This is a genomic window from Streptomyces daliensis, from assembly GCF_054782395.1.
The window spans coordinates 283,412-341,082 of sequence record NZ_BAAGSO010000060.1; the positions used below are offsets into that span (position 1 = coordinate 283,412).

Consider the following 57,671-nt stretch of genomic DNA (forward strand, 5'->3'; position numbering starts at 1 on the left):
GCGCGATCTCACGGAGGGCGTGGCCCAGCTCAAGGACCTCGGCAGCGGGGAACAGACCGCCGTGGCACTCGATCGGGTGGTGACCGAGGTCCGCGCGCGGCTCGCGTGACCCCCACGCGAGCCCAACTGGCAGTGTGCTGCCTGGTGCACGCCGACTGATGCACAATGAGCGGCACCAGAGCCATGCAACGGACGACGGGACGAACAGCGCTATGACGACGACGGCACCCCCCGACGAAGCTCGCACGGACGCGGACGAGCCCTCCAGGGGTGCCGCCGTCGGCGCGGGCCGTGCCTTCGCCTGGATGCTCGTGATCACGGGCGCGGCCGGTCTGCTGGCCGCCTGGGTGATCACGCTCGACAAGTTCAAGCTCCTGGAGGACCCGAACTTCACACCGGGATGCAGCATGAACCCGGTCGTCTCCTGCGGCAGCGTCATGAAGAGCGAGCAGGCGGCGGCGTTCGGCGCCCCCAACCCCATGATCGGGCTGGTGGCCTACGGCATCGTGATCTGCGTCGGCATGAGCCTGATCGCCAGGGCGCGCTTCCCGCGCTGGTACTGGCTGACGTTCAACGCGGGCACCCTCTTCGGCGTCGTCTTCTGCGCCTGGCTCACCTACCAGTCGCTCTACAACATCAACGCCCTGTGCCTGTGGTGCTCCCTCGCCTGGGTCGCCACGATCATCATGTTCTGGTACGTCACGGCCCACAACGTACGCCACGGCTTCCTGCCGACGCCCGCTCCGGTGCGCGGCTTCTTCACCGAGTTCCCGTGGGTCATGCCGGTGCTGCACATCGGGATCATCGGCATGCTGATCCTGACCCGCTGGTGGGACTTCTGGACGAGCTGAACCCCGCTTCTCCGGCAGCGCGCCCCCGGCGGTACCCACCGCCGGGGGCGCGCTGTCAGTGGGGTGACTTAGGGTTTTGACGTGGAGCCCGACCTGTTCACCGCAGCCGCAGAGGAACGCCAGACGCAGGACCCGTCGGCCAGCCCCCTGGCCGTACGGATGCGTCCGCGCACTCTGGACGACGTCGTGGGGCAGCAGCATCTGCTGCGCCCCGGTTCACCGTTGCGCCGCCTGGTGGGGGAGGCGGGCGGCGGCCCAGCGGGGCCCTCCTCGGTGATGCTCTGGGGGCCGCCGGGCACGGGCAAGACCACCCTCGCCTATGTCGTCAGCCAGGCCACGGACAAGCGCTTCGTGGAACTCTCCGCGATCACCGCGGGCGTCAAGGAGGTCCGGGCCGTCATCGACAGCGCCCGCCGCTCCTCCGGGGCATACAGCAAGGACACCGTCCTCTTCCTGGACGAGATCCACCGCTTCAGCAAGGCCCAGCAGGACTCCCTGCTGCCCGCGGTCGAGAACCGCTGGGTGACCCTGATCGCGGCCACCACGGAGAACCCGTACTTCTCGGTGATCTCCCCGCTGCTCTCCCGCTCCCTGCTGCTGACGCTGGAACCACTGACCGACGCGGACATCCGCGGCCTCCTGCACCGCGCCGTGGAGCAGGAGAGGGGCCTGGGCGGCGCTGTGTCGCTCTCTGCGGAGTCGGAGGCGCACCTGCTGCGAATCGCCGGGGGCGATGCCCGCCGGGCCCTCACAGCGCTGGAGGCGGGCGCGGGCTCGGCGCTCGCCAAGGGCGAGTCGGAGATCACCCTCTCCACGCTGGAGGCGGCCGTCGACCGCGCGGCGGTGAAGTACGACCGCGACGGCGATCAGCACTACGACGTGTCCAGTGCCCTCATCAAGTCCATCCGGGGCTCGGACGTGGACGCGGCGCTGCACTATCTGGCCCGCATGATCGAGGCGGGCGAGGACCCGCGCTTCATCGCCAGGCGCCTGATGATCTCCGCCAGCGAGGACATCGGCATGGCGGATCCGACGGCGCTCCAGACGGCGGTCGCCGCGGCCCAGGCGGTCGCGATGATCGGCTTCCCCGAAGCGCGGATCACGCTGGGGCAGGCGGTCGTGGCACTGGCGCTGGCCCCGAAGTCGAACGCGGCGTACAAGGCGATAGACGCGGCGCTGGCGGACGTACGGGCCGGTGTGGCCGGGCCGGTGCCGCCGCATCTGCGGGACAGCCACTACAAGGGCTCGGAGAAGCTGGGGCACGGGAAGGGGTACCAGTACCCCCATGATCTGCCCGGCGGGATCGCGGCCCAGCAGTACGCCCCGGAGGGCATCCACGGGAAGCGGTACTACGAGCCGACGCGGTACGGGGCCGAGGCACGGTACGCGGACGTCGCCGAACGCGTCCGCGCCCGCCTCCACGGCTCCTCCGGCGACGCTACGGATTGACGCGGGGCGCTGCGCTGGGCGGTTCGCCGGGGGTGTTGCGCGGGACGGTTCGCCGGTGTGGTGGGCACTGTAGGGCCCCGCGCTGATTTTGGTGCCCCTGTCCGGGGGTGCCGTCGTGTGGCTGGGCGCCGTGTTCGGCTGCCTGGCCGGTGGCTTCGGCGCGGCGTGTGGTTGCGGTGCGTCGCGGCTGGGGCCGCGTGGTTCTTGGTTTGTGCCGGTGGTTGTGGGGTTGGTGTGTGGTGGGGGTCGGTGCCGTGCCGGGGTGTCTCCTCGGGCGGCGACAAGTGCGGGTCGGCTTTTCGGCTGCCTGCACATACTCGTCGCCACCACTTGCGGGGACACCCCACCACGTCCCCTCCCACCCGGTGGCCACCAGCAGGTCGGTGCCCCCTCGTCGCCACCACTTGCGGGGACACCCCACCACGTCCCCTCCCACCCGGTGGCCACCTGCACGCTTGTTCCCATGCTGTGGACCGGCACCGTGCCGGAGGGGGCCCAGCCACCCTTGTTGTGGGCAGTCGTCCCGTGGGCGGGACGGGTGGGCACAACCCGTGCCACCGGCCCGCAGCACGCGAACGAGGCCCCGAGGGGCACCTGGGCAGGCGCCCCCTGTGAGGAGAGGAGCACCCCGTGTGGGCTTCACCCCGCACCCCGTGAAGGGGTGCGACCGGTGAAGGGGTGACCCTGTGTTTCTTTCCGTACCCCGCGAAGGGGTTACGTGTCGGAGGCGGCCTCGAAGAGGGCGTGCATCGCGCGGCGGAGCTGGATGACGTCCCCCACGGGCTCGGGGAACTCGAACCGTGCGTCGAAGCACCGCTCCCCGCCCCCTTCGCAGAACCGCACCCGCATCCCGTGCCGGTCCAGCGCGAGCGGCACGACCTCGTCCCGCGCACCGCAGACCGCGTCGCGCTCGCCCAGGAGGGAGCACAGGCCCCGGACCTGGTCGGCGTGGGAGGACGCGAGGTGCTGGAGCAGTTCGGCCTCGTGCCGCATCAGGGGGTCGGGCGCGGCCGAGGCGAAGTCGTCGGGCTCGACGTGCTCGGCGCCCCACAGATCGTCGACGTACGCCTCGCCGATCTCCAGCCGCAGCAGCATCCAGGCCACGTCGGGCGCGGGCCCCTCGGGCTGGCGCTCGGCGATGAGCTGGGCGCAGGCGGCCCGTTCCTCGTTGCGCACTGCGGTGAGCCATCCCGCCACCCAGGCCCGTCCGCGGATGCGGTGCGGCACCGAGACGGGAGCCACATCAGTGATCTCCATCACGGCGGTGACGTCGTCGTCCTGAGCGTAGGCCGCGGCCCTTGCTGCCGGGGATGCGGCGGGCACGAGCAGGATCACGTCGCCGTCCGGAGTGACCGCTCTGGCCTCCGGTGAGCCGCTGCCGAGGGGGGCCTGCGGGGTCTGCTCGACCGCCTCGGCGCCAGGAATGGTCAGGGACGCGGATACGCTTGACTCCACGAGGGTTCGTACACGCTCGGCCGCCGTCGGCTGCCGGGCGTCTTCCGTGGGACGCGGCTGATCCCCCTCGGTGTCGTAACCGGGCAGGGGAATCCCAGGTCGAAACATACGTTCTCCTCCGCTAAGGTAAGCCTCACCTAACTTACACGGAGGTCCGTTCAACGTGAACCAGTCGCGTCCCAAGGTCAAGAAGTCGCGTGCCCTCGGCATCGCGCTGACCCCGAAGGCCGTGAAGTACTTCGAGCAGCGCCCGTACCCGCCGGGGGAGCACGGCCGGGGCCGCAAGCAGAACAGTGACTACAAGGTCCGTCTGCTGGAGAAGCAGCGTCTGCGCGCGCAGTACGACATCAGCGAGCGCCAGATGGCGCGCGCGTACGACCGCGCCCGCAAGACCGACGGCAAGACCGGCGAGGCCCTGGTCATCGAGCTGGAGCGCCGTCTCGACGCGCTCGTGCTGCGGTCCGGCCTGGCCCGTACGATCTACCAGGCCCGCCAGATGGTCGTGCACGGCCACATCTCGGTGAACGACCGCAAGGTCGACAAGCCGTCCTTCCGGGTCAGCCCGGGCGACGTGGTGATGGTGCGCGAGCGCAGCCGCTCCAAGCACCCCTTCCAGGTCGCACGCGAGGGTGGCTACGACACCGAGGGCGAGACCCCGCGCTACCTGGAGGTCAACCTCCCGGCGCTGGCGTTCCGCCTGGACCGGGACCCCAACCGCAAGGAGATCCCGGTGATCTGCGACGAGCAGCTCGTCGTGGAGTACTACGCACGCTGAGTCCGCCCGTCAGGACGCGCCCGGACCCGCCAGGACCGGAGCGCGTCCGACGTGCGCGGCGTGCGCAGCGCGTGCGTCGACGTACCCGTACGCCGACGTGCGCGGCACCCCCGCTGGCCACGCGCGGCCCGCGCTCACACCCCGCGTTCGCCGTCCGCGCTCCCCGCAGGCGGCACCGCGTGCTGCCGTGCCCGCTGTCCCGGCGCGCCCCGGGGGCGTCGCGTGGAGTGCCCCGCGTCCCGCTCAGCGCGTGCCACGGCCGGTCCTGGGGCCCGCTCCGTCACCTCGCGGGTGACGAGCGCGACGAGGCCCATCTCGTGCCCCCGCCGGTAAGCGCGCTCGAACCGCTCCTCGCCCAGCTCGGCCAGCAGCCGCGCCCGGCACCCTGTGCCCGGCTGCGAGAAGTAGTGCGACCCGAAGCGCTGGGCGCCCAGCAGCCGCCAGCCCGCGACCGTGGCGCCGACCACCTCGGCAGCCCGCTCGGGCTCGGACTCCGCGAGCAGCGGGGCCAGATGCTCCAGCGCCATCGTCATGCCCAGCACGTCGTGGAACTCGCGCTTGATCGTCAGGCACTCCACGCTGAGCGCCCGCGCCAGCTCGTCGTCGCCGCGCACCATGTGCGCGTAGGCCAGCACGTACAGCGCGTACGACAGCGCCCAGCGCTCCCCGCTCTCCGCCGAGATCTCGCGGGCCTCCTCGCCGAGGGAGAGCGCGGCCTCCAGCTCGCCGTCGAAGGCGTGGGCCATCGCCAGCTCGATCTGCGCGAGGATCACCAGCGTGTTCAGCTCGCCCAGCTCGCGGAAGCGCTCCAGCGCGTCGGCCAGCAGCGTCTTCGCGCGGGGCAGGTCGTCGCCGACGACGGCCAGGCAGCCCAGCATCTGGGTCGCGTAGGCGGTGGCCGTCGCGTCCTGGCCGTCCTCTGCCAACTCCAGACACTCGTGCAGCACCCCGAGCGCGCCGACCGCGTCGCCCCGTACGACCGAGGCGAGCCCCGAGACCCACAGCGCCTTCGCGCGCGCCTCCGGCTGCTCGCCCTCCAGGCTCAGCGCGCGGTCCAGCCACAACTGCCCCTCGGCGAGGCGTCCGCAGCCGATCCAGTAGAACCACAGCGTCCCGGCCAGGTACTGGCCCGTGTGTGCGTCCTCGGGCGACTCCAGGCTGCACTCCAGCGCCAGCCGCAGATTGGGCAGCTCCCGCTCCACGCGCGCCGCCAGCTCGGCCTGGCGCGGGCTGAACCAGTCCAGCTCGCACCACGTGGCCAGGCCCAGATACCAGTCGCGGTGGCGGCGGCGCAGCCGCTCCGTCTCGCCCAGTTCCTCCAGCCACCACGCGCCGTACTCGCGCACCGTGTCCAGCAGCCGGTAGCGCGCCTGGCCCGTCGCGTCCTCGCGCCCGTCCCTGACGACGACGGACTGCGCGACCAGCTCCTCCAGCACCGGCAGTACCTGGTCGGCGTGCAGGCCGCCGCCGGAGCACAGGTACTCGGCGGCCTCCAGGTCGAAGGTGCCCGCGAAGACCGAGAGCCGCGCCCACAGCAGGCGCTCCTCCGGCGTGCACAGCTCGTGGCTCCAGCCGATCGCCGTGCGCAGCGTCTGGTGGCGGGGGAGCGCGGTGCGGCTGCTGTTGGTCAGCAGCCGGAAGCGGTCGTCGAGGCGCTGCGCGATCTGCTCGACGGACAGCGCCCGCAGCCGCCCCGCTGCCAGCTCCAGGGCCAGCGGAATCCCGTCGAGGCGGCGGCACAGCTCGGCCACGGGGGACCGGTGCGCCCCGGGTGCCCCGTCCGTCGCTTGCGCACCTTGCGCACCTTGCGCACCTTGCGCGGCGAAGCCGGGCAGCACGGCCTCGGCGCGCGCGTGGAAGAGCGCGACGGCCTCGTCCTCGGGCATCGGAGCCAGCGTGAACAGATGCTCGCCCGCGACGTCCAGGGGGCGGCGGCTGGTCGCCAGCACGCGCAGCCCGGGGGACCGGCGCAGCAGCTCGGCGGTCAGCGCCGCGCACTCCTCGACGAGGTGCTCGCAGCCGTCCATGATCAGCAGCGCCTCGCGCCGCGCCAGGTGGCGCGCGAGCGCGGAGCGGGGCGGGCGGCCCGAGTTGTCGGAGAGGTCCAGGGCCTCGGCCACGGTGTGGTCCAGCAGCCCGCCGTCCCGCAGGCCCGACAGTTCGACGAGCCAGACCCCGTCGCAGAAGCGATCCTGCAACCGCTGAGCCGAGCGCTGCGCCAGCCGCGACTTGCCGACTCCGCCGACGCCCGTCACGGTCACCAGCCTGGCCTCGGCGAACCGCTCGCACACCCCGGCCACTTCGCCCTCGCGGCCCACGAAGCCGCTGAGCGCGGCGGGGAGATTGCCCGGTGCGCGCGGGCGTCCGGTGCTCTCCTGAGGCGTCGCCTCTGAGCGCTGGAAGGGTCGCATGGAACACGGAGCGTACTGGGTGGTGTGCGCACCGTACAATCGCCCGGGATGACGTACGCACGCGCCCTTTCCGCCCCGCCAGTAATGCGGTACGGACGCGGGGCGCGGGCGCGATAAGGTCGGTACCTGCCGCCGCCCGTACAGGGAGTGCAGGCCGCATCTGGCAGGCGGCGGCCGACCCCAAGACGACCCGAGGGAAGCGGTGCAGCGTGTCCGGTGGAGAAGTGGCCGGTCTCCTGGTGGCTGTCTTCTGGGCGATTCTGGTGTCGTTCCTCGCCGTAGTGCTGGTGAGGCTCGCGCAGACGCTCAAGGCGGCGACCAAGCTGGTGACGGGCGTGACGGAGCAGGCGGTCCCCCTCCTGGGCGAGGCATCGGCCACTGTGCGCAGCGCGCAGAGCCAGCTCGACCGCGTGGACGCCATCGCGACGGACGTCCAGGAGGTCACCTCCAACGCCTCCGCGCTCTCCTCCACCGTCTCCACCACCTTCGGCGGCCCGCTCGTCAAGGTCGCCGCCTTCGGCTACGGAGTGCGGCGCGCGCTGGGACGCAAGAAGAGCGAGCAGGCACCGCCCCGCAGGGTGGTCGTGAGCCGCACGCTGCCGACCCCCCGCCGTACCGCAGGACGCAAGCGCGGAAAGGGCTGATCCACGCATATGTTCCGCCGTGCCTTCTGGTTCACCACCGGCGCAGCAGCCGGGGTCTGGGCCACCACCAAGGTTCAGCGCAAGATCCGCTCCCTCGCCCCTGACGCGCTGGCCGTCCGCGCCGCGGACAAGGCCGTCGAAGGCGGCCACAGGCTCAAGGAGTTCGCACTCGACGTCCGCGCCGGAATGGCACAGCGCGAGACCGAGTTGAACGAGGCACTGGGCCTGGAGACGCCCGTGGAGGCGCCCGCGCAGGCGACCCGCCCGCTCCCCGCCCGGGGCCGGAGGGCCGAGCTGGGGACGACACACCCGTACGACCGGAATGAGGACCACTGATGGAGTCGGCTGAAATCCGCCGCCGCTGGCTGCGCTTCTTCGAGGAGCGGGGGCACACCGTCGTGCCGTCGGCGTCGCTGATCGCGGACGACCCGACGCTGCTGCTGGTCCCCGCGGGCATGGTCCCCTTCAAGCCCTACTTCCTCGGCGAGGTCAAGCCGCCCTTCAAGCGCGCGACGAGCGTGCAGAAGTGCGTGCGCACGCCGGACATCGAAGAGGTCGGCAAGACCACCCGCCACGGCACCTTCTTCCAGATGTGCGGCAACTTCTCCTTCGGTGACTACTTCAAGGAGGGCGCCGCCAAGTTCGCCTGGGAGCTGCTCACCCTCTCCCAGGACGAGGGCGGCTACGGCCTGGACCCCTCGCGCCTGTGGATCACGGTCTACGAGGAGGACGACGAGGCCGAGCGCATCTGGCGCGATGTCGTCGGTGTCCCCGCCGAGCGCATCCAGCGGCTCGGCAAGGAGGAGAACTACTGGGACATGGGCGTGCCGGGGCCCTGCGGTCCCTGCTCCGAGATCAACTACGACCGTGGCCCCGAGTTCGGCGAGGAGGGCGGCCCCGCCGTCAACGACGAGCGCTACGTGGAGATCTGGAACCTGGTCTTCATGCAGTACGAGCGCGGTCCCGGCGAGGGCAAGAACTACCCGATCCTCGGTGACCTGCCCAGCCAGAACATCGACACGGGCCTCGGCCTCGAACGCCTGGCGATGATCCTCCAGGGCGTGCGCAACATGTACGAGATCGACACCTCGCGCATGATCATCGACAGGGCCGGCGAGCTGACCGGCGTGCGCTACGGCGACGCCGAGGAGTCCGACGTCTCCCTGCGCGTGGTCGCCGACCACATCCGCACCGCCATCATGCTCATCGGCGACGGCGTCACCCCCGGCAACGAGGGCCGCGGCTACGTCCTGCGCCGCATCATGCGCCGCGCCATCCGCAACATGCGCATCCTCGGCGCCAGCGGCCCCACCGTCGCCGAGCTGACGGACACCGTCATCAAGGCCATGGGCCCGCAGTACCCCGAGCTGGTCGAGGACCGCAAGCGCGTCGAGACGGTCGCGCTGGCCGAGGAGGCCGCCTTCCTCAAGACCCTCAAGGCGGGCACCAACATCCTCGACACCGCCGTGTCCGAGACCAAGGCGGGCGGCAGCGGCGTCCTCCCCGGCGACAAGGCGTTCCTGCTCCACGACACCTGGGGCTTCCCCATCGACCTCACCCTGGAGATGGCCGCCGAGCAGGGGCTGTCCGTGGACGAGGCGGGCTTCCGGCGCCTGATGAAGGAGCAGCGGGAGCGCGCCAAGGCCGACGCCAAGGCCAAGAAGCAGGGCCACGTCGACCTCTCCGCCTACCGCGCCATCGCGGACAGCAGCGGCGTCACCGACTTCACCGGCTACACCCAGACGGAGGGCGAGGCCGACATCGTCGGCCTGCTCGTCGACGGAGCGCCCTCGCCCGCCGCGCGCGAGGGCGACGACGTCGAGGTCGTCCTCGACCGCACCCCCTTCTACGCCGAGGGCGGCGGCCAGCTCGCCGACACGGGCCGCATCAAGCTCGGCAACGGCGCCGTGATCGAGGTCCGCGACGTGCAGCAGCCGGTCCCCGGCGTCACCGTGCACAAGGGTGCAGTGCAGGTCGGCGAAGTGACCGTGGGCGCTTCCGCCTACGCCCAGATCGACGGCGACAGGCGCCGCTCCATCGCCCGCGCCCACAGCGCCACCCACCTCACCCACCAGGCGCTGCGCGACGCGCTGGGCCCGACGGCAGCGCAGGCGGGCTCCGAGAACTCGCCGGGCCGCTTCCGCTTCGACTTCGGCTCCCCGGCCGCCGTGCCCGGCACGGTACTGACGGACGTCGAGCAGCGGATCAACGAGGTGCTGGCCCGCGAACTGGACGTCCAGGCCGAGTACATGGGCATCGACGAGGCCAAGAAGCAGGGCGCGCTGGCCGAGTTCGGCGAGAAGTACGGCGAGCGGGTCCGCGTGGTCACCATCGGCGACTTCTCCAAGGAGCTGTGCGGCGGCACCCACGTCCACAACACCGCGCAGCTCGGCCTGGTCAAGCTGCTGGGCGAGTCCTCGATCGGCTCCGGGGTGCGCCGCGTGGAGGCCCTCGTCGGCGTCGACGCGTACAAGTTCCTGGCCCGCGAGCACACCGTCGTCTCGCAGCTCACCGAGCTGGTCAAGGGGCGTCCCGAGGAGCTGCCGGAGCGCGTCTCCGGGATGATCACCAAGCTGCGGGACGCGGAGAAGGAGATCGAGCGCTTCCGCGCCGAGAAGGTCCTCCAGGCCGCCGCGGGGCTCGCCGAGGGCGCCAAGGATGTGCGGGGCGTAGCCCTGGTCACGGCGCAGGTGCCCGACGGCACCACGGCCGACGACCTGCGCACCCTCGTCCTCGACGTGCGCCAGCGCATCACGGGGGGCCGTCCCGCGGTGATCGCCCTGTTCGCGGTCGCCAACGGCCGCCCGGTGACGGTCATCGCCACGAACGAGGGCGCGCGCGAGCGCGGGCTCAAGGCCGGTGACCTGGTCAGGGCCGCCGCCAAGGCGCTCGGCGGAGGCGGCGGCGGCAAGCCGGACGTGGCCCAGGGCGGCGGGCAGAACGCCGCCGCCGTGCCCGAGGCCGTCGAGGCGGTCGAGCGGCTGGTGGCCGAGAGCGGCACTGCCTGATGCGACGCGGCAGGCGCCTGGCGGTCGACGTCGGTGACGCCCGCATCGGGGTCGCGAGCAGCGACCCCGACGGGCTGCTGGCGACCCCCGTCGAGACGGTGCCGGGACGTGATCTGCCCGCTGCCCAGCGGCGGCTGTCGGCGCTGGTCGCGGAGTACGAGCCGGTCGAGGTCGTCGTCGGGCTGCCTCGCTCCCTCAACGGGGGCGAGGGCCCGGCGGCGGCCAAGGTCCGCGCCTTCGCGCAGGAGCTGGCGACGAACATCACACCCGTGCCGGTGCGGCTGGTCGACGAGCGTATGAGTACGGTCACGGCGGCGCAGGGCATGCGGGCCTCCGGAGTCAGCTCGAAGAAGGGGCGGTCCCGCATCGATCAGGCGGCTGCGGTGGTGATTCTCCAGAGCGCGCTGGAGACCGAACGGGTGTCCGGCAGACCGCCGGGGCAGTGCGTCGAAGTGGTTGTCTGATCGCGGTGCGGTAACGTTCCGCGCGACACGGCAGCCGTCCGAAGAGGGCCCGTACACACGCCCGTAGACACGAGTGTCACCCGGACGTCGGCGCCGCCGGCGCGCACCATGGCTGCCGCCTCGCGGCACTAGGGGATCGATGACTGAGTATGGCCGGGGACAGGGTCCCCAACCGTGGCACCCCGAGGATCCTCTCTACGGGGACCAGGGGTGGAGCGGTGGCCAGTCCGCTTCCGGCACCTATCAGGACGGCTGGGAGCAGTACGACGGACAGCAGCAGGCCCCGCAGCAGCAGACCTACTATCCGCAGCAGGCCGCCCAGCCCCAGCACGCGGGTTACGGCGACGGCAACTGGGACGGGACGCAGGGCGGCGGTACGCAGGGCGGCGGTACGCAGGGCGGGGGAGTCGTCTATGACCCCGCGTACGGAGCGGGTGCCACCGACCCGTACGGCATACCGCCCGTAGGGCACTACGGCCCGGACGGGCAGCCGGTTCACTACGGAGCTGAGGGCGGCTACCCCCCTCCGCAGCCGCAGCACCCGCAGCAGGCCCAGCAGTACCCGCAGGATCCGTACCAGCAGGACCCCCGGTACGCCCAGCAGGGCCCGCACTACGGGCAGCAGTACGCGCAGGACCCGTACCAGCAGGAGTCCCCGTACCCGCAGGACCCCGGCTACCCGCAGCAGTACCAGGAGCCTCCCCACCAGGCCCCTCACCAGGCGCCCCATCAGCCCCCGCACCAGCGGCCGCACCCGGAGCAGCCCCCGGGCGCCGATCCGGAGACCGGCTGGGACCCGGGGCCCGACCAGGGTGAACACGCCTTCTTCACCGACCGCGAGGACGCGGAGTACGGGGAGGACGCCGACTGGGACGACGCGGATGGCGGCCGTCCGGGGCGCGAGGGGCGCAAGGACGGCCGGAGCGGCCGTGGCAGCAAGCGCCGTGGGGAGACCAAGCGCAGAAGCGGTTGTGCGTGCCTGGTCGTCTCGGTGGTGCTGGTCGGCGGCGTGGGCGCGGTCGGCTGGTTCGGCTGGGACTTCTACCAGACGCACTTCGCCCCCTCCCCCGACTACGTGGGCAAGGGCGGCGGCGAGATCCAGGTCGACATCCCCGACGGCGCCTCGCTCACCGACATGGGCACCGCGCTCCACAGCGCGGGCGTCATCAAGAGCAGCGGCGCCTTCGTCGAGGCCGCGAGCGAGAACAGCAAGGCCCAGAGCATCCAGCCGGGCTCCTACACGCTGCGCAAGCGGATGGCCGCCTCCAGCGCCATCGACATGATGCTCGACCCCGCCAGCCAGAACGGCCTCATCGTCTCCGAGGGCCTGCGCGCGACGAAGATCTACTCACTCGTGGACGCCAAGCTCGACCTCAAGGACGGCACCACGGCGAAGGCCGCCAAGACGGCCGACCTCGGGCTGCCCAAGTGGGCGAAGGGCCAGCCGGAGGGCTTCCTCTTCCCCTCCAAGTACAGCGTCGGCAAGAACACCGCTCCCGAGGACGTGCTGCGGCAGATGGTGAAGCGGGCCAAGGCCGAGTACACGAAGGTCGGCCTGGAGGACGCGGCGAAGAAGTCGGGGCAGACGCCGGAGGAGATCATCACCGTCGCCTCCCTCGTCCAGGCCGAGGCGCAGGAGGACCACGAGTTCGGCAAGGTCTCGCGGGTCATCTACAACCGGCTCGACAAGTACATGGCGCTCGGCTTCGACTCGACGATCAACTACGCGAAGGGCCGCTCGTCCCTGGACGTCTCCGTCCAGGACACCAAGTTCGACTCGCCCTACAACACGTACATGCACAAGGGCCTGCCGCCGGGGCCCATCGACAACCCCGGGCACCAGGCGATAGAGGCGGCGCTCAAGCCCACCAAGGGCGACTGGCTCTACTTCGTGACGGTGAAACCGGGCGACACCCGCTTCACCGACAACTCGGCCGAGCACGACAAGAACGTGCGGGACTTCAACATCGAACAGCGCAAGAAGAGGGAGAACGGCGGCTGATGTCCCAGCCCTCCACCGACGCGTCCGGGGCGCCGGACACCCGGAGCACCCGGACCACCCGGAGCACGACAGGAGCCAGGCGCGCGGCGGTCCTCGGCTCGCCCATCGCCCACTCGCTCTCGCCCGAGCTGCACCGCGCGGCCTACGCTGAGCTGGGCCTGACCGGGTGGACGTACGACCGGCACGAGGTGGACGAGGAGGGCATCGCGCGCTTCCTCGACGGACTGGCCGCGCGTGACGGCGGCCCGGAATGGGCTGGCCTCTCGCTCACCATGCCGCTGAAACGTGCCGTCATCCCGCTCCTGGACGAGATCACCGCGGGCGCCGCCTCCGTCGAGGCCGTCAACACGGTGGTCTTCACCGGGGACGGGCGCCGCGTCGGCGACAACACCGACATCCCGGGCATGGTCGCCGCGCTGCGCGAGCGCGGCGTCGAGAACGTCGAGCGTGCGGCCGTCCTCGGGGCCGGTGCCACCGCCTCGTCCGCGCTGGCCGCGCTGAAGCTGGTGTGCGACGGCGAGGTCACCGCGTACGTGCGCAGCGAGGCGCGGGCGCGGGAGATGCGGGGCTGGGGCGAGCGGCTCGGCGTGCCCGTCCGCCTCGCCGACTGGGCCGAAGCGGCGGAGGCGCTGACCGCGCCCCTGGTCGTCGCGACCACCCCGGCCGGGACCACGGACGCCCTCGCCGCTGCCGTGCCCGAGCGGCCCGGCACGCTCTTCGACGTCCTCTACGAGCCCTGGCCGACCGCCCTCGCCGCCGCCTGGTCCGGTAACGGCGGCACCGTCGTGGGCGGCCTGGACCTCCTCGTCCATCAGGCCGTGCTCCAGGTCGAGCAGATGACGGGGCACGCCCCTGCGCCGCTCGCCGCGATGCGTGCCGCGGGCGAGGCGGCGCTGCGGGCGCGCACGGGCTGACGCGTCCGGGGCAGTCCGGGGCGTACGTCCGGGCGGGGGCGACGCGTGCTCAGGGAGCAACAGTTCACGCGTCCGCGTACCTCCGCGCACACCGCACGCGGGAACCCGCCCCCGGCACCCGTTCCGCACAGTGGACCGCCGTCCCCCGCACCGTCCTCACATGGGAGGATCGGGGTCCACGGGACACGCACATTGAGCGCTGACGCGCATGATCGAGGAGCACCGTTGAGCAGGTTGCGCTGGCTGACCGCGGGGGAGTCGCACGGCCCCGCACTGGTGGCGACGCTGGAGGGGCTGCCCTCCGGTGTGCCGATCACCACCGACATGGTGGCGGACGCGTTGGCGCGGCGGCGGCTCGGCTACGGGCGCGGCGCGCGCATGAAGTTCGAGCGCGACGAGGTCACCTTCATCGGTGGCGTACGGCACGGCCTCACCCTCGGCTCGCCCGTCGCGATCATGGTCGGCAACACCGAGTGGCCCAAGTGGGAACAGGTCATGGCCGCCGACCCGGTCGACCCCTCCGTGCTCTCCGAGCTGGCACGCAACGCGCCCCTCACCCGGCCCAGGCCGGGCCACGCCGATCTGGCGGGCATGCAGAAGTACGGCTTCGACGAGGCCCGCCCCATCCTGGAGCGCGCGTCGGCCCGGGAGACCGCGGCGCGTGTGGCGCTGGGCACGGTGGCCCGCTCGTACCTCAAGGAGACGGCCGGGATCGAGATCGTCTCGCACGTGGTCGAGCTGGGCGCCGCCAAGGCCCCGCACGGCAGCGTCCCCGCGCCGGGCGACGTGGAGCGGCTCGACGCCGACCCCGTGCGCTGCCTGGACGCGGACGCGAGCGAGGCGATGGTCGCCGAGATCGACCAGGCGCACAAGGACGGCGACACCCTCGGCGGCGTCGTCGAGGTCGTGGCGCACGGGGTGCCGGTCGGCCTCGGCTCGCACGTCCACTGGGACCGTCGGCTCGACGCACGGCTGGCCGCCGCGCTCATGGGCATCCAGGCCATCAAGGGCGTCGAGCTGGGCGATGGCTTCGACCTGGCACGCGTGCCCGGCTCGCAGGCGCACGACGAGATCCTGCCCGGCACCGAGGGCGAGGGCGTCCGCCGCGCCTCCGGGCGCTCCGGCGGCACCGAGGGCGGCCTGTCCACGGGCGAGCTGCTGCGCGTACGGGCCGCGATGAAGCCGATCGCGACGGTGCCGCGCGCCCTGGCCACCGTCGACGTCAGCACCGGCGAGGCGACGAAGGCGCACCACCAGCGCTCCGATGTGTGCGCCGTGCCGGCGGCAGGGATCGTCGCCGAGGCGATGGTGGCCCTGGTGCTGGCCGACTCCGTCGCGGAGAAGTTCGGCGGTGACAGCGTCGCCGAGACCCGCCGCAATGTGACGGGCTTCCTCGACAACCTGGCCATCCGGTGACCGCGGGCGACGGCAGCGGCGCTGTGGGAGACAGGAGCGGCACCGGCCCGGCGGTGATCCTGGTCGGGCCCATGGGAGTGGGCAAGTCGACGGTCGGCGAGCTGCTGGCCGCACGCCTCGGCGCCGCCTTCCGGGACACGGACAAGGACATCGTCGACACATCGGGCAAGCCCATCTCGGAGATCTTCATCGACGAGGGGGAGCCCCACTTCCGCGCCTTGGAGCGCGAGGCCGTGCGCCGCGCGCTGGCCGAGCACCCCGGTGTGCTGGCGCTCGGCGGCGGCGCGATCCTCGCCGAGGAGACCAGGGAACTGCTGCGCTGCCTGCCCGTCGTCTTCCTGGAGATGGGGCTGACGGAGGCCGTCAAGCGGGTCGGCCTCGACGCCCCGCGCCCCCTGCTCGCCGTCAACCCCCGGCAGCAGTGGCGCAAGCTCATGGACGAGCGCCGCCCCCTGTACGCGGGAGTCGCGCGCGCCGTCGTCAGCACCGAGCACCGCACGCCCGACGAGGTCGTCGACGAGATCCTCGAAGTCCTGGAGCTGAAGCAGTCATGACCACCGAGACCCCTTCCACAGCCTCCGCGGCGCCCACCCGCATCACCGTCGCGGGCACCGCCGGCACCGAGCCCTACGACGTGCTCGTGGGCCACAAGCTCCTCGGCGAGCTGCCCTCGCTGATCGGCGGCGCCAAGCGCGTGGCCGTCCTCCACCCCGAGGCGCTGGCCGAGACCGGCGAGGTGCTCCGCGAGGACCTGGCGGCCCAGGGCTACGAGGCCATCGCGATCCAGCTCCCCAACGCGGAGGAGGCCAAGACCGCCGAGGTCGCCGCGTACTGCTGGAAGGCGCTCGGCCAGACCGGCTTCACCCGTACGGACGTCATCGTCGGCGTCGGGGGCGGGGCCACCACGGACGTCGCGGGCTTCGTCGCCGCCACCTGGCTGCGCGGGGTGCGGTGGGTGGCCGTGCCGACCACGGTGCTGGCCATGGTGGACGCGGCCGTGGGCGGCAAGACCGGCATCAACACGGCCGAGGGCAAGAACCTGGTGGGCGCTTTCCACCCGCCGTCCGGCGTGCTGTGCGACCTCAGCGCCCTGGAGAGCATGGGCACGCACGACTACGTCGGCGGGCTCGCCGAGGTCATCAAGGCGGGCTTCATCGCCGACCCCGAGATCCTTGCCCTCGTCGAGGCCGACCCGGAGGGCGCGCGTACGCCCCACGGGCCGCACACGGCGGAGCTGATCGAGCGCTCGATCCGGGTCAAGGCGGAGGTCGTCTCCTCGGACCTGAAGGAGTCGGGCCTGCGCGAGATCCTCAACTACGGGCACACGCTGGCGCACGCCATCGAGAAGAACGAGCGCTACAACTGGCGGCACGGCGCCGCGGTGTCCGTCGGCATGGTCTTCGCGGCCGAACTCGGCCGCATCGCGGGCCGCCTGGACGACGCGACGGCCGACCGGCACCGCACCGTCCTGGAGTCGGTCGGCCTGCCCGTCACCTACCGGGGCGACCAGTGGCCCAAGCTGCTGGAGACCATGAAGGTCGACAAGAAGTCCCGGGGCGACCTGCTGCGCTTCATCGTGCTCGACGGGCTGGCCAGGCCCGCCGTGCTGGAGGGCCCCGATCCGGCGATGCTGCTCGCGGCCCACGCGGAGATCGCCGCCTGACGGTTCCGGCTCCGGCTCCGGCTCCGGCTCCTGTGCCGCGCGGATGCGGGTGCGGGTGCGCGGCGCGGGCACTCGGCGCGTGGCCCGGGCGTTCATACTGCGGCGGCGGGGGAAGGTACCGTCCGTTAATGTCGGACCACCATGGCGCCGCGGGGGCGGTGCCAGCACAACGAGACGGAGTTGGGGACCGGATGCAGCAGTACGGGGCGGACTCCTTCCGGGGTTACCCGCACGGGTTCCCTCCGCACACGGGACACCCCGCACAGGGCAGCTGGAACGGGCCCGTGCACCAGCCGCACCCCGGACCGCCTGCCGGGCCCCCTCCCGGACCGCCCGCCGGTCCGCCTCCGGGGCACCCGTCCAGGCCCCCGGCGCCGGTGCCGTCGGCAGGGCCGGTCCAGCAGCAGCCGCACGCCGGACCACCGCCCCAGGCGCCCCAGGCGCCCCAGCCCACCGAGACCACCGGGCACATCCAGCTCCCGCGCGGCGCCCCGGTGGAGATACCGGCCCCTGACAGCGATCCCGCACAGCTCGACGCGACCCGCGCTGCCGTGGCCGTCCTCCTCATCGGCCCTGCGGGCGCGGGCAAGACGACGGTGGCCCGCCACTGGGCCGAACGCCGGGCCGTGCCCACCTCGCACATCAGCCTCGACGACGTACGCGAGTGGGTGCGCTCGGGCTTCGCCGACCCCCAGACGGGCTGGAACGACTATTCCGAGGCCCAGTACCGCCTGGCACGGCGCACCTGCGGCTTCGCCGCGCGCAACTTCCTGGCCAACGGCATCTCCTGCATCCTGGACGACGCCGTCTTCCCCGACCGCCCCGTCGTGGGTCTCGGCGGCTGGAAGCGGCACGTCGGGCCAGGGCTGATCCCGGTGGTCCTGCTGCCGGGCCTCGAGATAGTCCTGGAGCGCAACGCCGCCCGCTCGGGCAACCGCCGCCTCACGGACGAGGAGGTCGCCCGTATCCACGGCCGGATGGCGGGCTGGTACGGCTCCGGGCTGCCCATCATCGACAACTCACGCCAGGACGTGGCGACGACGGCCCGCATGCTCGACGACGTGGTCGCGCGCAGCCTGGCCAGCCCGCCCAGTTGGTGAGCCGGGGACGGCACGGACCCGCGAGAAGGCCCTCGCGGGACGACGACGGCGCCCATGACGGCGATGCGGCTGCGGGGGAGACCGGGCATGGCACAGGGCGGGGGACGCGGATCGGGCTCGCCGCAGCGTGGGTGCTGATCGCGGCGATGACGGTCTTCCTGGTCTTCTCGCTGGTCGCGCTGAACCACGATCTGGAACACCCCGAGCAGGGCTTCTCGGGCTGGCTGTGCGCGGCGGACTCCGGACCCTGTACGGAGTGACGGGCCCGCGTCACATGGGGCGCCCCCGAGCGCGTCACCCGGGCGCGGCAGGGCCCGTCGCCCGCACGGCCCCTCCCACCCGGCCGACCGGCGCCGCGCTACGTACGCTCGGCCTATGTCAGAGGTGCATGTGGTCCGCCGCTCCCGGCTGCGGGAACGCTGTGCGACGAGCGCGGCGGACGGCAGCCCGGCCGACGCGGTGCTGGTGTCCCGGCCCGCGAACATCCGCTATCTGACCGGCCGCGCACCGAGCGGCGCTAGTCTGCTGCTCGGCGCGGGCGGCCAGGACACCCTGCTTCTCCCCGCCGCCTGCGACACCCCGGAGCCCGGAGTGGCCCACGCCCACCCCGGCGACGAGCTGCGCATCGAGCGGCTGCCGGGCCCCGACGGCGACACCGCCGTCGCCGCGGCCGACCTCGCGGCCAAGCAGGGGGCGCGCGAGCTGGCCGTCGAGGAGCACCACCTCACCGTCTCCCGGCACCGCGCCGTCACCTCCGTCGCCCCGCGACTGCGTCTCACGGGCCTCGGCACCGCCGTCGAGCAGCAGCGGGTGATCAAGGACGACGCGGAGATCTCGGCGCTGCGGATCGCCGCGGAGATCACCGACCAGGCGCTGGGGGAGCTGCTGGAGTCGATCCTCGTGGGCCGTACCGAGCGTCACCTCGCGCTCGAACTGGAGCGCCGCCTCATCGACCACGGCGCCGACGGGCCCGCGTTCCCCACCTCCGTGGGCGCGGGCGGCAATTCGGGCCTGCCGGGCCACCGGCCCACCGACCGCCGGGTCGAGGAGGGGGATTTTCTCTCCGTACGACTCGGTGCGCGCTATCAGGGATACGGGTGCCAGATCGGCCGCACCTTCGTGATCGGCACCGCTCCCGACGAGTGGCAGATCGAGCTGTACGACCTCGTCTTCGCCGCTCAGCGGGCCGGACGGGAGGCGCTCGCACCGGGCGCCGCCTGCCGCGACGTCGATCACGCGGCCCGCCAGGTGCTGGACGCGGGAGGGTACGCGGACGCCCTGGGAGTGGCCACGGGGCACGGGGTAGGACTGGAAATCGGTGAGGACCCTCGGCTGTCACCTGCGGCCATGGGTAAACTGGACGCTTGTGTGCCGGTCACCGTCGAACCGGGGGTCCACCTTCCGGGCCGGGGCGGTGTCCGGATCGACGACACGCTCGTCGTCCGCCCGCCGGCGGACGGCGGACCCGAGCTACTCACCATCACGACCAAAGAGCTGCTCGCCCTCTAGCCCCAGGCGGGCGTCCGGGGGCTCGCAGGCTCTTTGGTCCCCGCAGCAGCAGTCTCAGGAGATTCCGCGACCGTGGCATCCACGAACGACCTCAAGAACGGCATGGTGCTCAAGCTCGACGCCGACCAGCTCTGGTCCGTAGTCGAGTTCCAGCACGTCAAGCCCGGCAAGGGCCCCGCCTTTGTCCGTACGAAGCTGAAGAACGTCCTGTCCGGCAAGATCGTCGACAAGACGTTCAACGCGGGCACCAAGGTCGAGACCGCCACCGTGGACCGACGCGGCATGCAGTTCTCGTACAAGGACGGCGAGTACTTCGTCTTCATGGACCTGGACACCTACGACCAGATCCACGTCTCTCCCGAGGTCGTCGGCGACGCCGCCAACTACCTCCTGGAGGGCTTCGAGGCCACGGTGGCGATGTACCAGGGCAACCCGCTCTTCGTGGAGCTGCCCGCCGCCGTCGAGCTGACCATCGAGCACACCGAGCCCGGCGTGCAGGGCGACCGCTCCACCGGCGGCTCCAAGCCCGCGCGCCTGGAGACCGGTTACGAGGTCGGCGTGCCCCTCTTCATCACGACGGGTGAGAAGATCAAGGTCGACACCCGCTCCGGCGAGTACCTCGGCCGGGTGAACAGCTAACCGTGGCTGCCCGTAACAAGGCCCGTAAGCGCGCCTTCCAGATCATCTTCGAGGCCGATCAGCGCGGCAGCGCCGTGACGGACGTCCTCGCGGACTGGATCCGGCACGCGCGGTCCGACGACCGGCAGCCGCCGGTCAGCGAGTACACGATGGAGCTGATCGAGGGCTACGCGCAGAACGCGCCCCGCATCGATGAGCTGATCTCCACCTACTCCGTGGGCTGGACCCTGGACAGGATGCCGGTCGTGGACCGCTGCATCCTGCGGCTGGGCGCGTACGAGCTGATCTGGTCGGACGAGACGCCCGACGCGGTGGTCATCGACGAGGCCATACAGCTCGCCCGGGAGTTCTCCACGGACGAGTCCCCGACCTTCATCAACGGTCTGCTGGGCCGTCTGAAGGAGCTGAAGCCGACCCTCCGGCGCTAGTTCTAGCGCCGGAGGGCCCCGGCCCTGGCTCCGGCTCCGGCCGGGAAGCGGGGCATGGCCATGGCTTTGCGTGAAGCTCAGGCCACACATGCACAGAATGCCGCCGCCCGCTGCGGCCCTCCTCGGAGGGCCGCAGCGGGCGGCGGCACGTTTTTTCGGCGGAGCCGGGGAGCGAGGCTCAGGCGTCCTCGTGGGCGACGGCGCGACGGGCGTCGGCGTCCAGAACCCCCCAGCTGATGAGCTGCTCCGTCAGGACGGAGGGCGACTGGTCATAGATCACGGCGAGGGTGCGCAGATCGTCCTGGCGGATCGAGAGCACCTTGCCGTTGTAGTCACCGCGCTGCGACTGGATCGTGGCGGCGTACCGCTGGAGCGGCCCCGCCTTCTCGGCCGGGACGTGCGCCAGGCGCTCCAGATCGAGCACGAGCTTCGGCGGCGGCTCTGCGGCCCCGCCCGGAGTGGTGCCCGGAAGGAGTTCCTGCACCGGAACGCCGTAGAAGTCCGCCAGCTCGGCGAGGCGCTGCACGGTCACGGCACGGTCGCCGCGCTCGTACGAGCCGACCACGACCGCCTTCCAGCGGCCCTGGGACTTCTCCTCGACGCCATGGAGGGAGAGGCCCTGCTGGGTGCGGATGGCGCGGAGCTTCGCTCCGAGCTGTTTGGCGTATTCGCTGGACATAAAGCTCCCCGGACGAGGTCTTGGTAACTCACTGTGAGGTTACGCAGCGTAATGTGCGGCGTCAAGCCGAACGGGTCCGTCCCACTTACGTAGCCCCTGGAACAGGCGTTTCATCCGACCCTGGTACCGTTGTCGGTCGACAGCTCAGACGTCCTTTAAGGCCCGTCCAGTGAGGCGGGGAAGGAGGTCCGTTTCGTATGGACGGCAATCACGCAGGCCAGGGGCCGGATCGCCCCGTCCTGGAGGCACCCGACATCGCCCGGGTGCTCACCCGCATCTCCCACGAGATCGTCGAGCGCGCCAAGGGCGCCGACGACGTGGTGCTCCTCGGCATCCCCACCCGCGGCGTCTTCCTCGCCCGCAGACTGGCGGCCAAGCTCGCGGAGATCACCGGGCGCGAGATCCCGGTCGGCTCGCTCGACATCACCATGTACCGCGACGACCTGCGCCTCGGTCCAGCGCGCGCCCTCGCGCGCACGGACATCCCGGCGGACGGCGTCGACGGCCGTCTCGTCGTCCTCGTCGACGACGTGCTCTTCTCCGGCCGCACCATCCGCGCCGCGCTCGACGCGCTGGGCGACATCGGGCGGCCCCGCGCCGTACAGCTCGCGGTCCTCGTGGACAGGGGCCACCGCGAACTGCCCATCCGGGCCGACTACGTAGGCAAGAACCTCCCCACGTCGCTGCGGGAGACGGTCAAGGTCCAGCTCACCGAGGAGGACGGCCGCGACGGCGTGCTGCTCGGCGAGCGCGTGACCGCCCCGGCGAGCGAACCGGGCCAGTAGCCGACGCGCGTACGGCGGGCGGGCCCCTCGGGCGGCCCGTACCGCGGACGCGCATGCCCGGACGCCACCGCACCGCCAGCAGCCGACATCCCCACCTGTACGGAAGGCAACAGATGAAGCGTCACCTCATCTCGGCCGCCGACCTCACGCGCGACGACGCCGTCCTGATCCTCGACACAGCCGAGGAGATGGCCAGGTTCGCCGACCGGCCGATCAAGAAGCTGCCCACCCTGCGCGGGCGCACCGTCGTCAACCTCTTCTTCGAGGACTCGACGCGCACCCGGATCTCCTTCGAGGCCGCGGCCAAGCGGCTCTCGGCCGACGTCATCAACTTCTCCGCCAAGGGCTCCTCGGTCTCCAAGGGCGAGTCTCTCAAGGACACCGCGCTCACCCTGGAGGCCATGGGCGCCGACGCCGTCGTCATCCGCCACCACGACTCGGGAGCCCCGCACCGGCTGGCCACCTCGGGCTGGATCGGCGGCTCCGTCGTCAACGCGGGCGACGGCACCCACGAGCACCCCACGCAGGCGCTGCTCGACGCCTTCACCGTGCGCCGCCGTCTCGCGGGCGGCGAGGGCCAGGACTTGTCGGGGCGACACATCACGATCGTCGGCGACATCCTGCACAGCCGCGTGGCCCGCTCCAACGTCCACCTGCTGACGACCCTCGGCGCCGAGGTCACCCTCGTCGCGCCGCCCACGCTGGTGCCCGTAGGGGTCGGCGCCTGGCCGTGCGAGGTCAGCTACGACCTGGACGCGGTCCTGAGCAAGTCCGACGCCGTGATGATGCTGCGCGTCCAGCGCGAGCGGATGAACGCGGCCTTCTTCCCCACCGAGCGCGAGTACGCGCGCCGCTACGGCCTGGACGGCGAGCGGATGGCGCGGATGCCGGAGCACGCCGTCGTCATGCACCCGGGGCCGATGAACCGCGGCATGGAGATCACCGCCGAGGTCGCGGACTCGCCGCGCTGCACGGCCGTCGAGCAGGTCGCCAACGGCGTCAGCATCCGCATGGCCGTGATGTACCTGCTGCTCGGCGGCTCCGAACCGGCCGTCTCCACCCGCACCGAGGAGAACAAGTAATCATGAGTGAGCCGAAGAAGAGCCCGAAGCAGACACCGGAGAAGACGCTGATCCGCGGCGCGAGGCTGCTGGGCGGAGAGCCGAGGGACGTCCTGATCGACGGCGGCACCGTCGCCGAGGTGGGCAGCGGCCTGGACGCGGGCGGCGCCGAGGTCGTCGAGGCCGAGGGGCACATCCTGCTGCCCGGGCTCGTCGATCTGCACACCCACCTGCGCGAGCCGGGCCGCGAGGACTCCGAGACCGTCCTCACCGGCACCCGCGCCGCGGCCAAGGGCGGCTACACCGCCGTGCACGCCATGGCCAACACCTTCCCCGTCGCCGACACCGCCGGTGTCGTGGAGCAGGTGTGGCGGCTGGGCCGCGAGTCCGGCTACTGCGACGTGCAGCCCGTCGGCGCCGTCACCGTCGGGCTGGAGGGCAAGCAGCTCGCCGAGCTGGGCGCCATGCACGACTCGGCCGCCGGGGTGCGGGTGTTCTCCGACGACGGCAAATGCGTGGACGACGCGGTGATCATGCGCAGGGCGCTGGAGTACGTGAAGGCGTTCGACGGCGTCGTCGCACAGCACGCGCAGGAGCCGAGGCTGACCGAGGGCGCCCAGATGAACGAGGGCGTCGTCTCTGCCGAGCTGGGCCTGGGCGGCTGGCCGGCCGTCGCCGAGGAGTCCGTCATCGCGCGCGACGTGCTGCTCGCCGCGCACGTCGGCTCCCGGGTGCACATCTGCCACCTGAGCACAGCGGGCTCCGTGGAGATCGTCCGCTGGGCGAAGTCCAAGGGCTGGGACGTCACCGCCGAGGTCACCCCGCACCACCTGCTGCTCACGGACGAGCTGGTGCGCTCCTACAACCCCGTCTACAAGGTCAACCCGCCCCTGCGTACCGAGGCCGACGTCATGGCACTGCGCGAGGCGCTGGCCGACGGCACCATCGACTGCGTGGCCACCGACCACGCCCCCCACCCGCACGAGGACAAGGACTGCGAGTGGGGCGCCGCTGCCATGGGCATGGTCGGCCTGGAGACGGCGCTCTCGGTCGTCCAGCACACGATGGTGGACACCGGCCTGCTGGAGTGGGCGCAGATCGCCGACCGCATGTCGTTCCGCCCGGCGGCCATCGGCCGCCTGGCGGGCCACGGCCGCCCCGTGGCGCCCGGCGAGCCCGCCAACCTGGTCCTGCTCGATCCGGCTTACCGTGGACAGGTGGACCCCGCGGGCTTCGCCTCCCGCAGCCGTAACACCCCCTACCAGGGCCACGAGCTGCCGGGACGCGTCACCCACACCTGGCTCAGGGGCCGCGCGACGGTCATGGACGGGAACTTGGCGTGAACCCTCAGATCTCTCAGCTGCACCACCTCCACCCGGGCCATCCGGGCCACCCGGGGCTGCTCGGCCTCGCGGCGGAGCAGAAGTCCCAGGAGGTCACCGACTGGGCCTCCCGCATCGGCTGGGTCGTCGGGCTGCTGCTCTTCGTCGTCCTGCTCTACTGGCTGATGCGGCAGGGCTGGAAGTGGCGCGGCACGCTCCAGGGTGACCTGCCCGAGCTGCCCGTCGCACCCGAGGCGGCGCGCGAGGCCGAGCCGCTGCTGCGGATGGCCGGGCGCTACCACGGTTCCACGACGGCGGGGCAGTGGCTCGACCGGATCGTCGCCCACGGCCTGGGCACCCGCAGCCGGGCCGAGCTGACGCTCACCGAGCACGGCATCGACGTCGCGCGGCCAGGCGCCGAGGACTTCTTCATCCCCGCCGCACAGCTTCGCGGCGCCCGCCTCGACAAGGGCATCGCGGGCAAGGTCCTCACCGAGGGCGGCCTGCTGGTGGTCACCTGGACGCACGGCAGCCGCGAGCTGGACTCAGGGTTCCGCTCCGACAGCGCGGCCGAGCACGCCGCCTGGGTGGAGCGCCTTACCGCGCTCGCCCCGGACACGGACGGCGCTGCGCCCCAGGCGGGCACCCCACACGAACAGACGCAGGACTCCGCGCCCGACCAGGCGCGGAGCCTCACGCACGACCAGGAAGGCGCACGATGACGACCTCCACCAGGGGAGCCGCGAAGGCTCCAGCGATCCTCGTCCTGGAGGACGGCCGCACCTTCCGCGGCCGTGCCTACGGCGCCGTGGGCGAGACCTTCGGCGAGGCGGTCTTCAGCACCGGCATGACCGGCTACCAGGAGACACTGACCGACCCCTCCTACCACCGCCAGGTGGTCGTCATGACAGCCCCCCACATCGGCAACACGGGTGTCAATGACGAGGACCCCGAATCGCGCCGCATCTGGGTCTCGGGCTACGTCGTCCGCGACCCCGCGCGCGTCCCCTCCAACTGGCGCTCCGTGCGCACCCTGGACGACGAACTGGCCGACCAGGGCGTCGTCGGCATCAGCGGCATCGACACCCGCGCGCTGACCCGCCACCTGCGCGAGCGCGGCGCCATGCGCGTCGGCATCTTCTCCGGCGAGGCGCTGGCCGACGATGCGGCGCTGCTCGCCCGGGTCAAGGCGGCGCCCGAGATGAAGGGCGCCGACCTGTGCGGCGAGGTCGCCACGAGCGAGCCCTACGTCGTCCCGGCCATCGGCGAGAAGCGCTTCACCGTCGCCGCCGTCGACCTCGGCATCAAGGGCATGACCCCGCACCGCATGGCCGAGCGCGGCATCGAGGTCCACGTGCTGCCCGCGAACGCCACGCTTGAAGACGTGTACGCGGTCAACCCGGACGGGGTGTTCTTCTCCAACGGGCCCGGCGACCCCGCGTCGGCCGACCACCCCGTCGCCCTGATGCGCGGCGTGCTGGAGCGCAGGACGCCGCTGTTCGGCATCTGCTTCGGCAACCAGATCCTGGGCCGCGCGCTCGGCTTCGGCACGTTCAAGCTGAAGTACGGGCACCGCGGCATCAACCAGCCGGTACAGGACCGCGCCACCGGCAAGGTCGAGGTCACCGCGCACAACCACGGCTTCGCCGTCGACGCGCCCCTCGACACCGTCAGCGAGACCCCGTACGGCAGGGCGGAGGTCTCGCACGTCTGTCTCAACGACGACGTGGTCGAGGGCCTGCGCCTGCTCGACCAGCCCGCCTTCAGCGTCCAGTACCACCCCGAGGCGGCAGCGGGTCCGCACGACGCCGCGTACCTCTTCGACCGGTTCGTCGCGCTCATGCGAGACGGACGAGACCAGCACAGCACCACCCTCATGGAGGACCAGCGTGCCTAAGCGCACCGATATCCAGTCCGTCCTGGTCATCGGGTCAGGGCCGATCGTCATCGGTCAGGCCGCCGAGTTCGACTACTCGGGTACCCAGGCATGCCGCGTGCTCAAGGCCGAGGGCCTGCGCGTGATCCTGGTGAACTCCAACCCGGCGACGATCATGACCGACCCGGAGATCGCCGACGCCACCTACGTCGAGCCGATCACCCCCGAGTTCGTCGAGAAGATCATCGCGAAGGAGCGCCCCGACGCGCTGCTGCCCACCCTCGGCGGCCAGACCGCGCTCAACACCGCCATCTCCCTCCACGAGTCCGGCACCCTGGAGGCGTACGGCGTCGAGCTGATCGGCGCCAACGTCGAGGCGATCAACAAGGGCGAGGACCGCGACCAGTTCAAGGAGGTCGTGGCGGCCGTCAAGGGCAAGATCGGGCACGGCGAGTCGGCCCGCTCCTACATCTGCCACTCCATGGACGACGTCCTCGCCGGAGTGGACGAGCTGGGCGGCTACCCCGTCGTCGTGCGCCCCTCCTTCACCATGGGCGGCGCGGGCTCCGGCTTCGCGCACGACGAGGAGGAGCTGCGCCGCATCGCCGGGCAGGGCCTCACCCTCTCGCCGACCACCGAGGTGCTCCTGGAAGAGTCCATCCTCGGCTGGAAGGAGTACGAGCTGGAGCTGATGCGCGACAAGAACGACAACGTCGTGGTCGTCTGCTCCATCGAGAACTTCGACCCCATGGGCGTGCACACCGGCGACTCGATCACCGTGGCGCCGTCGATGACGCTGACCGACCGCGAGTACCAGATCCTGCGGGACATCGGCATCGCCGTCATCCGCGAGGTCGGCGTGGACACGGGCGGCTGCAACATCCAGTTCGCGGTCAACCCGGAGGACGGCCGCGTGGTCGTCATCGAGATGAACCCGCGCGTCTCCCGCTCCTCCGCGCTCGCGTCCAAGGCCACGGGCTTCCCCATCGCGAAGATCGCGGCCAAGCTCGCCGTGGGCTACACGCTGGACGAGATCCCCAACGACATCACCGAGAAGACCCCGGCCTCTTTCGAGCCCACGCTCGACTACGTCGTGGTCAAGGCCCCGCGCTTCGCCTTCGAGAAGTTCCCGGCCGCCGACAGCTCGCTGACCACCACCATGAAGTCCGTCGGCGAGGCCATGGCCATCGGCCGCAACTTCCCCGAGGCGCTCCAGAAGGCCCTGCGCTCTCTGGAGAAGAAGGGCAGCTCCTTCGCCTTCGGCGGCGGCCCCGAGGCGGCCGGTGACAAGGACGCGCTGCTGGAGGACGCCAAGCGTCCCACCGACGGCCGCATCAACACCGTCATGGCCGCCATCCGCGCCGGAGCCACCCAGGAGGAGGTCTTCGAGGCGACGAAGATCGACCCCTGGTTCGTCGACCAGCTCTTCCTCATCAAGGAGACGGCCGACGAGATCGCCGCCGCGCCCGAGCTGAGCCCCGAGCTGCTGGCCGACGCCAAGCGCAACGGCTTCTCCGACGCGCAGATCGCCTCGCTGCGCTCCCTGCGCGAGGACGTCGTACGCGAGGTCAGGCACGCGCTGGGCGTCCGCCCCGTCTACAAGACCGTCGACACCTGCGCCGCCGAGTTCGCCGCGAAGACCCCGTACTTCTACTCCTCCTACGACGAGGAGACCGAGGTCGCGCCCCGCGAGAAGCCCGCGGTGATCATCCTGGGCTCGGGCCCCAACCGCATCGGCCAGGGCATCGAGTTCGACTACTCCTGCGTCCACGCCTCCTTCGCGCTCTCGGACGCGGGCTACGAGACCGTCATGGTCAACTGCAACCCCGAGACCGTCTCCACCGACTACGACACCTCCGACCGGCTCTACTTCGAGCCGCTCACCCTGGAGGACGTCCTGGAGATCGTCCACGCCGAGCAGGCCGCAGGGCCCGTCGCGGGCGTCGTCGTCCAGCTCGGCGGGCAGACCCCGCTCGGGCTCGCGCAGGCGCTCAAGGACAACGGCGTGCCCATCGTCGGCACCTCGCCCGAGGCCATCAACCTCGCCGAGGAGCGCGGCGCCTTCGGCCGGGTGCTGGAGGAGGCCGGGCTGCCCGCGCCGAAGTACGGCACCGCCTACTCCTTCGAGCAGGCCAAGGTCATCGCCGCCGAGATCAACTACCCGGTCATGGTCCGCCCCTCCTACGTGCTGGGCGGGCGCGGCATGGAGATCGTCTACGACGAGGGCTCCCTCGCCGCCTACCTGGAGCGGCACGCCGGACTCATCTCCGAGCACCCCGTGCTCATCGACCGGTTCCTCGACGACGCCATCGAGATCGACGTCGACGCGCTCTACGACGGCCAGGAGCTGTACCTCGGCGGTGTGATGGAGCACATCGAGGAGGCGGGCATCCATTCGGGTGACTCCGCCTGCGCGCTGCCCCCGATCACCCTCGGCGGCCACGACATCAAGCGGCTGCGGGCCTCCACCGAGGCCATCGCGGCGGGCGTCGGCGTCCGCGGACTGATCAACATCCAGTTCGCGATGGCGGGCGACATCCTCTACGTGCTGGAGGCCAACCCGCGCGCCTCGCGCACGGTGCCCTTCACCTCCAAGGCCACCGCCGTGCCGCTCGCGAAGGCCGCGGCCCGCATCTCGCTGGGCGCCACCGTCGCCGAGCTGCGCGCCGAGGGCATGCTCCCGGCCGAGGGCGACGGCGGCGACCTGCCGCTGGACGCGCCCATCTCCGTCAAGGAGGCCGTGCTCCCCTGGAGCCGCTTCCGCGACGTGCAGGGGCGCGGCGTGGACACCGTGCTGGGCCCGGAGATGCGCTCAACGGGCGAGGTCATGGGCATCGACTCGGTCTTCGGCACCGCCTACGCGAAGTCCCAGGCCGCTGCCTACGGCGCGCTGCCCACCAAGGGCCGCGCCTTCGTCTCGGTCGCCAACCGGGACAAGCGCTCCCTGATCTTCCCGGCGCGCGAGCTGGTCGGCATGGGGTTCGAGCTGCTGGCCACCTCCGGCACCGCGGAAGTTCTCAAGCGCAACGGCATCAACGCCACGGTGGTGCGCAAGCAGAGCGAGGGCGAGGGCCCGCAGGGCGAGAAGACCGTCGTCCAGCTCATCCACGACGGGGAGGTCGACCTCATCGTCAACACCCCCTACGGCACCGGTGGCCGCCTCGACGGCTACGACATCCGCACCGCGGCCGTCGCCCGCGCCGTCCCCTGCCTCACCACGGTCCAGGCGCTCGCCGCCGCCGTCCAGGGCATCGAGGCGCTGACCCGAGGCGAGGTCGGCGTCCGCTCCCTCCAGGAGCACGCGGCGCACCTCACGGCGGCCCGCACCGCCTGACCCCCCCCGCACCGGCCGGGGCCCGCGCGGTGTGCGCGGGCCCCGGCCGGACCGGGCGCTCCCCGACCCTTCTCGTTCGCGAAGGCCACGCATGTACTCCCTCCTGTTCCGCACCCTCTTCCGGCGGATGGACCCGGAGAAGGCCCACCACCTGGCCTTCGCCTGGATCCGCCTCGCCGCACGCGTCCCCGTGCTGCGCACCTTCCTGGCGGCGTTCCTCGCACCCCGCCGCAAGGAGCTGCGCGTCGAGGCGCTCGGCCGCCGTATGCACGGCCCCTTCGGGCTCGCCGCGGGCTTCGACAAGAACGCGGTCGCCGTCGACGGTCTGACGATGCTCGGCTTCGACCACGTCGAGATCGGCACCGTCACCGCGCACCCCCAGCCGGGCAACCCCAAGAAGCGGCTCTTCCGCCTCGTCCCCGACCGCGCCCTCATCAACCGGATGGGCTTCAACAACGAGGGCTCGGCCGCCGTCGCGGAGCGCCTCGCGGCCCGTGAGGCGGTCTTCAAGGCGACCGTCGGCGTCAACATCGGCAAGACGAAGATCGTCCCCGAGGAGGAGGCGATCGGCGACTACGTCACCTCCACCGAGCGCCTCGCCGAGCACGCGGACTACCTCGTGGTCAACGTCTCCTCGCCGAACACACCGGGGCTGCGCAACCTCCAGGCCGTCGACCACCTGCGGCCCCTGCTGACCGCCGTGCGCGAGGCAGCGGACCGCACGGTCACGGGCCGCCGCGTCCCCCTGCTGGTCAAGATCGCGCCGGATCTCGCGGACGAGGACGTGGACGCCGTCGCCGACCTGGCCGTCGAGCTGGGCCTGGACGGCATCATCGCCACGAACACCACCATCGCCCGCGACGGGCTCGGCCTCACCTCCGACCCCGCGCTGGTCGCCGAGACCGGCGGCCTCTCCGGAGCCCCCGTCAAGGACCGCTCCCTCCAGGTGCTGCGGCGCCTGTACGCGCGGGTCGGCGACCGCGTCACGCTCATCGGCGTGGGCGGCGTCACGACGGCCGAGGACGCCTGGCGGCGCATCCTCGCCGGTGCCACGCTCGTGCAGGGGTACAGCGCGTTCGTCTACGAGGGGCCGCTGTGGGCCCGCACCGTCCACCGGGGGCTGGCCGAGCGCCTGAGGGCCAGCCCGTACGCCACCCTCGCGGAGGCCGTCGGCGCGGAGACCCGCACGGCGGAGGACGGGGCCCACCCGGACCACCCGGAGGGCCCGGACCGCCCGGAGAAGAGGAGCACCGCAGCGTGACCGCATCCGACGCACAGACCGCCACAGACACCCGTACACCGCTCGCGGAGCCCTTCGGCGCCCGGCTGCGCCGCGCCATGGACGCGCGCGGCCCCCTCTGCGTGGGCATCGACCCGCACCCCTCGCTGCTGGCCGACTGGGACCTGGCCGACGACATCCACGGCTTGGAGCGCTTCACCCGGCTCACCGTCGAGGCGCTCGCTGACCGCACAGCGGTGCTCAAGCCGCAGTCCGCCTTCTTCGAGCGCTTCGGCTCGCGCGGCATCGCCGTGCTGGAGAAGGCCGTGGCCGAGGCCAGGGACGCGGGCGCGGTGGTGATCATGGACGCCAAGCGCGGCGACATCGGCTCCACCATGGCCGCCTACGCCGACGCCTTCCTCGACCCGTCCTCGCCGCTCTTCTCCGACGCGCTGACGGTGAGCCCGTACCTCGGCTTCGGTTCCCTGCGCCCCGCCGTCGAACTGGCGCGGCGCAACGGGTGCGGGCTCTTCGTGCTCGCGCTGACCTCGAACCCGGAGGGCGCCGAGGTCCAGCACGCGGTGCGCGGCGCGACGGCGCTCGACGCGGCCGGGGCGGCCGGGGGAGCGGGGGGAACCGGAGCGGCCCCAGGCACCGGAGCAGCCCACAGAACCGGCTCAGAGGCGCACAGCGTCGCCGCGACGGTGCTGCGGCATCTGGCGGCCGAGAACGCGGGCGCGGAGCCGATGGGCTCCTTCGGGGCCGTCGTCGGCGCCACCCTCGGCGGGACGCCGGGGGAGCTGGGGATCGACCTCGCGATCAACGGCCCGCTCCTCGCCCCCGGCATCGGCGCCCAGGGCGCGACCCCCGCCGATCTTCCGGGCGTGTTCGGCGGCGTGGTGCGCGATGTCGTGCCGAGCGTGAGCCGGGGCGTACTGAAGCACGGCCCCGACATTGGTGGAATGCGAGATTCCGCCCGCCGTTTTGTCGAGGAAGTGCGCGCGGCCGTGAACTGACCCAGAAAAACCGCGCCTGTTTGTCCGGAAATGTCGCTGTCCACGGAGTCTGACCAGGACTTTTCGTCTGTTCTCGCTGACTCTGGCGCCTGTGGCCGCTAGTCTCCGTCGAGAGCACCGCGAACCCTGGGGTCTCCCCAGGTCCGACGGACCGAGGGGACGCGTGGCTCGTTGCTCCGCAGGTGCGGGGCTACTAGGTTCCTCACCGATCCATATCCGACAGTTCGACATCCGAGGTGACGTAGGCGTGGCTCTTCCGCCCCTTACCCCTGAACAGCGCGCAGCCGCGCTCGAGAAGGCCGCCGCGGCTCGCCGGGAGCGCGCCGAGGTCAAGAACAGGCTGAAGCACTCCGGCGCTTCCCTCCACGAGGTCATCAAGCAGGGCCAGGAGAACGACGTCATCGGCAAGATGAAGGTCTCCGCTCTCCTCGAGTCGCTGCCCGGCGTGGGCAAGGTCCGCGCCAAGCAGATCATGGAGCGTCTCGGGATCTCCGAAAGCCGTCGCGTGCGCGGGCTCGGCTCCAACCAGATCGCCGCACTGGAGCGCGAGTTCGGCAGCGCCAACGCCTGATCCGCCCCCGTGTGATGCCCGTGGGCTTCCCGTCCGCGGCTTCCATGGTGGCAAGGCACTGCTGAGAACCGGGATAATCGCTGCATGAGTACCGCAGTCTCCCGGGGGGCGACCCCGGAACCCCCGGTTGGCACACCGCGGCTGACCGTGCTCTCCGGCCCTTCCGGGGTCGGCAAGAGCACGGTCGTCGCGCATATGCGCAAGGCGCACCCCGAGGTATGGCTCTCCGTCTCCGCCACGACCCGCACCCCGCGGCCCCGCGAGGTCCACGGGGTGCAGTACTTCTTCGTGGACGACGAGGAGTTCGACAAGCTGATCGCCAACGGCGAGCTGCTGGAGTGGGCCGAATTCGCGGGCAACCGCTACGGCACACCCCGGCAGGCCGTCCTGGAGCATCTGGAGCGCGGTGAGCCCGTGCTCCTGGAAATCGATCTCCAGGGCGCCCGCCTCGTCAAGGAGGCCATGCCCGAGGCGCAGCTCGTCTTCCTGGCCCCGCCCTCCTGGGAGGAGCTGGTCCGCCGCCTCACGGGGCGCGGCACCGAACCCCCCGAGGTCATCGAGCGGCGCCTGGAGGCGGCCCGTACGGAGCTGGCGGCCGAGTCCGAGTTCGATACGACCCTGGTCAACACCTCGGTCGAGGGCGTCAGCGCCGAACTGCTAGCCTTGATGCGTATCGACTGATCACTAGTGTGCCTGTGCTCCGCTGACTCCACACTCCACCGATCAGCCTTTGACGATCTCCACCCATTCTCCGGAAGGCAGAGCGTGTCCTCTTCCATCACCACGCCCGAGGGCATCATCAACCCGCCGATTGATGAGCTGCTCGAAGCCACCGACTCGAAGTACAGCCTGGTGATCTACGCCGCCAAGCGCGCGCGTCAGATCAACGCGTACTACTCGCAGCTCGGTGAAGGGCTGCTCGAGTACGTGGGCCCGCTGGTGGACACCCACGTCCACGAGAAGCCGCTCTCGATCGCGCTGCGCGAGATCAACGCGGGCCTGCTGACCTCCGAGGCGATCGACGCCCCGCCGGCCGGCGCGCTCCAGTAAGAGACGGCAGCCTTTCACCACGGGCCCGGCAGCGCGGCTGCCGGGCCCGTGGTGTGTGATGTGGGAGTAAGGCAGGCCAGGTATGCGCGGGCCGCGCGGCGCGCACATACGGCGTACGGCGTGTGACGTACGCGTGACGGAAGCTCCGGGTGCCGTCGTGGACGCACCGTGTGTGGGGAGAGGCGAGCGATGGACCAGCGCCGGCACCGGCAGGACGAGCAGAGCGGACAGGGTGAGCGGGGCGAGCGGGGCAGGCCCCGGGTCGTCCTGGGGGTGAGCGGCGGCATCGCCGCGTACAAGGCGTGCGAGCTGCTGCGACGGCTGACGGAGAGCGGCCACGACGTACGCGTCGTGCCCACCGAGTCGGCCCTGCACTTCGTGGGCGAGGCCACCTGGTCGGCGCTCTCGGGCAGCCCGGTGTCCACGGAGGTGTGGGAGTCGGTCCACGAGGTGCCGCACGTGCGCATCGGGCAGGCGGCCGACCTCGTCGTCGTCGCGCCCGCGACCGCCGACGTGCTGGCCAAGGCGGCGCACGGCCTCGCCGACGACCTGCTCACCAACACGCTCCTGACCGCGCGATGTCCGGTCCTCTTCGCGCCCGCGATGCACACCGAGATGTGGGAGCACCCCGCGACGCAGGAGAACGTGGCCACGCTGCGCCGCCGCGGCGCGGTCGTCATCGAGCCAGCCGTCGGGCGGCTGACCGGCGTCGACACCGGAAAGGGGCGCTTCCCCGACCCGGCCGAGATCTTCGAGCTGTGCCGCCGCGTGCTGGCCCGTGGCCCCGAGGCGCCCGCGGCCGACCTCGCGGGCCGCCACGTCGTGGTCAGCGCGGGCGGCACCCGCGAGCCGCTGGACCCCGTGCGCTTCCTCGGCAACCGCTCCTCCGGCAGGCAGGGCTACGCGCTGGCCCGTACGGCGGCGGCGCGCGGCGCCCGGGTGACCCTCGTCGCCGCGAACAGCGAGCTGCCGCCTCCGGCCGGTGTCGACGTCGTGCCCGTCGGGACGGCCGTCCAGCTCAGGGAGGCCGTGGTCAAGGCGGCGACGGACGCGGACGCGGTCGTCATGGCGGCGGCCGTGGCCGACTTCCGGCCCGCCGCTTACGCGCAGGGCAAGATCAAGAAGAAGGACGGCGCTGAGCCCGAGCCGGTCGCGCTCGTGCGCAACCCGGACGTCCTGGCCGAGATCTCCGCCGCCCGGAGCCGTCCGGGGCAGGTGGTGGTCGGCTTCGCCGCCGAGACCGACGACGTCCTGGCGAACGGCCGCGCCAAGCTGGCCCGCAAGGGCTGTGACCTGCTGGTCGTCAACGAGGTGGGGGAGCGCAAGACTTTCGGCTCGACGGAGAACGAGGCGGTGGTCCTCGGCGCTGACGGCAGCGAGACGGCGGTTCCGCACGGTCCGAAGGAGGCGCTCGCCGACACGGTCTGGGACCTGGTGGCGGGGCGTCTGGCGTGACGGGGTGCTGACCGGGCGGCTCACGGGCGCAGGGTGTGGAGACCCGGTGCCGATCCCGTCGCCCCGCCGTTGCGCAAGGGGGCGGAACCCGCCCCTCCGGGTGGCCGGAATAAGCCTCTCCGTATGTCGCTGTCCCGCCGTTTCGTCGGTGCGTCCGGCACCCGACACGCCACGACATATGCCCATGTGGGCCGGACCACCGGGAGGGGGTCAAGGGGTCTCGCATCCTGGAATCGCAGGTCGGAGTCGTGTCGGAGTTCGGGACTCCGTGATTGGATGCGGGTGGAGATGGATAAACTTGGCGGCGGACCGTGCTTGGGCGCAGCCCCCGACCGGTCCGCCCATGTTCAGCCAGCAGCCGCTGCAACCACAGGGAGCGATGTGTCCCGCCGCTTGTTCACCTCGGAATCTGTGACCGAGGGTCACCCTGACAAGATCGCTGACCAGGTCAGCGACACGATTCTCGACGCGCTCCTCAAGGAGGACCCGCACTCTCGGGTCGCCGTCGAGACGCTGATCACCACCGGCCTGGTGCACGTGGCCGGAGAGGTGACCACCAAGGCGTACGCGCCCATTTCGACGCTCGTGCGCAACAAGATCCTGGAGATCGGTTACGACTCCTCGAAGAAGGGCTTCGACGGCGCCTCCTGCGGCGTCTCCGAGTCCATCGGCGCCCAGTCCCCCGACATCGCGCAGGGTGTCGACACGGCTTACGAGAAGCGCGTCGAGGGCGATGAGGACGAGCTGGACAAGCAGGGCGCGGGCGACCAGGGCCTGATGTTCGGCTACGCCTGCGACGAGACCGCCGAGTACATGCCGCTGCCGATCACCCTGGCGCACCGGCTCTCGGAGCGGCTCTCGGAGGTCCGCAAGAACGGGACCATCCCCTACCTGCGCCCGGACGGCAAGACGCAGGTCACCATCGAGTACAACGGCGACAAGGCCGTCCGTCTCGACACCGTCGTGGTCTCCTCGCAGCACGCGGCCGACATCGACCTCGACTCGCTGCTCGCACCGGACATCCGCGAGTTCGTGGTGGAGCCGGAGCTGAAGCGCCTCGTCGACGAGGGCATCAAGCTGGAGACCGAGGGCTACCGCCTCCTGGTCAACCCGACAGGGCGCTTCGAGGTCGGCGGTCCGATGGGTGACGCGGGCCTGACCGGCCGCAAGATCATCATCGACACCTACGGCGGCATGGCCCGCCACGGCGGCGGCGCCTTCTCCGGCAAGGACCCGTCCAAGGTCGACCGCTCCGCCGCGTACGCGATGCGCTGGGTCGCCAAGAACGTCGTCGCCGCGGGCCTGGCCTCCCGCTGCGAGGTCCAGGTCGCGTACGCGATCGGCAAGGCCGAGCCGGTCGGTCTCTTCGTGGAGACCTTCGGCACGGCGACCGTCGACGTGGAGAAGATCGAGCAGGCCATCAGCGAGGTCTTCGACCTCCGCCCGGCCGCGATCATCCGCGACCTCGACCTGCTCCGCCCGATCTACGCCCAGACCGCGGCGTACGGCCACTTCGGCCGCGCGCTGCCGGACTTCACCTGGGAGCGGACGGACCGCGTCGACGCGCTCCGCAAGGCGACGGGCCTGGCCTGACGGCCTGAGCCCGGACCTCAGCAGCCGCGCCTCTCCACCGCGGCGCTGACGCGCACCGCCGAGAGGGCCCGGCCGCGCCTCCACCCGTCGACTGCTGGCGACGGGGGAGGACGGCCGGGCCTTCGCGTGCCCGCGCCCTGGACCCCTCAGCGGCCGGTGCCCCAGCGGGGATCGACGCGGCCCAGCCAGGCGTCCTGGCCGTCGGCCAGCGGCTCTTTGAGGGGGAGGGGCAGAAACCGGCAGGCGAAGGTGAGCCCGGCGTCGTCGCCCTCGCCGTGGACGCGGTGCTCCCACGCCCCGGGAGCGTCAGCGGGCGCCTGGAGGGAGAAGAAGCTGGTCCGTCGTGGCTGTGCCGTGTGAGGGTGCGGCCTGTCCTCCACGGCGATCAGCCTCGCCGCCCTCGCCGTCGCCGTCAGCAGACCGGTTTCCTCCGCGACCTCCCGCAGGACCGCTTCCTCCAGCTCCTCGCCCGGCTGGACTCCTCCCGCGGGAATCTGGGTTCCCGCCTCCGGCATGCCTACGTGGTCGAACACCAGGAGTTCGGGGACGGCACGCTGACGGATCACATACGCGGCGACACGGATTCTGGGTGGGGTCATCCCGGCATTGTCCTTCGTGGCCACCAGGGCCGTCGGACCCGCGCTCCGGACCGGTGGGCGCGGGGCCCGTTGTCGGTGGGGTCTGCTAAGACTGAGGCTGTGAGCAGCGACGACGAGCGGGACGGGACTCCGGCGGCGGAGCCGCCCGAGCAGCTCGCGCTGATTCGGGAGACCGTGCGCAAGCGCAAGCAGCCCAAGGCGAAGCCGCGCACCTGGCGGGGCGCCGCGCTCGCGGAGAGCCGCCCCGTGGCGCGGGTGCTCGTGGACAAGGGCCTGGTCCACCTGGACCGCTATTTCGACTACGCCGTCCCCGCGGCGCTCGACGCCGAAGCCCAGCCCGGCGTCCGGGTCCGTGTGCGCTTCGGCGCGGGCGAGAAGGAGGGCCGCCGCGAAGGGGGGCGGCTGATCAACGGGTTCATCGTCGAGCGGTGCGAGGAGAGCGATTTCCCCGGCGCGCTCGCGCCGATCGCGCAGGTGCTCTCGCCCGAACCCGTCCTCTCGCCCGAACTGCTGCGCCTGTGCCGCGCGGTCGCCGACCGCTACGCCGGATCGCTCGCCGACGTCCTCCAGCTCGCCGTCCCGCCCCGCATGGCCCGCGCCGAGAAGCGCCCCTCGCCCGAACCGCGGCCCCGCCCGGCGCCCCCGGCCCCCGGCGGCTGGGAGCGCTACGCGCAGGGCGCCGCCTATGTCAGGGCACTGGCCGAGGGCGGCGCGCCCCGCGCCGTGTGGACCGCGCTGCCAGGACCCGGCTGGCCCGACGAACTGGCCCGCGCCGTGGCCGCCACCCTCGCCTCGGGGCGTGGCGCCGTCGCCGTCCTGCCCGACGGGCGCACGGCCGCCCGCGTCGACGCAGCCCTCACCGCCCTCCTCGGCACCGGCCACCACGTGCTGCTCACCGCCGATTCGGGCCCCGAGCAGCGGTACGGGCGCTGGCTGGCCGTCAGCAGAGGCGTGGTGCGTGCGGTGATCGGCACCCGGGCCGCGATGTTCGCGCCGGTACGGGACCTGGGCCTGGTCGCGATCTGGGACGACGGAGACTCCAGCCACAGCGACGACCACGCCCCGCAGCCCCACGCCCGCGAGGTGCTGTTGCAGCGCGCCGTCACCGAGCACGCGGGCTTCCTGCTCGGCGCGCACGGCTGCACGGTGGAGGCCGCCCAACTGGTCGAGACGGGCTGGGCCGGGCCCCTCGCGGCCGACCGCGAGACGGTGCGCGCCACGGCCCCCGCCATCCGCACCATCGGCGATCGCGACGAATCCCGGGACGCCGCTGCCCGCTCCGCGCGGCTGCCCAGCGTCGCCTGGGACACGGCCCGCGAGGCGCTGGAGACCGGCCCCGTCCTCGTCCAGGTCCCGCGCCGCGGCTATGTGCCCCGCCTCGCCTGCGAGCGGTGCCGCGAGCCCGCGCGCTGCGCGCACTGCGCGGGCCCGCTGGAGGCGGTCGAGACGGGGGAGTCGGCCGCGGCGGGGGACGGCCTGCGCTGCGGCTGGTGCGCCCGCACCGCGCCCGACTGGCACTGCGCCGAGTGCGGGGGCGTGCGGCTGCGCGGGCAGGTCTTCGGCGCACGCCGTACGGCGGAGGAGCTGGGCCGCGCGTTCCCGGCCGTCCCGGTGCGTACGTCGGGACGCGATCACATACTCGACACGGTCCCGGACCGCCCCGCGCTCGTCGTCTCCACCCCCGGCGCCGAGCCCGTGCCCGAGGGACCCGGATACGCGGCGGCGCTGCTCCTCGACGGCTGGGCACTGCTGGGCCGCCCCGACCTGCGCGCGGGCGAGGAAGCGCTGCGCCGCTGGCTGAGCGCGGCGGCGCTCGTGCGGGGGCCGGACGCCGGGGCCGGGACCGGGGGCGGGGGCGAAGGGGGCAGGGGCGGCGCGGGCGGCAAGGCAGGCAAGGGCGGCAGCGTGATGATCGTCGCCGAGCCCACGCTGCGCCCCGTACAGGCGCTGGTGCGCTGGGACCCCGCCGGGTTCGCGGTGCGCGAGCTGGCGGAGCGCGCCGAGCTGGGCTTCCCGCCCGTCTCGCGGATGGCGGCGGTCAGCGGGCCCGGTGAGGCGGTGGCCGAGCTGCTGGGCCAGGCGGCCCTGCCGCGTGAGGCCGAGGTGCTGGGCCCCGTGCCCCTGCCGGTCACCGCGCCAGGGCGTCCGCGGCGCCCCGGGGACCCGCCCGCGGGCGAGCAGTGGGAGCGCGCGCTGGTCAGGGTGCCCCCGGGCTCTGGCGCCGCGCTGGCCTCCGCGCTGAAGACGGCGCAGGTCGCGCGGCTCACGCGTCGCGAGGGCCCGGCCGTCCACATCCGCGTCGATCCGCCGGACATCGGCTGAGGCCGCCGGACATCGGCTGAGGGGCCAGGCCCGGCACCGTACGAGGGGCGGCTCGTCCTGCGGACACGCCACCGCCCGGCGTGCCGGGGCACACCGGGCGGTGGGGCAACGGCCGCGGAGGGGTCAGCCGTTGCGGGGGCCGGGGAAGGCCCCCGGGCGGTGGTCCTGGGCATGCGCGCGCGGCGGTGGCGAGGGCTGCGCGGGGGGATGGGGCTGGGGCTGCGACGACGGGGGGACGGTCGGCGAGGGGATCGTGGGCGTCGTGGGTGCGGGCTGCTGGCCCGGGACGGAACCCGTCACGGCGCCGTTCACTGAACCCGTCACAGAGCCCGGCATGGAGCGGGCGGCGGGGACCTGGACGGCGGGCCGAGGAGCGCCCTGCGCGCTCGCCGCCTCGTGCGGCGGGCCGGAGGCTGCCGAGGCTGCGGAGGCGGCGGCCGAGGCGTCCGCGCTGTCCCGTACGGCCTCGCGCACGGTGCCGCGCCGCGAGCCGTAACGGCGGTGCACCGCCTGCTTGGTGACGCCGAGCGCCGAACCCACCGCGTCCCACGAGAAACCCAGCGAGCGGTCGAAGTCCACCGCAGCGGTGACCAGCGTCTCCACGCTGTCGCGCAGTTCCTGTGCCAGCCGCACGGTGGGCGCGGGTGCCCTGCCGTAGACGACGAAGCCCGTGGACGGGCCGCTGCGCCGTGGACGGTAGACATTGCCGAGCTGGGCGGTGAGGGTACGCAGCGCGTCCACCTGCCGGCGGACCCGCTCGATGTCCCGTACCAGGAGATGCAGGCTGGCCCTCGCCTGGGCGTCGTGGGTTGCGTGGTCGGCCATGAACAAGCCTCTCGAACCGGCGTGTAAAAGGATGGGACCGCTAAGCGGCCCGTTTCGGTCAATCTCCCTTGACCAACGCCATAACGGTCGCTCTGGTCACGCTGAGGGGGCGTGGGCGGAAGGATGCGGGGCGCGCGGTGCCCCGTACGCCCCCTCGGGCGACGGCCCGTGACGGACCGTAGACTGGGCGCTCTTCGCGCTCGCCCATGCGCACACGCACACGCACCCGCCGTCCGTGAGAGGTAGTTCGCCACCGATGAGGCTCGTCTTCGCAGGCACCCCCGAGGTCGCCGTCCCCGCTCTCGACGCCCTGCTCGCCTCGGAGCGGCACGAGGTCGCGGCCGTCGTGACGCGGCCCGACGCGCGCGCGGGCCGTGGGCGGCACCTGGTTCCCAGCCCGATCGCCCAGCGGGCCGCCGAGGAGGGCATCGAGGTGCTCAAGCCCGCGAAGCCCCGCGACGAGGACTTCCTCGCCCGGCTCCGCGAGATCGCCCCCGACTGCTGCCCCGTCGTCGCCTACGGAGCGCTGCTGCCGCGCGTCGCCCTCGACGTCCCCGCGCACGGCTGGGTCAACCTCCACTTCTCGCTCCTCCCCGCCTGGCGCGGCGCCGCGCCCGTGCAGCACTCGCTGCTCGCGGGGGACGAGATGACGGGCGCGAGCACGTTCCAGATCGAGGAGGGGCTCGACTCGGGCCCCGTCTACGGCGTGATCACCGAAGAGGTACGCCCCACCGACACCAGCGGCGACCTGCTGACCCGGCTCGCCTTCGCGGGCTCGGGGCTGCTCGCCGCCACGATGGACGGCATCGAGGACGGCACGCTCCAGGCCGTGCTGCAGCCCGCCGAGGGCGTCTCCCTCGCGCCGAAGATCACCGTGGACGACGCGCGCGTCGACTGGTCGGCGCCCGCGCTGCGCGTGGACCGGGTCGTTCGCGCCTGCACACCGGCCCCCGGCGCGTGGACGGTGTTCCGGGGCGAACGGCTCAAGGTGCGGTCCGCCGCGCTCGCCCCCGAGCGGACCGGTCTGGCGCCGGGCGAGCTGGCCGTGGGCAAGAACTCCGTGCACGCGGGCACGGGTTCGCACGCGGTGGAGCTGGAGTGGGTGCAGCCGCAGGGCAAGAAGCCGATGAAGGCCGCGGACTGGGCCCGTGGGGTACGGGTCACGGACGCGGAACGCCTCGACGCGTAGCCGGTCCGTGGCGACGGACGTCCCGCTGAGGGCCGGTGACCGGCGCGCGGAGGACGATGCGCGGCTGGTCGGCGCGCGGGCCGTTGGCCGTGCCCCCGGGCGTGCGGCGTAGGCTGAAGAGCGCGGTCACCACAGCCGCTCGCCCCCGCCCTCGTCATCACCGCACCGGAGCACCTTCACCCGTGAGCAATCGGCCACGCCGCCCCGCCAAGCCCTACCGCCGCCCCAAGCGGGACCCCGTACGCATCCTCGCCTTCGAGGCGCTGCGGGCCGTCGACGAGCGGGACGCTTACGCCAACCTCGTGCTGCCACCGCTGCTGCGCAAGGCCCGTGAGGCGGGCGAGCTGGACACCCGGGACGCCGCGCTCGCCACCGAGCTGGTCTACGGGACGCTGCGCAGGCAGGGCACATACGACGCGATCATCTCCGAGTGCGTCGACAGGCCGCTGCGCGACGTGGACCCGCCCGTGCTCGACGTGCTGTCGCTGGGCGCGCACCAGCTCCTCAGCACCCGCATCCCGCAGCACGCGGGCGTGAGCGCGACCGTCGAGCTGGCGCGCGTCGTGCTGGGGGACGGGCGGGCGAAATTCGTCAACGCGGTGCTCCGCAAGATCGCCGCCGACGACCTCGACGGCTGGCTGGACCGCGTCGCGCCCCCGTACGACGAGGACGCCGAGGAGCACCTGGGCATCCGGCACGCGCACCCGCGCTGGGTCGTCTCGGCGCTGTGGGACTCGCTCGGCGGCGGGCGCGCGGGCATGGAGGACCTGCTCGAAGCCGACAACGAGCGGCCCGAGGTCACCCTCGTCGCGCGCCCGGGGCGCTCCACGGCCCAGGAGCTGCTGGACGACGAGCGGGTCGAGGGCGAGGCGCTGCCGGGCCGCTGGTCGCCGTACGCCGTGCGGCTCGCCGAGGGCGGGGAGCCCGGCGCGCTCCAGGCCGTACGCGAGGGGCGCGCCGGTGTGCAGGACGAGGGCAGCCAGCTCGTGGCGATCGCACTCGCGAACGCGCCGCTGGAGGGCGGGGACCGGCTGTGGCTCGACGCCTGTGCCGGGCCCGGCGGCAAGGCGGCGCTGCTGGGCGCGCTGGCGGCCGGGCGCGGGGCCGCGCTGCTGGCAGCGGAGAAGCAGCCGCACCGCGCGGGGCTCGTGGCCCGCGCGCTCGAAGGGAACCCGGGCCCCTACGAGGTCGTGACCGCCGACGGCACCCGTCCGCCCTGGCGCCCCGGCGCCTTCGACCGGGTGCTGGTCGACGTGCCGTGCACGGGGCTCGGCGCGCTGCGCCGCCGCCCCGAGGCCCGCTGGCGCCGTCGCCCCGAGGACCTGGAGGGCTTCGCTCCGCTCCAGCGCGACCTGCTGCGGCAGGCGCTGCGTTCGGTGCGCGTGGGCGGGATCGTCGGCTACGCGACCTGCTCGCCGCACCTGGCCGAGACCCGCGCCGTGGTCGACGACCTGCTCAAGGAGAGCGAAGCGGAACTGCTCGACGCGCGGCCCCTCATGCCCGGCATCCCCGCGCTCGGCGAGGGCCCCGACGTCCAGCTCTGGCCGCATCTGCACGGCACGGACGCGATGTACCTGGCGCTGCTGCGCCGCACGGGCTGAGCGCGGTCCGAGCACGGCCGGAGTGCGGGCCGAAAGGCCCCGGCTGCCCCATGAAGCCTCCCAGGCGAGCCTCGTAGCACCGCTCTGACCTGCGCAGACATCGAAGTTGAGCCGCTACTTGTCAAGTTTCATGGTGGTGAGCTATATACATGGGTGTAGGGCATCGCAGCGCCGGGGACGGCCCGTCTCCGGCCGGATATTCGCTCGCGGAAGGAGATGACCGTGATGCTCATGCGTACCGACCCGTTCCGTGACCTCGACAGGCTGGCCGGGCAGGTCTTCGGGACCGCCGCGCGTCCCGTCGGGATGCCGATGGACGCCTACCGTCATGGCGACGAGGTCGTGGTCCACCTCGATCTGCCGGGCGTCGACCCCGAGTCCGTGGACCTGGATGTCGAGCGGAACGTGCTGACCGTCCGCGCCGAGCGCCGCTCCCCGGCGCCCGAGGGCGCCGAGCAGATCGCCGCCGAGCGTCCGACGGGGCGCTACAGCAGGCAGATCTTCCTCGGGGACACCCTGGACACCGACCGGATCAGCGCCTCCTACGACGCGGGTGTGCTCACCGTGCGCGTCCCGGTCGCCGAGCAGGCCAAGCCCCGCAAGATCCAGATCAGTGGAGGCGGGGAGGCACGGCAGATCGCGGGCTGAGCGCTTCACCGGCGCCGGTTCGCGCCACGGCCCGGCCCTGTCCGGCCCCCGGCCGAAGCCCGCCCCCGCCCCCGCCCCCGTCTCTCCCTCCGGCCCGCGGCCCCGCCGCGGGCCGCTTCGCTGTCCGGCCCGGCCCGGACCCCGGGGCTGCCCCCTCTGCCGCCCCCAAGTCCCGCTCCCCGTAAGGTCGTTGACGGCGGCGGGGGAGACGCGGAGAGGGGCGACCTTCGCCCCGTACCGTCCGCCGCGCATGATCGGGACCGGTGAACCGGGGGCCTATGGTTGGCTGGGCAGGGTCGCGCTTTTCCGGGAGCGGTCCCATGCGCGGACACGCTCCCCCGTCGGCTGCTGAGGCCGCCCTCGGAACGGTGCTGGCCGCTTGCTGATACGGAGGCCGCTCAACGCCTCTGACCTGCGGTTTTGTGATAGGTGTAACGTATGGCTCTGATCAATCCCAGCATCCTTTCCGCGGACTTCGCCCGTCTCGCCGACGAGGCCAAGGCCGTCGAGGGCGCCGACTGGCTCCACGTCGACGTGATGGACCAGCACTTCGTCCCGAACCTCACGCTCGGGGTCCCGGTCGTGGAGTCGCTGAGCAGGGCGACGGACATCCCCCTCGACTGCCACCTGATGATCGAGGACCCGGACAGCTGGGCCCCGCAGTATGTGGAGGCCGGGGCCGGTTCCGTGACCTTCCACGCCGAGGCCGCCGCCGCGCCCGTCCGCACGGCCCGCGAGATCAGGGCCAAGGGCGCCCGCGCCTCGATGGCGCTCAAGCCCGCCACACCCGTCGAGCCCTACGAGGACCTGCTGCCCGAGCTGGACATGCTGCTCGTGATGACGGTGGAGCCGGGCTTCGGCGGGCAGGCGTTCCTCGACATCATGCTGCCGAAGATCCGCAGGACGCGGCAGCTCATCGACAAGCACGGTCTGGAGATGTGGCTCCAGGTCGACGGCGGAGTCTCCGCCTCCACCATCGAGCGGTGCGCGGAGGCGGGCGCCGACGTGTTCGTCGCGGGTTCCGCCGTCTACGGCACCGACGACCCCTCGGCCGCCGTGCGCGCACTGCGCACCCAGGCCGAGGAGGCCGCTGGCCGGGCCTCGTGCTCCCACTGAGTACCCCCGGCGTGCGCGCGCCCGCATCGGTGCACCGTGCACAAGTGGGATCAAGGTCACGCCGGATCTGCAAGGATGAACGCCCAGCGCTATTGCGCACATACAGCAGGACAGTGAGGTGAGTGCGGTGTCGTCGGGTCGGACCACACGTATGGGGCCCGCCGAGCTCATGCAGGCGGCGGCGATGGCCCGTCGCTTCTACCTCGAGGGCAAGTCCAAGATCCAGATCGCCGACGAGTTCGGGGTGAGCCGCTTCAAGGTGGCGAGGGTGCTGGAGACGGCCCTTGAGCGGGACCTGGTCCGGATCGAGATCCGGGTTCCGGCAGAGCTTGACGCCGAGCGCTCCGACGCGCTCCGCGCCCGCTACGGGCTGCGGCACGTGGTCGTGGTCGAGTCCCCCTCGGGGACCGTGAACGAGCCCGCTTCCTCCGAGTCAGCCGACGACGGCGCCGACCCGGAGAACCTGGGCGAGGTCGCGGCCGACCTCCTCGGCGAACTGGTCACCGAGGGCGATGTCCTCGGCCTCGCCTGGGGGCGCTCCACCATCCACATGGCCACCGCGCTGCGGCAGTTGCCGCCGTGCACCGTCGTCCAGCTCACCGGTGTCTACGACGCGGGCACGGCCGACCGAGGCTCCGTCGAGGCCGTGCGCAGGGCGGCCGAGGTCGCCGGGGGAGAGGCGCACCCCATCTACGCGCCCATGCTGCTGCCCGACCCGTCGACGGCCACCGCGCTGCGCAGCCAGACCGGCATCGCCCGCGCCTTCGAGTACTTCGACAAGGTCACCGTCGCCGCGGTCTCCATCGGCTCGTGGGAGCCGGGCATCTCGACGGTGCACGACATGCTCAGCGACGAGGAGCGCGCGCACTACTCCTCGCTGGGCGTCGCCGCCGAGATGTCGGCGCACCTCTTCGACGCGCACGGCCGCCGCATCGGCCGCGATCTCGGCGAGCGCTGCATCACCGTCGAGGCGGAGCGGCTGCGGCGCATCCCCGAGGTCGTCGCCATCGCTGGCGGCCACCGCAAGGCGGCGGCGGTCGGCGCTGTGCTGCGCTCGGGGCTCGTCACCAGCCTCGTCACGGACACGGCCGCGGCGGACTTCCTGCTGACGGAGATGGGCCCGGGGCCGAGGCCCGCGCTGGAGAGGGCCGACCCGGACGGCGCGTGATCCGGTTCGGACCGGCCCAGTCCGACCCAGCGGGGGACGGAGCCTCACGGAGCCGTACGGGGGCGCGTCCTGAGGCGTCGGCATACGCACCGTTCCGGGTGGTGGGACGCTCTCTCGTTCGAATAAAGGAAGCGTTAAGATCCTCCTTGGCCGTGTCCGCGAGAGACGGCTCGTCCGCGCACACGTCCGAGGAGGCCGAGGCAGCCATGACCACGCAGCGCACCCCGCTGCCGGGAGTCGGCACGCAGTACGACATCGCCACACGCGCAGGCCGCCATATCTCTGTCGTCGCCCACCAGGACGGACGCCGCTTCATCGGGTTCTTCAACCCCGAGGACCCCGACGCCTGCCAGGCCACCGTACCCCTCGACCCGGACGAGGCGGCCTCGCTGGCCGACCTCCTGGAACCGGCGGAGGGGCCCAGGCTCGGCACGGGCGACCTGGATCTGGACCTGGTCACCGAGCGGATCCCGCTCACCAAACAGTCCCCGTACCGCGGCCGTCCGCTGGGCGACACCCGCGCCCGCACGCTCACCGGCGCCTCCATCGTCGCCGTGCTGCGCCGCACGGGTCCGATCCCCTCGCCGGGCCCGGACTTCCGGCTGGAGGCGGGGGACGCGCTGGTCACGGTCGGCACCCGTGAGGGCGTGGACGAGCTGACCCGCATCATCTCGGGCACCTGAGACGGGCGTCTGGGACAGGCACCTGAAACGGGCGACTGAGACGGGCGACTGAGACGAGCATCCAGGGCAAGGACGCGTAAGGCGGAAACAGCACAGAGAGGCCGGGGGGCTTCGGGCGGTCCGGGAGCGGGAGCGGGGCCGGGACCGGGCGAACGAGACAAGGGCAAAGAAGGGGCAGGTCCAGCACGTGCACGACACCACCGTCCTCCTGATCGAGCTGGGGGCCGTGATCCTCGGCCTGGGCCTCGTCGGCCGCTTCGCCGGGCGCATCGGTATGTCCCCGATCCCCCTCTACCTGCTGGGCGGGCTCGCGTTCGGGCAGGGCGGCTTCTTCCCGCTGACCTCCACCGAGGAGTTCATCGAGGTGGGGTCCGAGATAGGGGTGCTGCTGCTCCTGCTGCTGCTCGGTCTGGAGTACACGGCGTCCGAGCTGGTGACCAGCCTCAAGACCCAGTACCCCTCCGGCATCGTCGACTTCCTGCTCAACGCCACCCCGGGTGCCGTCGCCGGGTTCCTGCTCGGCTGGGGTCCTGCGGCGATCGTCGCGCTCGCGGGCGTCACCTGGATCTCCTCGTCCGGCGTCATCGCGAAGGTCCTCACCGAACTCGGCCGCCTCGGCAACAAGGAGACCCCGGTCATCCTCGGCGTGCTGGTCATGGAGGACCTCTCCATGGCCGTCTACCTTCCACTGCTGACCGCGCTGCTCGCCGGGGTCGGGTTCGCGGGCGGCAGCGTCACGCTGATCATCGCCCTGGGCACCGTCGGCCTCGTCCTCTACGCCGCGCTCCGGCACGGCCGGGCCATCAGCAAGGCCGTCAGCTCCGACACCCCCGAGATGCTGCTCCTCGTCGTGCTCGGGCTCACGCTGCTGGTCGCGGGGATAGCTCAGAAGCTCCAGGTCTCGGCCGCCGTCGGCGCGTTCCTCGTCGGCATCGCGCTCTCCGGCGAGACGGCCGAGAACGCCCGCGCCCTGCTGACCCCGCTGCGCGACCTCTTCGCCGCGATCTTCTTCGTCTTCTTCGGGCTCTCGACGGTCCCGTCGGACATCCCGCCCGTGCTGTTCCCCGCGCTGCTGCTGGCCGTCGTGACCATCTGCACCAAGGTCTTCACCGGCTGGTACGCGGCCAGGCGCGCCGGGATCAGCCCGCGCGGACGGCTGCGCGCCGGCGGGGCGCTGGTGGCGCGCGGCGAGTTCTCCATCGTCATCGCGGGACTCGCGGTCAGCGTCGAACCCCGCATCGGCCCGCTCGCGACGGCGTACGTCCTGCTGCTCGTGATCGCGGGCCCGCTCGCCGCCCGTTGGACGGCTCCCGCCGTGGAGGGGGCGCGCCGCCTGCTGGGCCGCACACCGCCCGCGGGCCCCGCGGCCAAGGCGCCGACGGCCACTGCCGAGACGGCGGAACAGCCGCTGTCGAGCTGACGCGGCGCGCCGGGTGACGGGACGTCAGGAGAGCGCGTGCTCCCTGGCCTCGCCGCCCGCCTTGGCGCACGCGGCGGCGAGCATGACGCGGTCGAAGTCCTCGTCGCCGAGCAGGCTGCACAGCCCCAGCACGGTGTGCCAGGCGACCTCGGCGGTCTCCGGCACCCGTTCGCCGTAGCGCTCCTTGAGCGCCTGCGCCAGGCACGTGCTGTACGGGCGGGAGGGGAACTCGGCGAAGGGCTCCCGCTGGTGGTCGAGGGCGCGGACGACGCAGTCCAGGAACGCGGCGTAGTCGGCCTCGCCCATGAGGTGGTGGAGGCTGCGCAACTGGGCGCAGGCCGCCCTGATCCTGAGCGGCCAGCCGCGCGGACGTCCGAAGTGCTCCTCCAGGGCGTCGGTCAGAAATGCCTGGTTCTCCAGGGCGTCCAGAAGATCGCTCATGCCCCATCGCTAGCCGATCCTCTTCCGGAACGGCACGAGGCGCGCGTGAACCGCGCGCGGGTTCGCACGAGCGCCCCACGCCATGCCCCCACCTGGGTCAACGGCCGGAGGACGGCGAACTCTCCTCAACTGTTCCCCATGGTTCCCCCATGGCTCCGTCACGTTTCCCCCTGTTTTCCCGCCATGGGGCAGCGCTGTCGCGCCCAGTGCCGCCGCCGCTCGTGCGCCCTGGCGCCGGTGCCGCCGGGGTGTGCCGCGCGGCTGGAAAGGGGCGTCGGCCGAGCCCGGTCCTTGCGCAATTCACGGGGGTGCGGAGAGTGGGGGTGCGGTGAGTGAGTGGGGGCCGGGCCCAGGCCCGCGGGGCTGGACCGGACCGGCCGGACGGTCCGGCGCGGCGGCCCGAGGGGAAAGCGGGGTGAACGGATGGGGCACGCGATCGTGCTCGGAGCCGGAATCAGCGGTCTGCTGGCGGCCAGGGCGCTGGCGTGGCACTTCGACCGGGTGACAGTGGTGGAGCGGGACCGGCTGCCGGGTGAGGCGGTGCCGCGTCGCGGGGTGCCGCAGGGGCGGCACGTGCACGCGCTGCTCGCGCGCGGAGGGGAGGCGATCGACGTGCTCTTCCCCGGCCTCACCGGCGAACTGGAGAGCCTGGGCGCCCCGGTGAGCACGCTGCTGACCGAGGCGTCGTACAACCTCGCCGGGGGCGAGCTGGCGCGCGGGGACATCGGGGCGCGCATGGTGCAGGCGTCCAGACCGCTGCTGGAGTCGGTGGTACGCGAACGGGTGGCCGCGCTCGGCCAGGTGAAGATCATCGAGGGGTACGACGCGACCGGGCTGACCGCCGAGGGCTCGCGTGTCACCGGCGTACGGATACGGGCTCGCGGGCGCCCGTCGACGGCCGAGGATGGCACGAGCGGGGAAGTGGTGCGCGGCGAGCTGGTCGTGGACGCGCTCGGACGTGCGGGGCGCAGTGCCGCGTGGCTGGCGGAACTGGGGTACGCGCGCCCGTCGGAGCGACGCGTCAAGGTCGATCTGGGCTACACCAGCCGCCTCTTCCGCATGCCCGAGGACGCGCTCGGCTCCGACAGGGTGCTCCTCGTCGCCTCCGTGCCGGGGCACCCCACCCGTGGTCTGGCCGGGATGCTCCAGGAGGGCGACCGCTGGCTGCTGACCCTCTCCGGGGTGCAGGGCGACCATCCGCCCACGGATCTGGCGGAGTTCAGGGCCTTTGCCCGCACCTTCGTGCCGCCGCGTGTCGAGGCGGCGCTGAGCAGGGCCGAGCCACTGGACGACGGGTTCGCCTACCGCTTCCCCGACGGCGTGCGGCGGTGGTACGAGAAGCTGACGGCGCTGCCCGACGGGCTGGTCGCCGTCGGGGACTCGGTGTGCAGCTTCAACCCCGTGTACGGGCAGGGCATGACCGTCGCCGTGCTGGAGGCCCAGGCCCTGGAGCGGTGTCTGCGGGAGGGCGGCCAGGAGGAGCTGCCGCGACGTTATTACCGCGCCGCGGCCAAGGTGCTGGACACCCCGTGGCGGTTCGCGGCGGAGGCCGATCTCACGCTGCCGGGGGCCGAGGGCAAGCGGGCGCGGAGCGCCCGGCTGGCGAGCGGCTACATGCTGCGGCTGCGCCGGGTCGCCCACCACGACCCCGTGGTGGCGGCGGGCCTGCTGCGGGTGACGATGCTGCTCGACCCGCCCTCGGCGCTGTTCGCGCCGCGCATGGCGGCCCGGGTGCTGCGTGGCCCGGAGGCGGCGGCGCGCGGGAGACGGCGCCGCTGAGCGGGGGCCTTCCCGGGACCGGCGCGGGGCCCGACAGTCCCGCGTCCGGGCGGGGTTGACGTGTGTCGTCAGTGATGAAGATATGGCGAGGATTGTGAAGAACCTTTAGCTGTTCGTGGCGATCGTCACACCAATGGTGAACACTCTGCGTCTTCTTCGGATTACTCCTAGCGTGCGTGACAACGGGGTTGCGGTGACCGACCACCCAGTCGGATACCCGTTCAGCGGTCAACCGCTGACGGTTTCCGCGCTGCCCGACGAGAAGGGGTTTCGCATGTCAGGGGCACTGCCGCCACCGGGGGAACGCGCGCGCCGCGAGGAGAACGGAGCGGGGAGGAGGAGCGGGCGGAACGGGAACAGCGGGAACAGCGGGCATCTGGTGGTCGTGCCCGCGCTCGCCGAGTCGCTGATCGAGCAGCTTCCGCAGCTGATCGACCAGCTCATGGAACTGATCGTCGACCGTCAGGAACTGGTCCTGGAAAAGGACACCGAGGCCGAGTTCCGGCGCTCGCTGCGCGAGAACGTCCTCGCCTTCCTCCGGATGCTCGCGGGCATGCCGCCCCTGGGGGACGACGCCGTCACGGCCCCCGAGGAGTGGGGGCACTGCCGGGCCCGCAAGGGAGTGACCGTCGAGTCCCTGCTGCACACGCACCGGCTCGCCACCCAGGTGCTGTGGCAGCGGCTGTTCGACCAGGCGCGCTCCGGGCCGCCCGACACGGTGCAGCGGCTCATCGACGAGAGCGGCCCCGTCTGGGAGGCGCTCGACGGCTACTCCCACGCCCTCATCGAGGGGCACCGCGCAGCCCGTACAGGCAACCCCGCCTGGCGCACGGCGGAGCGGCGCAACGCGCTCCTCGACCGCCTCATCGACGGGCGCGGCGCCGAGCCGTCCGTGGCCGCCGAGGCCCAGGTCGTGCTCGGCTTCCCCCGGCAGGGCCGGTTCGTGGTGATCGTCGCGCCCCGACGGCCGGGTCTTGGCCCGTTCCCGGGGCTGGGATCAGGACCGGGATCCGGATCGGGGTCGGGGTCGGGCCACGGACCGGGCCAGAGCCAGGGCCCTGGGGCCGGTGAGCGGCCCGCGCATCCGCTCGGCCGCGCCGTCCCCGCCGGGGCGGTACGGGCCGCGTGGCGCGTGCGGGCCGACCGCGAGATCGGCGTGCTGGAGCTGGGCCGTACCCCGCTGCGGCGGCTCACCGACTGGCTCGCGGCAGCGGACACGCGCCGCGTCGGCGTCTCGGCCGAGGTCGGGACCCTCGCCGAGGTGGCGACGGCGCACCACTACGCGGAGACGGCTCTCCAGACGCTGGCCGCGCCCGGCGCGACCGGTGTCGCCGTCTTCGACGACCGGCTGCTGGAGGCACTCGTGGTGACCAGCCCGTACGTCGCGCGGCGCCTGGCGAAGCACACGTTCCGACGGCTCCTGGAGTGCGACCGCCAGGGCAGGGAGCTGTTGCTGGACACCCTCGACGCCTGGTTCCGCAGCGGCCGTTCCGCCTCCAAGGCCGCGCACCAGCTCCACTGCCACCGCAACACCGTCCTCAACCGGCTGCGCCGCGTCGAGGAGCTGACCGGCGGCTCGCTCGACGACGAGCGCCACCAACTGGCCTGCCAGATGACCCTCGTCGCGCTGCGTACCTTGCCGTCGGGAGCCGGCCCGAGCGGTGTGCGCGGCGCACAGTGAGCGCGGCGGAATCCGCAGCAGCCGGTCATGGATCGGCAGGTGGCGCGGTGTGAGGCTGAGCGCGGGGGCCGAGCGGGGGGCCAACGGGACCACACGAGACCCGGTACCGGGGGATCACGAGACCACGGACCGCGGCAGCGGGCCAGGGGAGTGCTGTAGTGACGGCTGCATACGTCGACTCGTACGCGCACGACTTACCCGTTCCCCGAGCGTCCGTCCACGACGTGTCCGTCCACGACGTGTCCGGAGCGGGCGGCGGCGCGCGGGCGGGGGAGCCGCGGTGAACGGGGCGAACGGCGTGGGCGGGGTGAACGACGCTGGCGGCGCGTGCGGGGTGACCGTGGAGGCACTGGCCCGCGCGGGACTGACCTGGCACGCCTCCGGCCAGGCGGCGCTGAGCGGGCCCCTGCTGCGCCTCGCAGAGGACTGCGACCGCGCCTTCCTGCGGCTCGCCGCGATCTGGGGCGCGGAGGAGGAGCGGCACCCGGCGGCGCTGCCCGCCGAGAGCGCCGAACGGGCCGGGTACCTGCGCGCGTTCCCGCACCACGCCGTCCTCGCCACCGGACTGCGCCCCGACGAGCACAGCCTCAACCGGTTCGTCGACGGGCCGGGCGTGGACGCCAGTGGCCGCGTCGTCGGCGCCGAACTCGCCCCGCCCGAGCGTGTGCTGACCCCCTCGGCCTGCTACCACCTCTACGTCCGCCACCAGGGCGCACGGCTGGAGCGCGCCCTGTATCTGACGACCCGTAACACCTGCTTCAGGAACGAGGGGAGCTACGCGCCGCTGCGCCGCATGAGCAGCTTCACCATGCGGGAGATCGTCTGCGTCGGTACGGGCAGGGAGACCGCGTCCTTCCTGGAGCGTGGCCGCGCGGTCGTGGACCGGTTCGGCGCGCTGGTGCAGGTGCCGCTGCGCTGGCGCCGGGCGACCGACCCGGTCTTCCGGCCCGGCCGTGACCCGCGCGGCGTCTTCCAGCGCGTACAGCCCGTCAAGCGGGAGGCGCTCTACGGCGGCGACGACGGTGACGGAGACGGCGGCCTCGCCCTCGCCTCGGCGAACCGGCACCACGACCACTTCGGCACCGCCTTCGGCATCACGCGCGGCGACCGCCCGGCCCACAGCGCCTGCACGGCCTTCGGCGTCGAGCGGTGGCTGCTGGCCGTCGTCGACAGGCACGGCACGGACCCCGCCTCCTGGCCCCAGTTGGAGGACGCGGCCGTGCGGGTGCGCGACGGCGCGTGGACGCGGGGCGGTGCGGCGTGAGCGCCGTGACCGGACGCGCGGAGGGCCCCGTGGCGGGGCGTCCTTCGGGGCGCGACGCGCGGGTGCTGACCGTGCTGACCCGTGCCCGGCTGCCCGAGCGGACGCTGACCCGCCGCGAACGCGCCACCGTCCGGGCGCTGTCCGGCGAGGAGCGGCAGCGCCAGTGGCTGATCTCGCGGTTCGCGCTGCGGCTGCTCCTCGGCATGCTCGGCGAACCGGCCGACACGGCCGGATACGCCTTCCCGCACCCGTGGCTCTCGCTGTCCCACACCAGGGGCGCAGCGGCGGCGGCAGCGGCGGCGTACGCCGGGCCCGCGCTGGCCGGGGTCGGCGTGGACGTCGGCGTCGACGCCGAGGCCGGGGCCGACGCCGTACGGGCACGGACCGTGCGGCCCGACGCGGGCCGCTTCTTCCTCGGCGACCGCGAGCGCGACTGGCTCGCGGGGCTTCCGGAGACGGAGCGGGCCGACGAACTGGCGCGGCTGTGGACGGTCAAGGAGGCCCTGCTCAAGGCCGACCCCGCCAACGCGCGCACCACGCTCGCCGACTACCTCCCCGCGAACGCGGCGGCGCGGCAGGGGCGGGCGGGGCGGAGCGGCGGTGAGGCGGAGGGCGAGGGCGGTGCCGTCTTCGGCTACGCCACGGGGCACTGCGGTGACACCTGGCTGACGGTGGCCGCGGCCTTTCACCGGCGCTCCGGGTCCGGGTCCGGAGCCGGGTCCGGGGACGATGAAGGGGGCGTCCCGGAGCCGTCGGCGCCCGCGCCCTCTCCGCCGCCGCCCTCCGTCACGTTCGACGAGGTCGCCGCGCGCGTCGGCGCGACGCTGTCCCTGCCCGTCGAACGGCTCACGCCCGCGACCACCCTGCGCGAACTGGCCGCCGAGAGCTTCCTGCTGGTCGAGATGGCGGTGGACCTCGAAGAGGAGGGCGATGATGTGCGGGCGCACGCCCGGCTGCGCGAGGTGACCACGCTCGGCGACCTGGCCCGGCTGCTGGGCCGGCCGTGAGGCGTCCGTGGCGGCCGGTCGACGCGCCCGGCTTGGCGGTGTGGGGGGCCGTGCCGCTGCTGGCCGTCGCGGGTGCGGCGCTGGCCCTGCTCGTCCTCCCCGCGCTCGCCCCGCGCGCCGCCACCCCGGAGGGGCACGGCGCGTCCGACGGGTGGGCCCGTCGCGTGGGCGACGGCCCCGCGCACCGGATCGTCGTCACCTCCCCGTCGTCCCCGTCGTCCCCGTCGTCCCCGACGTCGCGGGGCGGCCGGGCCGACGCGACGGGAGGGGAGGTGCGGACGCGGCCCTCGGCCGCCGTCGCCCGCCGCGACCTCGCCGTACTCCCCGCGCGCCCGGCGCACCCCACACGTCCCTCGGACCCCGCACTCTGGCCGCTGCTGCTCAACTTCGCGCTCATCGCCACACTCCCGAGGCTCCTCGCGGGGCTGCTTCCGCGTCCCGACGGCGAACTCCCCGCACGCTGGTGGCTGACGGCGCTGCCCCTTCTGGCGGCCCCGCTGTTCGCCGCGGGCGCCGCCGTGCTGGGGTGGCGGCCCCTCACCCCCGTCGGCTGGCAGGCTCCGCTGACCGGCGCCTCGCTGACCCTGAGCGCGGCGTCCGTCTTCCTGATCGCCAGGGTCCTCGGCAGCCACGGCGACCACCGCTCCACGTGGGAGGGGGACGGGGAGGCGCCCCACCGGCTCGTCACGCACGGCCCCTACGCGCGCGTGCGCCACCCCCTCTACGCCGCCTTCCTGCTGGCCCTCCTCGCGGCCCTCGCCCTGCTGCCGCACGGGGTGACCCTCGCCGCGCTCTGCTACGGAGGGGTCGCGCTGCACGTCAGCGCGGCGCGCGAGGAGCGGCGCATGGTCCGTTCGCCGCGTTACGGGGCCGAGTACCGGCGCTACATGGCCCGCACCGGACGCTTTCTCCCCGCGCTCCCACGCGCCGGGATCCGGCGGCCGGGCCGGGCACGGGGGTAATCCGACGCGGACCGAACCGCACACGGACCGAACCGACCGGACCGGCCGGGCCCCGAATCCGGAGGGGCCCAACGACGGTGAGAATTCACGGCCGTTCCTCTCCCGCGAACGGGAACGGGAACGGCGGGTGGGGTGGCCGGAAATGAGGTGTTTCACGGAGGATACCGGGTCATAAGCTTCTGCACCGTCGCGAGCAGGCGACGGGTACTGCGGAATGACGCACTGTCTGATTGTGTATTCAAGAATTCCCGCGAAAGGAGGCTGCCCTTAATGTCTTCCGCGGGCAGCGAGTGGACGTTACTGCCGCGTGAGATGGCCCCCCGAATGCGTTCGGAATTGGGGGATCTGGCCGAGGAGACCATACGGGAGATCCGGCGGACCATACCCGGGATAACGGCCCGCCCCGGGGAACGCGACGAGCGGCTCGTACGGCGCGGGGTCGTGCACGCGCTCAGCACGTTCGTGGACCGGGTCGCGGACCCGCAAGCGCCCGCACGGCTCGACCCCCGGACGGCGCAGCTCTACCGCGCCCTCGGCCGCGACCGGATGCTGGAGGGCCACGACCTGGAGGCGCTCCAGGCGGCCTACCGGCTCGGCGCCAGGATCGCCTGGCGCCGCTGGGTGGCGCTCGGACGGCAGGCGGGCATCCCCGCCGCGCGCATGTACCAGCTCGCGGAGGCCGTCTTCGAGTACATCGACGAACTGGCCACCCGCACCGCCGAGGGCTACCGCGAGGCCCAGCGCTCCGTCACCACGGAGGAGCTGGAGCAGCGCAGACGGCTCCTCGAACTCCTCCTCACCGCGCAGGAGGTGCCCGCCAGGACGATCAGGGAACTGTCCCGCTCGGCGCGCTGGCCGCTGCCCGACTCCGTCGTCGCGGTCGCGCTGCTGCCGCGCCCCCGCAGGGACGCGCTCGCCGCGGGCCCCGCGCCCTGGGGCAGCGAGGCGCTGGCCGACACGCACCGCGCCGATCCCTTTCTCCTCCTCCCCGCCCGGCCCGCCAGCCCCAAGGCCGAGTGGGACCGCAGGCTGCGCGGCTGGCGGGCCGCCATCGGGCCCGCCGTGCCCGTGTCGCAGGCCGCCGCCTCAGCGCGTCGCGCGCGGAAGCTGCTGGACCTGGCCCAGCACGGACTGGGCGACGGACGCAGGGTCGTGCACTGCGACGATCACCTCTCGACGCTGATCCTGCTGGACGACGACGCGCTGATCCGCCGCCTCGCAGACCACACCCTGGCGCCGCTGGCGAAACTGACCCCGAAGCAGCGCGACCGCCTCGCCGAGACGATGCTGACGTGCCTGGAGTCGGGCGGCAGCGCACCCGAGGTCGCCCGGCGCATGTGCGTCCATCCGCAGACCGTGCGCTACAGGCTGCGGCAGATCGAGGAGCTGTACGGGGAGGGCTGGCGCGATCCGGGCGCGCGGTTCGACCTGGAGATCGCCCTGCGTGTGCGGGTGCTGCTCGACAAGCTGTCGGGCGGCGGCCGGAACGGGGCCGCCGAGCAGGGGCGGAAGAGCGCGGGTGCGGTGCGGGGCGCCGTGTCCGGGTATGGGCGCGGGGGTGGGCCGCCGGTCCCGTAGTCGGGGGATTTCCACGGTCCCGGCGGCCCTCGACGGGGCCCGGGGAGCAACCAGGCCCCTGCTGCGGGGCGGCCCTGCGGCGGGGGCGCCTGGGCTATGTGCCGCCTCTGCCGTCGGAACCGGAACCGGGCTCGGGACCGAAACCGGAACCGGGCTCGGGGCCGGAACCGGAACCGGGCTCGGGCTCGGAGCCGAGGCCGAGGGACTGGGCCAGGAGGGGCCATGAGCGGCGGAACTCACGCCACCAGTACGGCCAGGTGTGCGTGCCGCCGCTGTAGAGGTGCGTCGTCGCCGGGATGCCGAGCTGTTCCAGCCGGGCGGTGAAGCTCTTGGCCGCTGTCCACATGACGCTCTCCAGCAGCTCGGCGCGCCAGGGGTCCTCGGCACGCTTGAGCACCCGGCCGCCACGGTCGTCGCCGCTGCCGTCGCCACCGCCGCTGCCGCACGAGACGTACAGGGCCGTGCCCTGCAATCCCCGCGCGCCCGCACGGGGGTTGTGCGCGTGCCAGTTGGCCGACTGGGCGCGCGGGCTGCCCCACAGGGAGCGCGGGGGCAGATGCTCGCGGGCCACGACGGAGTGGACGAACGCGGGCATGCCCCGCAGCGTCGTGTCGGTCAGCCCGCTGTACGACGCGGCGGCGCGGAAGGCGCCGGGATGGCGGGCCGCCTGGGCCATCGCGCCGTAGCCGCCCGTCGAGA

General features: G+C 72.8%; 52 protein-coding genes (2 of these 52 running past the window's edge). 45 read left to right on the forward strand and 7 right to left on the reverse strand.

Features of this window, described 5'->3' with window-relative positions; all coding sequences use genetic code 11:
- From hisS to ACYVOO_RS14875, 3 genes are all read left to right on the forward strand, one after another.
- On the forward strand, positions 1–109 hold the final stretch of the coding sequence (hisS, locus tag ACYVOO_RS14865; RefSeq protein WP_461016116.1) for a histidine--tRNA ligase. Its footprint begins 1,154 nt before the window's first position; the window shows 109 of its 1,263 coding nt (coding positions 1,155–1,263); the start codon falls outside the window, past its left edge; it ends in the stop codon at positions 107–109.
- A gap of 103 nt (positions 110–212) precedes the next feature.
- Positions 213–851 carry a vitamin K epoxide reductase family protein gene (locus ACYVOO_RS14870; protein WP_453350217.1) on the forward strand — a complete coding sequence of 213 codons (639 nt, stop codon included), beginning with the start codon at positions 213–215 and terminating at the stop codon, positions 849–851.
- Between the two features lie 81 nt (positions 852–932).
- Positions 933–2,300 carry a replication-associated recombination protein A gene (locus ACYVOO_RS14875; RefSeq protein WP_461016117.1) on the forward strand — a complete coding sequence of 456 codons (1,368 nt, stop codon included), beginning with the start codon at positions 933–935 and terminating at the stop codon, positions 2,298–2,300.
- 714 nt (positions 2,301–3,014) lie between these two features.
- On the opposite strand, the gene ACYVOO_RS14880 is transcribed toward ACYVOO_RS14875, so the two are convergent.
- The gene (locus tag ACYVOO_RS14880) at positions 3,015–3,863 is read right to left on the reverse strand and encodes a DUF2470 domain-containing protein (protein ID WP_461016118.1); all 849 of its coding nucleotides are present in this window, start codon (positions 3,861–3,863) and stop codon (positions 3,015–3,017) included.
- A 55-nt stretch (positions 3,864–3,918) separates the two neighbouring features.
- Here ACYVOO_RS14880 and rpsD point away from each other — a divergent pair, with 55 nt between their 5' ends.
- A complete protein-coding gene (gene rpsD, locus ACYVOO_RS14885) occupies positions 3,919–4,530 on the forward strand; it encodes a 30S ribosomal protein S4 (protein ID WP_453350220.1) in 612 nt (203 codons plus the stop codon).
- 134 nt (positions 4,531–4,664) lie between these two features.
- Here the strand turns inward: rpsD and ACYVOO_RS14890 are convergent, their stop codons facing one another.
- Positions 4,665–6,941 carry an ATP-binding protein gene (locus ACYVOO_RS14890; protein ID WP_461016119.1) on the reverse strand — a complete coding sequence of 759 codons (2,277 nt, stop codon included), beginning with the start codon at positions 6,939–6,941 and terminating at the stop codon, positions 4,665–4,667.
- A gap of 209 nt (positions 6,942–7,150) precedes the next feature.
- On the opposite strand from ACYVOO_RS14890, the gene ACYVOO_RS14895 reads away from it, so the two are divergent.
- The 14 genes from ACYVOO_RS14895 (at position 7,151) to nusB (ending at position 20,728) form a co-directional block, all read left to right on the forward strand.
- Positions 7,151–7,585, forward strand: coding sequence for a DUF948 domain-containing protein (locus tag ACYVOO_RS14895; RefSeq protein ID WP_453350222.1), 435 nt, complete (start codon positions 7,151–7,153; stop codon positions 7,583–7,585).
- 9 nt (positions 7,586–7,594) lie between these two features.
- Complete coding sequence (locus ACYVOO_RS14900; protein WP_461016120.1) at positions 7,595–7,921, forward strand: DUF6167 family protein; 327 nt, start codon at positions 7,595–7,597, stop codon at positions 7,919–7,921.
- Positions 7,921–10,593: an alanine--tRNA ligase gene (gene alaS, locus ACYVOO_RS14905; protein WP_461016121.1), complete on the forward strand. Its 2,673-nt coding sequence runs from the start codon at positions 7,921–7,923 to the stop codon at positions 10,591–10,593. The genes ACYVOO_RS14900 and alaS overlap by 1 nt, the downstream gene beginning before the upstream one ends.
- A complete protein-coding gene (gene ruvX / locus ACYVOO_RS14910; protein ID WP_453350225.1) occupies positions 10,593–11,057 on the forward strand; it encodes a Holliday junction resolvase RuvX in 465 nt (154 codons plus the stop codon). Before alaS ends, ruvX begins: the two co-directional genes overlap by 1 nt.
- A 139-nt stretch (positions 11,058–11,196) precedes the next feature.
- Positions 11,197–13,059, forward strand: a complete 1,863-nt coding sequence (gene mltG, locus ACYVOO_RS14915; RefSeq protein ID WP_461016122.1) for an endolytic transglycosylase MltG — start codon at positions 11,197–11,199, stop codon at positions 13,057–13,059.
- Complete coding sequence (locus ACYVOO_RS14920) at positions 13,059–13,973, forward strand: shikimate dehydrogenase (protein WP_461016123.1); 915 nt, start codon at positions 13,059–13,061, stop codon at positions 13,971–13,973. Before mltG ends, ACYVOO_RS14920 begins: the two co-directional genes overlap by 1 nt.
- 225 nt (positions 13,974–14,198) lie before the next feature.
- Positions 14,199–15,389 (forward strand): chorismate synthase, encoded by a 1,191-nt coding sequence (gene aroC / locus ACYVOO_RS14925; protein ID WP_461016124.1) that lies wholly within the window; start codon positions 14,199–14,201, stop codon positions 15,387–15,389.
- A 71-nt stretch (positions 15,390–15,460) separates the two neighbouring features.
- Positions 15,461–15,943: a shikimate kinase gene (locus ACYVOO_RS14930; protein WP_461016191.1), complete on the forward strand. Its 483-nt coding sequence runs from the start codon at positions 15,461–15,463 to the stop codon at positions 15,941–15,943.
- Positions 15,940–17,052 (forward strand): 3-dehydroquinate synthase, encoded by a 1,113-nt coding sequence (gene aroB, locus ACYVOO_RS14935; protein ID WP_461016125.1) that lies wholly within the window; start codon positions 15,940–15,942, stop codon positions 17,050–17,052. Before ACYVOO_RS14930 ends, aroB begins: the two co-directional genes overlap by 4 nt.
- A 191-nt stretch (positions 17,053–17,243) precedes the next feature.
- Entirely contained in the window at positions 17,244–18,152 is a 909-nt protein-coding gene (locus tag ACYVOO_RS14940; protein ID WP_461016126.1) for an AAA family ATPase, read from the forward strand.
- Positions 18,146–18,412, forward strand: coding sequence for a hypothetical protein (locus ACYVOO_RS14945; protein WP_461016127.1), 267 nt, complete (start codon positions 18,146–18,148; stop codon positions 18,410–18,412). Before ACYVOO_RS14940 ends, ACYVOO_RS14945 begins: the two co-directional genes overlap by 7 nt.
- 115 nt (positions 18,413–18,527) lie before the next feature.
- Entirely contained in the window at positions 18,528–19,661 is a 1,134-nt protein-coding gene (locus ACYVOO_RS14950; RefSeq protein ID WP_461016128.1) for an aminopeptidase P family protein, read from the forward strand.
- Between the two features lie 72 nt (positions 19,662–19,733).
- Positions 19,734–20,300, forward strand: coding sequence for an elongation factor P (gene efp / locus ACYVOO_RS14955; protein WP_453350232.1), 567 nt, complete (start codon positions 19,734–19,736; stop codon positions 20,298–20,300).
- Positions 20,301–20,302: 2 nt separating this feature from the next.
- Positions 20,303–20,728: a transcription antitermination factor NusB gene (nusB, locus tag ACYVOO_RS14960; RefSeq protein WP_461016129.1), complete on the forward strand. Its 426-nt coding sequence runs from the start codon at positions 20,303–20,305 to the stop codon at positions 20,726–20,728.
- A gap of 178 nt (positions 20,729–20,906) precedes the next feature.
- Here nusB and bldD read toward each other — a convergent pair whose 3' ends face one another.
- Positions 20,907–21,407, reverse strand: a complete 501-nt coding sequence (gene bldD, locus ACYVOO_RS14965; RefSeq protein ID WP_028431622.1) for a transcriptional regulator BldD — start codon at positions 21,405–21,407, stop codon at positions 20,907–20,909.
- A gap of 197 nt (positions 21,408–21,604) precedes the next feature.
- Here bldD and pyrR point away from each other — a divergent pair, with 197 nt between their 5' ends.
- The 13 genes from pyrR (at position 21,605) to metK (ending at position 36,689) form a co-directional block, all read left to right on the forward strand.
- Positions 21,605–22,192, forward strand: coding sequence for a bifunctional pyr operon transcriptional regulator/uracil phosphoribosyltransferase PyrR (gene pyrR, locus ACYVOO_RS14970; RefSeq protein WP_453350827.1), 588 nt, complete (start codon positions 21,605–21,607; stop codon positions 22,190–22,192).
- Between the two features lie 113 nt (positions 22,193–22,305).
- On the forward strand, positions 22,306–23,274 hold the full coding sequence (locus tag ACYVOO_RS14975) for an aspartate carbamoyltransferase catalytic subunit (RefSeq protein WP_453350828.1): 969 nt from the start codon (positions 22,306–22,308) through the stop codon (positions 23,272–23,274).
- A gap of 2 nt (positions 23,275–23,276) precedes the next feature.
- A complete protein-coding gene (locus ACYVOO_RS14980; RefSeq protein ID WP_461016130.1) occupies positions 23,277–24,596 on the forward strand; it encodes a dihydroorotase in 1,320 nt (439 codons plus the stop codon).
- Between the two features lie 56 nt (positions 24,597–24,652).
- Complete coding sequence (locus ACYVOO_RS14985) at positions 24,653–25,297, forward strand: PH-like domain-containing protein (RefSeq protein ID WP_461016192.1); 645 nt, start codon at positions 24,653–24,655, stop codon at positions 25,295–25,297.
- Entirely contained in the window at positions 25,294–26,472 is a 1,179-nt protein-coding gene (carA, locus tag ACYVOO_RS14990; RefSeq protein ID WP_461016131.1) for a glutamine-hydrolyzing carbamoyl-phosphate synthase small subunit, read from the forward strand. Before ACYVOO_RS14985 ends, carA begins: the two co-directional genes overlap by 4 nt.
- Positions 26,465–29,785 (forward strand): carbamoyl-phosphate synthase large subunit, encoded by a 3,321-nt coding sequence (gene carB, locus ACYVOO_RS14995; protein ID WP_461016132.1) that lies wholly within the window; start codon positions 26,465–26,467, stop codon positions 29,783–29,785. The genes carA and carB overlap by 8 nt, the downstream gene beginning before the upstream one ends.
- Before the next feature lie 91 nt (positions 29,786–29,876).
- Positions 29,877–31,046, forward strand: a complete 1,170-nt coding sequence (locus ACYVOO_RS15000; protein WP_461016133.1) for a quinone-dependent dihydroorotate dehydrogenase — start codon at positions 29,877–29,879, stop codon at positions 31,044–31,046.
- Positions 31,043–32,020 carry an orotidine-5'-phosphate decarboxylase gene (pyrF, locus tag ACYVOO_RS15005; RefSeq protein ID WP_461016134.1) on the forward strand — a complete coding sequence of 326 codons (978 nt, stop codon included), beginning with the start codon at positions 31,043–31,045 and terminating at the stop codon, positions 32,018–32,020. The genes ACYVOO_RS15000 and pyrF overlap by 4 nt, the downstream gene beginning before the upstream one ends.
- 247 nt (positions 32,021–32,267) lie before the next feature.
- A complete protein-coding gene (locus ACYVOO_RS15010) occupies positions 32,268–32,591 on the forward strand; it encodes an integration host factor (protein ID WP_453350834.1) in 324 nt (107 codons plus the stop codon).
- Positions 32,592–32,675: 84 nt separating this feature from the next.
- Positions 32,676–33,272 carry a guanylate kinase gene (gmk, locus tag ACYVOO_RS15015; protein ID WP_461016135.1) on the forward strand — a complete coding sequence of 199 codons (597 nt, stop codon included), beginning with the start codon at positions 32,676–32,678 and terminating at the stop codon, positions 33,270–33,272.
- Positions 33,273–33,356: 84 nt separating this feature from the next.
- Entirely contained in the window at positions 33,357–33,641 is a 285-nt protein-coding gene (gene rpoZ, locus ACYVOO_RS15020) for a DNA-directed RNA polymerase subunit omega (protein ID WP_453350836.1), read from the forward strand.
- A gap of 189 nt (positions 33,642–33,830) precedes the next feature.
- Positions 33,831–35,096, forward strand: a complete 1,266-nt coding sequence (coaBC, locus tag ACYVOO_RS15025; protein ID WP_461016136.1) for a bifunctional phosphopantothenoylcysteine decarboxylase/phosphopantothenate--cysteine ligase CoaBC — start codon at positions 33,831–33,833, stop codon at positions 35,094–35,096.
- Positions 35,097–35,477: 381 nt separating this feature from the next.
- Positions 35,478–36,689 (forward strand): methionine adenosyltransferase, encoded by a 1,212-nt coding sequence (metK, locus tag ACYVOO_RS15030; protein WP_453350838.1) that lies wholly within the window; start codon positions 35,478–35,480, stop codon positions 36,687–36,689.
- Between the two features lie 146 nt (positions 36,690–36,835).
- Here the strand turns inward: metK and ACYVOO_RS15035 are convergent, their stop codons facing one another.
- The gene (locus tag ACYVOO_RS15035; protein ID WP_461016137.1) at positions 36,836–37,288 is read right to left on the reverse strand and encodes an NUDIX hydrolase; all 453 of its coding nucleotides are present in this window, start codon (positions 37,286–37,288) and stop codon (positions 36,836–36,838) included.
- A 99-nt stretch (positions 37,289–37,387) separates the two neighbouring features.
- On the opposite strand from ACYVOO_RS15035, the gene ACYVOO_RS15040 reads away from it, so the two are divergent.
- On the forward strand, positions 37,388–39,610 hold the full coding sequence (locus ACYVOO_RS15040; protein ID WP_461016138.1) for a primosomal protein N': 2,223 nt from the start codon (positions 37,388–37,390) through the stop codon (positions 39,608–39,610).
- Positions 39,611–39,733: 123 nt separating this feature from the next.
- Here ACYVOO_RS15040 and ACYVOO_RS15045 read toward each other — a convergent pair whose 3' ends face one another.
- Positions 39,734–40,435 carry a hypothetical protein gene (locus tag ACYVOO_RS15045; protein WP_461016139.1) on the reverse strand — a complete coding sequence of 234 codons (702 nt, stop codon included), beginning with the start codon at positions 40,433–40,435 and terminating at the stop codon, positions 39,734–39,736.
- A 256-nt stretch (positions 40,436–40,691) separates the two neighbouring features.
- Here ACYVOO_RS15045 and fmt point away from each other — a divergent pair, with 256 nt between their 5' ends.
- The 7 genes from fmt (at position 40,692) to ACYVOO_RS15080 (ending at position 48,260) form a co-directional block, all read left to right on the forward strand.
- Complete coding sequence (gene fmt, locus ACYVOO_RS15050; RefSeq protein WP_461016140.1) at positions 40,692–41,624, forward strand: methionyl-tRNA formyltransferase; 933 nt, start codon at positions 40,692–40,694, stop codon at positions 41,622–41,624.
- A 182-nt stretch (positions 41,625–41,806) separates the two neighbouring features.
- Positions 41,807–43,225, forward strand: coding sequence for an RsmB/NOP family class I SAM-dependent RNA methyltransferase (locus ACYVOO_RS15055; RefSeq protein WP_461016141.1), 1,419 nt, complete (start codon positions 41,807–41,809; stop codon positions 43,223–43,225).
- Positions 43,226–43,450: 225 nt separating this feature from the next.
- On the forward strand, positions 43,451–43,873 hold the full coding sequence (locus ACYVOO_RS15060) for an Hsp20/alpha crystallin family protein (RefSeq protein WP_461016142.1): 423 nt from the start codon (positions 43,451–43,453) through the stop codon (positions 43,871–43,873).
- A gap of 438 nt (positions 43,874–44,311) precedes the next feature.
- Positions 44,312–44,989, forward strand: a complete 678-nt coding sequence (gene rpe, locus ACYVOO_RS15065) for a ribulose-phosphate 3-epimerase (protein WP_461016143.1) — start codon at positions 44,312–44,314, stop codon at positions 44,987–44,989.
- 151 nt (positions 44,990–45,140) lie between these two features.
- Positions 45,141–46,157 (forward strand): sugar-binding transcriptional regulator, encoded by a 1,017-nt coding sequence (locus tag ACYVOO_RS15070; protein WP_461016144.1) that lies wholly within the window; start codon positions 45,141–45,143, stop codon positions 46,155–46,157.
- Between the two features lie 206 nt (positions 46,158–46,363).
- Positions 46,364–46,840, forward strand: a complete 477-nt coding sequence (locus tag ACYVOO_RS15075; protein ID WP_453347889.1) for a cation:proton antiporter regulatory subunit — start codon at positions 46,364–46,366, stop codon at positions 46,838–46,840.
- Positions 46,841–47,027: 187 nt separating this feature from the next.
- Positions 47,028–48,260 (forward strand): cation:proton antiporter, encoded by a 1,233-nt coding sequence (locus tag ACYVOO_RS15080; RefSeq protein ID WP_461016145.1) that lies wholly within the window; start codon positions 47,028–47,030, stop codon positions 48,258–48,260.
- A gap of 24 nt (positions 48,261–48,284) precedes the next feature.
- Here ACYVOO_RS15080 and ACYVOO_RS15085 read toward each other — a convergent pair whose 3' ends face one another.
- On the reverse strand, positions 48,285–48,701 hold the full coding sequence (locus ACYVOO_RS15085; protein ID WP_453347879.1) for a hypothetical protein: 417 nt from the start codon (positions 48,699–48,701) through the stop codon (positions 48,285–48,287).
- 423 nt (positions 48,702–49,124) lie between these two features.
- Here ACYVOO_RS15085 and ACYVOO_RS15090 point away from each other — a divergent pair, with 423 nt between their 5' ends.
- From ACYVOO_RS15090 to ACYVOO_RS15115, 6 genes are all read left to right on the forward strand, one after another.
- Entirely contained in the window at positions 49,125–50,480 is a 1,356-nt protein-coding gene (locus ACYVOO_RS15090; protein ID WP_461016146.1) for an FAD-dependent oxidoreductase, read from the forward strand.
- Positions 50,481–50,754: 274 nt separating this feature from the next.
- The gene (locus tag ACYVOO_RS15095) at positions 50,755–52,161 is read left to right on the forward strand and encodes a PucR family transcriptional regulator (protein WP_461016147.1); all 1,407 of its coding nucleotides are present in this window, start codon (positions 50,755–50,757) and stop codon (positions 52,159–52,161) included.
- 280 nt (positions 52,162–52,441) lie between these two features.
- The gene (locus ACYVOO_RS15100; RefSeq protein ID WP_461016148.1) at positions 52,442–53,425 is read left to right on the forward strand and encodes a class-II aminoacyl-tRNA synthetase family protein; all 984 of its coding nucleotides are present in this window, start codon (positions 52,442–52,444) and stop codon (positions 53,423–53,425) included.
- Complete coding sequence (locus ACYVOO_RS15105) at positions 53,422–54,432, forward strand: 4'-phosphopantetheinyl transferase superfamily protein (RefSeq protein WP_461016149.1); 1,011 nt, start codon at positions 53,422–53,424, stop codon at positions 54,430–54,432. Before ACYVOO_RS15100 ends, ACYVOO_RS15105 begins: the two co-directional genes overlap by 4 nt.
- Before the next feature lie 38 nt (positions 54,433–54,470).
- The gene (locus ACYVOO_RS15110; protein WP_461016193.1) at positions 54,471–55,394 is read left to right on the forward strand and encodes a methyltransferase family protein; all 924 of its coding nucleotides are present in this window, start codon (positions 54,471–54,473) and stop codon (positions 55,392–55,394) included.
- A 324-nt stretch (positions 55,395–55,718) separates the two neighbouring features.
- On the forward strand, positions 55,719–56,972 hold the full coding sequence (locus tag ACYVOO_RS15115; protein ID WP_461016150.1) for a PucR family transcriptional regulator: 1,254 nt from the start codon (positions 55,719–55,721) through the stop codon (positions 56,970–56,972).
- 94 nt (positions 56,973–57,066) lie between these two features.
- On the opposite strand, the gene ACYVOO_RS15120 is transcribed toward ACYVOO_RS15115, so the two are convergent.
- Positions 57,067–57,671, reverse strand: partial view of an alpha/beta hydrolase gene (locus ACYVOO_RS15120; RefSeq protein WP_461016151.1) — the 3' portion only. It continues 550 nt past the right edge of the window; only the last 605 of its 1,155 coding nucleotides appear in the window; its start codon lies beyond the right edge, outside the window; its stop codon occupies positions 57,067–57,069.

Bases quoted from the DNA above. Each gene is read 5' to 3' on its own strand.
- ACYVOO_RS15035 (WP_461016137.1), bottom strand. From the start codon at position 37,288: ATGACCCCACCCAGAATCCGTGTCGCCGCGTATGTGATCCGTCAGCGT.
- ACYVOO_RS15095 (WP_461016147.1), top strand. From the start codon at position 50,755: ATGTCAGGGGCACTGCCGCCACCGGGGGAACGCGCGCGCCGCGAGGAG.
- carA (WP_461016131.1), top strand. From the start codon at position 25,294: ATGACGACCTCCACCAGGGGAGCCGCGAAGGCTCCAGCGATCCTCGTC.
- ACYVOO_RS15085 (WP_453347879.1), bottom strand. From the start codon at position 48,701: ATGAGCGATCTTCTGGACGCCCTGGAGAACCAGGCATTTCTGACCGAC.
- aroB (WP_461016125.1), top strand. From the start codon at position 15,940: ATGACCACCGAGACCCCTTCCACAGCCTCCGCGGCGCCCACCCGCATC.
- ACYVOO_RS15070 (WP_461016144.1), top strand. From the start codon at position 45,141: ATGGGGCCCGCCGAGCTCATGCAGGCGGCGGCGATGGCCCGTCGCTTC.
- ACYVOO_RS15115 (WP_461016150.1), top strand. From the start codon at position 55,719: ATGCGTTCGGAATTGGGGGATCTGGCCGAGGAGACCATACGGGAGATC.
- ACYVOO_RS14900 (WP_461016120.1), top strand. From the start codon at position 7,595: ATGTTCCGCCGTGCCTTCTGGTTCACCACCGGCGCAGCAGCCGGGGTC.
- ACYVOO_RS14940 (WP_461016126.1), top strand. From the start codon at position 17,244: ATGCAGCAGTACGGGGCGGACTCCTTCCGGGGTTACCCGCACGGGTTC.
- gmk (WP_461016135.1), top strand. From the start codon at position 32,676: ATGAGTACCGCAGTCTCCCGGGGGGCGACCCCGGAACCCCCGGTTGGC.
- coaBC (WP_461016136.1), top strand. From the start codon at position 33,831: ATGGACCAGCGCCGGCACCGGCAGGACGAGCAGAGCGGACAGGGTGAG.
- ACYVOO_RS14980 (WP_461016130.1), top strand. From the start codon at position 23,277: ATGAGTGAGCCGAAGAAGAGCCCGAAGCAGACACCGGAGAAGACGCTG.
- ACYVOO_RS14920 (WP_461016123.1), top strand. From the start codon at position 13,059: ATGTCCCAGCCCTCCACCGACGCGTCCGGGGCGCCGGACACCCGGAGC.
- ACYVOO_RS14950 (WP_461016128.1), top strand. From the start codon at position 18,528: ATGTCAGAGGTGCATGTGGTCCGCCGCTCCCGGCTGCGGGAACGCTGT.
- ACYVOO_RS15000 (WP_461016133.1), top strand. From the start codon at position 29,877: ATGTACTCCCTCCTGTTCCGCACCCTCTTCCGGCGGATGGACCCGGAG.
- alaS (WP_461016121.1), top strand. From the start codon at position 7,921: ATGGAGTCGGCTGAAATCCGCCGCCGCTGGCTGCGCTTCTTCGAGGAG.
- ACYVOO_RS14880 (WP_461016118.1), bottom strand. From the start codon at position 3,863: ATGTTTCGACCTGGGATTCCCCTGCCCGGTTACGACACCGAGGGGGAT.
- ACYVOO_RS15060 (WP_461016142.1), top strand. From the start codon at position 43,451: ATGCTCATGCGTACCGACCCGTTCCGTGACCTCGACAGGCTGGCCGGG.
- fmt (WP_461016140.1), top strand. From the start codon at position 40,692: ATGAGGCTCGTCTTCGCAGGCACCCCCGAGGTCGCCGTCCCCGCTCTC.
- bldD (WP_028431622.1), bottom strand. From the start codon at position 21,407: ATGTCCAGCGAATACGCCAAACAGCTCGGAGCGAAGCTCCGCGCCATC.
- ACYVOO_RS15090 (WP_461016146.1), top strand. From the start codon at position 49,125: ATGGGGCACGCGATCGTGCTCGGAGCCGGAATCAGCGGTCTGCTGGCG.
- ACYVOO_RS14870 (WP_453350217.1), top strand. From the start codon at position 213: ATGACGACGACGGCACCCCCCGACGAAGCTCGCACGGACGCGGACGAG.
- ruvX (WP_453350225.1), top strand. From the start codon at position 10,593: ATGCGACGCGGCAGGCGCCTGGCGGTCGACGTCGGTGACGCCCGCATC.
- ACYVOO_RS14930 (WP_461016191.1), top strand. From the start codon at position 15,461: ATGGGAGTGGGCAAGTCGACGGTCGGCGAGCTGCTGGCCGCACGCCTC.
- pyrR (WP_453350827.1), top strand. From the start codon at position 21,605: ATGGACGGCAATCACGCAGGCCAGGGGCCGGATCGCCCCGTCCTGGAG.
- ACYVOO_RS14975 (WP_453350828.1), top strand. From the start codon at position 22,306: ATGAAGCGTCACCTCATCTCGGCCGCCGACCTCACGCGCGACGACGCC.
- mltG (WP_461016122.1), top strand. From the start codon at position 11,197: ATGACTGAGTATGGCCGGGGACAGGGTCCCCAACCGTGGCACCCCGAG.
- ACYVOO_RS14890 (WP_461016119.1), bottom strand. From the start codon at position 6,941: ATGCGACCCTTCCAGCGCTCAGAGGCGACGCCTCAGGAGAGCACCGGA.
- ACYVOO_RS15045 (WP_461016139.1), bottom strand. From the start codon at position 40,435: ATGGCCGACCACGCAACCCACGACGCCCAGGCGAGGGCCAGCCTGCAT.
- rpe (WP_461016143.1), top strand. From the start codon at position 44,312: ATGGCTCTGATCAATCCCAGCATCCTTTCCGCGGACTTCGCCCGTCTC.
- ACYVOO_RS15075 (WP_453347889.1), top strand. From the start codon at position 46,364: ATGACCACGCAGCGCACCCCGCTGCCGGGAGTCGGCACGCAGTACGAC.